This window comes from Marinobacter sp. CA1, from assembly GCF_020546665.1.
Lineage (GTDB): Bacteria > Pseudomonadota > Gammaproteobacteria > Pseudomonadales > Oleiphilaceae > Marinobacter > Marinobacter xestospongiae.
In genome coordinates, this window is sequence record NZ_CP071785.1 from 1,079,491 (window position 1) to 1,133,830 (window position 54,340).

The following is a 54,340-nucleotide window of genomic DNA, read 5'->3' on the forward strand; positions in this document are numbered from 1 at the left end:
CCAACCATGATGTCAGGTTAGCCTTAAGAATGACTCGTGAGTTTCTTGCCAGAGGCTATACTGATCCTGCTAAAGCACTTAGAAAATATAAAAGCGAAAATAAATACACGCTGCCTAAACAGGAAGCATTTAGGTCAATATTGCTTGGCAATCAATCAGTTTACAGTGAAGAATTTTCAGTTATTGGCAATCCATTTGATTCTAGGCTTGGCAGGTCCAACGGAGAACTTCTAAGGCTTTTTGTTTTAGCTGCTTTGGTGAAACAAAGTGGAAGTAATGGTGGAGGTTACATAGATGGTCCAGATGTTAGGGGCAACTTAAAGGCTATTGGTTTCTCTGAATCTGATACGTTAGATGTGCTAGGCGATCTCTGCTACTTTAGGTTTGCTCACACAAAGTCCCACGGGAAGGCAGACTTTTCGAGCAGTTACTTTGCTAGTAGGTTAGGCGGGCATATAGTAAGAAATTTAATAAGTGACTTTACCTTTATTGAAAATGTAATGATGGATACCTTTATCGCGGACAAGGGTTGCTGGGAGCGATTGAAGAATATATCGACCCAGGTACAAGAAGAAAGGAATATAGTAAGTCGAATAAAGCTAAGAGCGGAGAGAGCTGAGGTGTTTTATGAATTCATGCTCACTGAGTATATAAGAATTTTAAATGAGGCTCTAAAAAGAGGATTGGATCCAGTATGGTTAACAAATCCGCTTGAGGAATTAAAAAATACCTTGAATACCAATCTTCAGAAAGCTGTCCAATCTGCAATTCGAAACTACGGGTAGCTACATAACCGGATTAACGGCGGATTAACGGGGTCCGGATTAACGGGGTCAGATCGATTTTAAATTGATCAATTCGGATTAACGGGGTCAGATCGATTTTAAATTGATCAATTCGGCCCCGCCCCGAACATCCGATACAATCCTTCTGACAAGCTAACGGGTTGGCTCCAAACACTCAAACGAAATTGCACCATGGCACGGAAGACATACACCTTCGGGGTTAGGTCTTGCCTTTTGCCCTTCCGGCCTGAAAAAAGCCAAATAGCAAAATATAAGATCTGGGGGCACTCTTACTGAACGTATGCCAGTCGCAGGTAGAAAGATGCAACGCCTAACACAGCTAAAGGGGTCAGATCGATTTTAAATTGAACAATTCGGCCCCGCCCCGAACATCCGATACAATCCTTCCGACGAGCTAACGGATTGGCTCCAAACACTCAAACGAAATTGCACCATGGCACGGAAGACATACACCTTCGGGGTTAGGTCTTGCCTTTTGCCCTTCCGGCCTGAGAAAAGCCAAATAGCAAAATACAAGACCCGGGGGCACTCTTACTGAACGTATGCCAGTAGCCAGTCGCAGGTAGAAAGATGGAACGCCTAACACAAATTTTGATTTTACTCTGTATCGTCGCGCTCGCGGGCTGTGAGAAAAACAACGTCATGACTGAATCGACAACCAAATCCGAGCCAGTTGTTAATCACTCTATTGGGAATCTGGACCATCTAATAGCTTTACCTGCTGAGCCGGAATCAGTGAAATGGTCCCGGACCAACACTGCCGACAGGGGCGGCGATTCGGGGCTTGTAGCGGTGTTCCGTTTTAGCCAGGAAGACTATGAGTCAATACTCAAACGGAGCGACGGTCACGAGGTTGTAGGCGACGCGATCGTCAATCAGAGCTTCTACGATAAGTGGGTTCCGGAGGAGGTGAAAGAAAACCTGGCGGGAGAGCTCCATGCCGACGGTGAATCGATTGTGTTGGTCGGACGCCCGAGCCTTAAGCCAAATCTGTTCGTTAACAAGGAAACCAGTTCGCCGTATATTCATGGGAACGTGTACCCCTTGGGTATGGGATATATCGCCCTGGGTTTGTACACAATGTAAAAAAACGCGGTGCAGGGTGTGGCGGTTGCAGCACCACGCCCGTTCATTTCTGCGAGCACATCTGGTCCGATGCTCAAAGGGGGCAAATCGATTTTTATTTGATCAATTCGGACCAGCCCCGAACATCCGATACAATCTTTCCGACGAGCTAACGGATTGGCTCCAAACCCTCAAATGGAATTGCAACATGCCACGGAAGACACGGATGTATCTCCCGGGCGTTCCTGCTCATGTGGTTCAGCGTGGCCATAACCGGGATGCCTGTTTTTTTGCGGAAGAGGATTTCCGCTTTTATCGTCAGGTGTTGGGAGAAGGTCTGAAGCGTTACGGCGCAGAACTTCATGCCTATTGCCTGATGACCAACCATGTTCACCTGCTGTTGACGCCCAAGCATACCGACAGTATCTCCCGGCTCATCCAGCATGTGGGGCGCCAGTACGTTCAGTACATAAATAAAACATACCGACGGTCGGGGACGTTGTGGGAAGGGCGGCATAAAGGCAGTTTGGTGGATGCCGAAAACTACCTGCTGAGTTGTTATCGCTACATCGAGCTGAACCCCGTCACGGCCTGTATGGTCGATCAGCCGGAGCAATATCCCTGGAGCAGCTTTCGCATGAATGCATTAGGGGAGTTCGATGAATTGGTGACGGCCCACCCGTTGTTTCTGGCGTTGGATCGGGAAGAAACCAAGCGTCGTCAGGCATATCGTGAACTGTTTCGATTCAGCCTTCCTGACGAACTGAGGAATGAGATCGCTGATTGTTTATCGGCCAGTCAGCTGTTGGGACGGAGCCGTTTCAGAGAACAGGTGGAATCGACGCTCGGGCGTAAGGTGGGGCAGGTGAGCCGTGGGCGACCAAAGGGGCAGACCGAAATGATCAATTTAAAATCGATCTGACCCCTTTTTTTCGCTTTTCGGACCCTTTTAGCGACTTCCCTACTGCTATTGATCGGATAGCAGCGACAGCAGCGTCTGGGTGTGTTCCACCGCCTCGCTGCCGCGGCTGGTGAGGTAACCACCATCGTGCTGGGTGATCAGGCCCTTGTTGAACAGCCGCTCGGCGGCGGACACCGCCTCCGGCGCCGCGCTGTGCTGGTGCACCTTGATGCCTTCCTGGGAAGAGGCCGAATCAAACAGCGCAAGCAGGTTCAGTTCGGCAATCTGGTCGGGTGAAAACGGCATGGCATGTCCTCTGTATTGTTTTGGCTTGGAATTGTTATTGGTTCGTCGTTATCGAGGTGGGTTTACAACAGTTGTATACGAGGCAGCGGCATCAGACAAAGTTTATTTACGCTGGTCCTGCCCACTGATGTCCAGGTTCCAGCTGAACCGAATCGAGCAGATCTATTTTCAGACCAGTTTTTGACCAATTTGGACCCTCATCCCGGCAGGATTAAAGCGAGCAGCCAGAATAGCGCCTATCTGGCTGGGAATGGATTCTGGGCTTTCGCTCTGCAATGGCAAGGAGAACCCAATGCCCCGTCAGGCTCGGGTTATCGTGCCCGGTCCCCCACATCCACAATGTTCAACGTGGTCGTAATCGTCAGCCGGTGTTTGTTGAGGATTACGGAAAGCGCGACAAAGTAGAAATAGGCCTGTCACGGTTTTTAATGGCTAAAATTCCTTTCTCCCTCAACTGGCGTTTGTATGACTTCGGAGATCAATCATTCATATACATATAGCCGGCACGCATAGCCGGTTTCTTTGCTGAATCTCTCTATCCCTTGTGCCACAAGAGATCTGGTCGTTTGTCTCTGGGCTTCCAGCAACATTTCCTGCAGTTTCTCTGAGTAACGTACGTGGCAATACCGGTTTACCTCGGTGCTGGTGGTCACCAGAATCCTCGTCTTTGACGTTTTTGAACGCCTGTTCATGAACGAGCCGAAATGGAGTGGGGGCCTCGATGAGAGCTTTACTAAATGCCTATCTGAATACTTCTCTGGTGTTGCGCATTGGCATTGCGCTTGTACTGGGTCTGGTTGTTGGGCTGGTGGGTGGGCCCGCCGTGGTCGAGTGGCTGGCCCCTCTGAGTGAGTTGCTGCTGCGGTTGTTGAAATTTCTGATTGTGCCGATTGTGCTGTTTACCCTGATGGTGGGGATCAATCAGGCCAACCTGGGCAGCATGGGGCGCGTGGGTTGGAAACTGTTGGGCTTTTACGTGCTCACCTCGGCCCTGGCCATCTCGGTGGGTCTGCTGGTGGCTTCCGCCTTCTCTCCCGGTAGTGGCCTGGAGCTGACCTCGTCCGAAACGGTGAAGGTGCCGGAGAATCCGGGCTTCATTCAGGTGCTACTGAACATCGTGCCTACCAACATTGTTGGGGCGTTTGCTGAGCCCAACCTGTTGGGGGTTATTTTTACGGCGGTGGTGTTTGGCATCGCACTGATGAAGTTGCGGGAATCCGAGGCTCATGGCGAAATGGCCGAGCGGCTTTATGGTGTGGTCTCTGCCCTGAACGAGGTCACCATGAAAGTGATGGCCGGCGTGTTGCAATATGTGCCGATAGGTGTGTTTGCCATTGTGGCCCACACCGCTGGTAAACAGGGTACCGCCACGCTGTTGGCACTGGGCGACATGGTGATGGTGTTGTACATCGCGCTGGCGGTGCAACTCGCGGTTTATGCGGTGCTGATGCGTCTGAATGGTGTGAATCTGGTGAGCTTTGTGCGGGAGGCCCGGGTGCCGGTGGTCACAGCATTTGCCACCCAGAGCAGTTCAGGTACGTTGCCGCTGACCCTGAATGCGGCTCGCCGGCTGGGCATTCCCCAGCGTATCTATGGTTTTAGTTTGCCACTGGGTGCAACCATCAACATGGACGGAGCCGGCATTCGTATCGCCATTTCAGCGGCCTTTGCCGCCAACGTGGTCGGCGTGCCGCTGGACGTTGTCACCATGCTGGAGATTGTTCTGATCGGGACGCTCGCTTCCATCGGGACTGCTGGCGTTCCCGGAGCCGGTATTGTGATGATTGCCACGGTGTTTGCCCAGGTTGGGCTACCGATCGAAACGGTTGCTCTGCTGGTGTCTATCGATGCCCTGGTGGGCATGGGGGCAACGGCCATGAACGTGACCGGGGATCTGGTCTGTACCTCGGTGATCGCCCGCTCCGAAGAAAAGTACGAAGCGGGCGAGGATCGCTTGGCCATATCGTCAGAACAACATTCCTAGAAAACGGACCGAAACAGGGCAAGGTTTCCGCCTGGCCTGTTTCGGTCCTGCTCCTTCCTCATTCCCGCCACGTGCCCCCTGCGTACTCTGAATTAGCGCCCAGCGAGCTACTGGAATGCGCTTCTGTGCCTTGGCACAGAGTCCGGACTTCAGTTTTTTGCCGACTGCCCGGGCTCCCCAAATTTTTGCCTCGTTTCTCCGCCAATACCGCGAATTGGGTCTAATCTGACTCGGGAGGCATTTGGATGCAGTAGGATAGTTAACCGGCCCCGGTGGCTTGAACGGTGCCTTAACCCGTTATGGATTCAGAAAGAGGGAGCTTTGATGGTTAAGGCAATGACGTTCCTGCTGCTGGTATTGCAGAGCTTTAGTCCGGTATTCGCGCAAACTCAGGACATTGATGAGTCGGAAAGCCGGCGTGGCCAGTTTCAGTTTGCCCTTCACTACGATAATGAAATCCGCTATGGCGGTTCCAAAACGCCGTTTACGGCCGGACGTGACCTGTCCCACGGAGATAAAGTTGTTGTTGTCACCCATGTAAATGGCAGTCCCTCCCAGACCAACGGCGGGCAATTCACCTACAGAAAGCTGGCAGAGCAGAATCTCAGTGTCACCAGGTCGATTGTGCGCAATCTCGGGGTGAGTATTGATCATTTCGTTTTCTATACGGAAAAGGACGATGGTCGATCCAGCTATTACGACCCATTTATGACGGTGTTGGCGGCGTTCAACGAAGACCGCGAATCGGCCCTGCCTGCCGAGGAACTTGATGTCATTGCCTCGGTTTTCTTCAGGTCGGAGCATGTGGGTGATATTGCCAGCCTCAAAGGCCAGACGACGGAGTGGACGCCAGACCGGTACAGAAACTTCCTCATATCGAGCTGGGCCAGGGATGTTCTGATCGATATGGCAGTCATGGCGATGAGGAGCGGTGACTACGAGTTGTCGTCCCGCTTGCTGGAACCTGCCATTTCGGTGGATCACCCACCCGCGATGTATTTGATGGCGGCCATACGGGACAATCTTGGAGACAAGGCAGGCTCGGTAAGCTGGTTAAAGAAAGCCAGTGATGAAGGGCATAGGCAAGCCACGTACATGCTGGCCCTGAGACTGGAGTCGGGTGCTGGTATTCCCCAGAACCACGACGAATCCATCCGCCTGCTGACGGTTGCGGCGGAGGCTGGCCACAGCCAGGCGGCTTTCCGTCTGGGCAGGCATTACCTCGACGGCAAAATTGTGGAGCAAAACTCAGAGGAAGCCGCTCGGTGGCTGGCGGTCGCGGAGGCGGGCGGAATTGGTGAGGCGTCGCCGTTTAAAGGAAAAGCCGAGCATCTCTTGGACCTCGAACGTCAAATGGGGACCCTGAGAGAGGAGACGGATCAGCTAACGGAGCAAATCGCGGCGCTTAATGAAGCTTCGGCTATTCTTGAGGTCAATAGCAATCACCCTCTGAACCGTCTTTCCCACGATCAATGGAAGGTGCTTACCATAAAAATGCAAGAGAACAAGAGTTACTACGACGACGTTGAGGGCATTGTTTATTGGCGCAGGGTCGAGGCACTTGCCCGTCAGCTGGGGTTCTTTGAATAGGACAAATGGGGCCGATGTGTTTGTCGGTGGAAATAGGTCTGTTTAGGTTTTTGCCGATCTGCGTCCTTCCTGGGTCCCTCCTCGAGTTAATTAACTATATGAAATATAAAACAATATTAACGGGTTGCATCAAGTTTACGTCTGACACTCTCGAGCGGATCATAGAGCTGACAAGTGCCTGATGGGACCGAGGCGATGGCTTCATTCTCGTCATGCTGGGTCAGCCAGACCACCTGAATGAGGGTATTCAAATTGATGAATATGAAGTTACTGCTCGCTTTTCTATCTCTGATGGTCGCCTCATTGGGTGCCGTTGCCGATGATACAGTCGACGCCGCGCTGGGTGGCGGCATAGGCGGAGCCATTGGGGCTGCCATCGGTAATGAGGTAGGTGGCAGAGATGGCGCTATTCTCGGCGGTGCCGTCGGCGCAGCAACTGGGGCAGCTATTACCACGAAAGATGATAACGAATACCGCCACGACCGCGATCGCCGTCGTCGTGACTACGATGATCGTAGATCTCACCGTGAGTCTGGTGGTCATTTCTGCCCACCGGGACAGGCGAAAAAGGGCAACTGCTGAAACATGACGGGCCTGCAATTTGACCTGTGCGCTTCAGAAAAACCTTCTCCAACGGAAAGGCTTTTCTGAACGTATGATCCCGGAGTGGACCCAAAGGTAAGGCCTGACTCTGTGCTATGGGGGTGACTCCTGTCTGGGTCAGTAAACAACAGGGGTGGATGGAGCTCCCGCCGGGGTGGCGGTGTACAACATGCCCTCTGATTGGATTGTCGATTGTAGTAACGCGTCAGTGTGACTTCCGGCCGGTTGCTGATGGTGCGTAACTCTTCTGTCAGAGAGCCTGAAGTCATGGCCTCCGCATAGATGCAAAGACAGCGTTACCAGTCTTCACCAGGCACATCTTGCCATTCATCAAAGGGGTATTCTGCGCCGTTGAATTTGAGAGTCATCGTCAAACGGCGGTTCGGGCGGGTGGTGGTTTCTCCGTCATAGCTTTCGATAACGGTTGGGTAAACCAGCTGTAAATCACGCAGGCTATGGCTGCTTGTCGGCAGTACATTGATATAGCCTTCTGCAATTTCACGGGTAAAGTGGTTTGCTTGATAGTCCGCGTTGATCTCTTGCCAGACATACAGGGGCAAATGATCCACCAGCGGCACTAGCTGGCCGTGTTGCGGCGTCCCGCTGAAGAGAGTGAGAAAAAGATTACGGCCACCTTGTGCATATCGAGGCCAGTCGCCCGAAGCCAGCCGCACGCCAAAGGCGCGATTATCGTCGGTTACATGATAGCGCGCGGTATCCAACCAAATCATGCCGCTATCAACTCGGGTTGTGGCATCTCCGGTGTCAATGCGGCTCTCGAACCGGGCTTTTATTTCATAGTTGTGCGCCTCCAACAGCATCACCCGCCATTGGTAACTGTCTTCATAGTCGCCGTCAGCCTTGATCACAGCAGAAGCAAGGAGCGTATCCTGGTCATCGGGCAGCACCTTGCAGGCTGATGCGACCAGGTATTCAACGTTTAATTCCGTCTTGAGAGAATTGAGTGCGCCAGGTGGGCAGGGCTGTTCCTCGCCGGCGTGGCCCACAAGAGCGGTGCCAAGCAGTACAAGCAATACGATAAGCTGGTTCATCGATGTCCTATTTGTGGCTTACAGGATGCCAATGCCTCTTTATCTCGGCTGGTCAATAAAGAATCGAAATGCCCGGTGAGCCGGAAGAGGGTGAGTTTCCAGATTCATTTCCCACCGTCCACTCTAGGGCTGTGAGTCTGAGTTGTCGTTGCGTGTTTCGGAGAGCGTGATTATTAGCTGATGAGTCTCCAAGCCGGGTATAAGCCCAGAAACCTAAAGCATGCTGCGTTCTCGCCAATAGCCAGGCTTTCTGGACTGATGAGCAACGGCGACTATGATGGTTTCCTCGAGCATCTCAATTGCAACGATATCGTACGGAAACCGGTCAATAATCAGTCGTTTTGCACCAGTATCGTCAGCTTGTTCAGGAAGGGGAGATAGGGGGCTCAAGTTTTCTTCAATAATATCAATGGCGGCATCCACGGCAGCGAAAAACTCCGCGCCGAGACCCGGCTGTCGATGCTCATACCATTCTGCGGCTGCGATCGCTTCCTGCGCGGCCTCTTCCAGTATCCTTACTGTTCGCACTTTTACTCGCTTAACCTTGCTCGCATCTTTGATCGGAATTCATCACGGCTTAGCAGTGTGGCTTCACCGTTTTTGACCTTTAAGACACGTCGAACAATTTCGTCGCTCCAGGCCTGCTCGACAGAGCCGTCGCGAGGGCCGTCCAGGCTCATGATAAGCTCGCGGGCTAACGCCGCGCGTTCCGATTCGGAAAGAGTAGAAATCTGAGAACGCAGGTTTTCTAGTGTTTCGGTAGTCATAGGGCCTCCGCGAGTGCCGATACAGTCATGCTATCCCGATTCAAAGGCCCCAACAAGGTTGTGCCGGTTTGGCGGATTTTTGCGGGCCGCATTGATCTTCGTGTGGAACTACTGAGTGGCCCTGGATGGCCCAGACGTGAGAGACAGACATATCGTGGTGCTCTTACCTTCTTGCTAAGCAACGTCATTGCGGGCTGCAATTGACGAGGCCGTCAGTTCGCTCACGTCCACATGACCGAATATCGGCTCCAGATCCCGCCCGACCAGATGCCTGGGCCGGGCCGGCGTCCTCACTGATTAACGTGGTCAAACGAAAAGCGAGCGGGGGCTTTTCAGTGAATCCCCCGCAGTGCTTTTGTGGTATCGCCTCAAGCGTAGGCAAGGGTGAAGCGGGCATTCTGATGAGCCGGTTCTTCCAACTCATCGATCATGGCTTTGGCGTAGTCTTCCACCGAGATCCGGCTCTCGCCGTTCGCATCCGTCAGTAACTGGTCACTTCCCAACTGGTACCGACCAGTACGCTCACCCGGCGCGATCATGGCCGCCGGTGACAGCATGGTCCAGGCAACGTCGTCCTGTCCTTGTAGTGCGTTCAGGGCATAGCGTGCTCCCTCTGCGGTTGCTTTGTACTGGGCTGGAAAGTCGGGGGTGTCGATCAGTTGTTTGCCGGGCGCCACCTCCAGGGAACCGGCACCACCCACAACCACCAGACGTTTGACGCCTGCCAGTTTGGCGGCGGACAGAATGCTGTCGAAGCCCTTGGCGAAATAGCCGGCCACGTCTTCCTGGGCGTGGCCAGAGAAGGCGCTGAGCACGGCATCAAAGCCCTGGAGCTGGTTCGCGAGGCGTTCGGTCTGCTGCACATCGGCTTTCTTTACGGTTAATCCGTCTCTGGCTTCCAGGCGCTCCGGACGGCTGACCAGGGCGGTTACCGTATGGCCCCGGCTCAGGGCTTCGTCTCGCAGGGCGGAACCGATAAATCCGCTGGCACCGATAATTGCAATGTTCATGTTGTCGTCCTCATTGAATGGTCATCGATGAGGTCTATTGTGTTCGGGATGATTGATTTGAAAAATAGGTCGTTTGATAATTCATTGTTATCGAACTCATAACAATGTTCCCATGATTAACGACATCGACCTCAACACACTGCCGCTGTTCATCGCCACCGTTGAAGCCGGTTCCTTCACCCGTGCGGCCGAGCGTCTGGGCTGCACCAAGACCAAGGTCAGCCTCAATATCCGGGCGATGGAAGATCATCTGGGGCTGGCCCTGTTCACCCGTACCACCCGTCAGGTCACCCTAACGGAGGCGGGTCAACAGCTTTACCAGGCGTGCCAGCCCTTGTTGCTCCAGTTGGGCGAAGCCCTGAGCGACGCTGGCACCAGCGCCCGTACCCTCAGTGGCAACCTGCGGATTACCGCGCCGGCGGACCACGTGGCGCAATGCCTCGCGCCCGCTGCGGCCGAGTTTGGTGAGCGTCACCCGAACCTGCGTATCGAGCTGCGAAGCGGTGATAAGGTGTCGGATCTGGTCGGCGAGGGGATTGATCTGGCCATCCGAATGGGCTGGCTGAGAGATTCCAGCCTTCGCGCCCAGAAACTGGGTGAGTTTCAGCAGAGGGTGGTTACATCCCCCGCTTACCTCGAAGCTATGGGGACGCCTGCCCACCCAAGCGAGCTCAGCCAACATCGATGGATCGAGTTCACACCCCTGCCCAGCGCATTGACCTGGACCTTCGAGAAGGACGGAGAGCGTATTCAGGTGCAGATGAACAGCCATCTCAAGGTCGACAGTACCAGTGCCATACGCAGTCTGATTATGAAAGGAGCGGGCCTCTCGGTACTGGCTGGTAATGTCAGCCAGCAATACCCGGGGCTGGTGTCGCTGTTTCCGGACTGGCAACTGCCCTCGGGCGGAATTTACGCAGTGTTCCCGCCAGGGGCTTTCATTCCGGCCAAGGTCCGGAGCTTTGTGGATTTCTATCGGCAGTGGTTGGCGGCCGAGTAGGCTAAGGAATTGGCCGGACGGGACACAGGCTGGTTTAACCCGCTAGATAGCACCGCTAGTCAGAACCGTTCTATTTTGATAGGTCACGTTATCCTCCAACAGGTCTGGGGTAACGGGCCTCACGGCTAGGGTAAGACCTCAAGTGCCGCTGGGGTAAAGTGTTTTTTCGAAAGCCGGTGCAGATTGTGCTCGGGCTGGAGAGGACGGCTATGCTGTTCTGGTGAGGAGAGCGCTTAGGTGCTCTAACGATTGAATCTGCAAGGATCTTGCTATGGTCACCTACCTTTACTGGTTCATTGTTCTGGCACTTGTGTGTGGCGCCCTTTTCGGAATCGGCGTACGGCTGGGAAAGTGGCAGCCGGCGGTGATTCTGGCGGTCGTGATCGCGGTGGTTGGCTCCGCGGCGTATTACTTCTGGTTGCAGCAGATTTTCGTGAAGCGCTACGGCGGCGTGATGAGTATTACCATTCCTCAGGGCCTGCAACACATCGGCGCCACCTGGAAAGGCGACAACCTGTGGATTGAGGACTACAATCCGAAAACCAACGAGTGCATTTTCCGCGAGTATTCCCGGGGCGATCTGCTGCAAGGGCGTGTGGTGTTGAAGAACTGCCATCCGTTGGGGGCCAGCAGACCGGCACCCTCGACGCCCGTCGCCGAGTAATGCTAGAAAACCGGGGGTTAGGTGTCTTTCTCAACCCCGTTTTGCCAAGTCCGATCCCAATTCAAGAAAGAGGCCTGGTTATTAATGTTTGGAGTGGCAGGCTAGATCGGCTACTGACATTTGAGCGTGCAGGCAGCATACAGTCCTCAGCTGAACTACACTGAGTGATCCTACACCGGTATAGGGAGGCTCTTGTGATGGCTGTCCGACCGAACGTAGTGTTCTTTGATGTTCTTGAAACCCTGATCAACCTGGCCCCATTGGCTGATCGCCTGGAAGAGGTCGGTCAGCCGGGGATCATTCTGGAGCCTTGGTTCCTGCGCTTTCAGCGCGATGCCATGGCTCTTACCCTTGCCGGAGACTCGGCACCTTTTGACGCGGTTGCACGGGAAGCGCTCCGGACGGAGACCAGGCTCACGCTCAGTGAGCGGGAGATTGAGTATGTGGTTGACGGTTTTTCCACACTGCCCACCTTTGACGATGCCGTGCCTGCCCTGAAGAAGATTGCGGATGCCGGCGTGGCTGTCGGTTGTCTGACGGTGAACAGCCCTGAAAGAACCCGCCGTTTTCTAGAGGGAGCGGGGCTTATCAGGTTTGTCGATCATATCGTGACCGCTCAGGACGCCGGGGTTTGGAAGCCCCACCCGGATATCTATCGGTGTGCCGCACAAGTTACCGAGACGCCGATTGAGCGTCTGGCCCTGGTTGCCGTGCATGCCTGGGATTGCCACGGTGCGAAGCGGGCCGGGGCGGTGGCAGGCTGGTGCGCTCGCCTTGAGTACGAGCCTGGTGATGTCTTTCTGCCCGCCGACGTGATGGGGGAGACGCTAGTGGAGGTCGCCGACAAGCTGATGTCACTGAACTGAAAGCCCCAACCGGGGCTTTACAGCCATGCTGAATCGCTTAGTTGGGCAGGGTCAGCTTCATGGAGTCCGCTATGGCTCTGGCATCGACCTCACTACCATCACGATGCGTAACGTCCTTCAGCCACGCCTCCACGGCCTCTGGGTTTTGATTCATCCAGTGACGAGCGGCTCGGTCCTGAGGAACGAACTGGTTCAGGATCATGTCCATCACCTGGCCTTCCATTGCCAGTGAGAATTCCAGGTTGTTCAGGAATGTCGCCACATTTTCACAGTCGTCCGCAAAACCGGCGCGCGTGTTGGTGTAAACCGTTGAGCCGCCCTTGTCGGGGCCAAAGTAATCGTCGCCACCCTCCAGATACGCAATGTCAAACTGCTCATTCATCGGATGTGGTGCCCAGGCCAGGAAGACGATCCACTTCTGATCACGAATCTTGCCGTTTACCTGAGCCAACATAATGCGCTCCGACGTCTCAATCAGATCAAAGCGCCCTAAGCCGAAGGCATTGGCATTGATCATATCGAGAATGAGCTGATTTCCATCATTGCCGTTCTCCAGGCCGTAGACGCTCTGCTCAAACTTGTCTGGGAACCGGGCGATATCAGAAAAGCGCCTGACTCCGGCATCGTAGACATATTGTGGCACTGCCAGGGTGTACTTTGCGCCTTTCAGATTGGCGCGTAGCCGCTCGATCTTCTGGTCATTGATCAGTGGATCTGCCACGGGCGCCATACTTGGCATCCAGTTGCCCAGAAAGACGTCGATGTCGCCTTTCGCCATGGCGTCGTAGGTTTCGACGACCGATTGATCGGAAATGGCCACCTCGTAGCCAAGCGCCTGCAAGAGTTCGGATGCCACGGCCGTGGTGGCCCGGACGTCCGTCCAGTCCACAATCCCGAAGCGTACCTGGTGACACTGCTCGGCGGCATGGGCTGCCTGTCCAACCATGACCGTCGCAAAGACCGCCAGAATCAAAATCGTTCGCATATCAAACCTTTTAATTGAACGTTCAATCAATGTTTGTGAGCGGATGGATGGTACATAAAGCCGGTCGAGAATGATATTTGAGTTGCGGGTTTTGCTGGTTGCTTTTTGAGCGAGTTGTTCGCTTTTTGTTATCGCTTTGTTGCTCAAATGAAACCTCCCCTTGCGCTTGGTGTATCAGGCTTGGGTCAGGGAAGGTGAGCCGCTCGGTCAATCTTCGAGCGGGCGGTGTTTCTGATCGTTGATTATGGCCATTGACGCTCAACAGCGGGATGTTAACCAGAGGCCCCTTAGAAGATCTCTATTAGCCGGTCGCATTCAAAAGCCAATCCTACGTAATTGGTGTTCGCCGTATCATCGTGACTGAGTCCCATTATGTTTTCCATTTTTCGTCTGATGGTCTTGATGTTGGAAACACGTCCTGAAACTGCGTCCATGGCGCCAATGATCAACCCCTCTGGCTTGTGCTGAAAAAATATTGGAATGGCGTGTGATAGGCCTTCTTTTCTATCGAATAAAAATGCACATCCCCGGCTTTTGTAGCCGAACTCAATAAATTCATAGTGTGGTGTTTTTGGAGTCGGGCTATTGTCTGAGTTCAAGCGATCTAAAAGATGCTCCTTGTTTCGGATTGGGTGAGGAATTAGAAAGTAGTGCGGGGATGCGCCTGTTATTTCTGAGGAAATTCTGTCTGCCAGTATCTCCATAATTTTACTGATCGCGATCTGTGAATCCGTTTCATTATTGTCCTCCGGCCATTCAAAGAAGTCTCTATCCAGTACAGTTTGCATTTTCTATCCAATGGTTCTTGCCTTTAGGGCGTTGAGTTTCTGATAGTCTAATGAGGCTCTGTCTTATTTCGCTGCCGCCAACCATTTTCTTGATCTGTCTTCCAGGGAGCCTTTGATTAACTCCGGACCACCTCTGGCGGTTTTCATGTCGTATATTTGAGAAAATACCTTTATGAATTATAGCTAAGCGGCCAACGTCTCGCGAAACGGGGGACAAGTCTTGTGCCATGGGCTTGCCATTATTGGGCGAGCGAATCAGCCTGAACGTCATAAGTCGGTTAACGTGGATTCTGGGTTGGTTTGGGTCCGAGTTGGCCTGGCTGGAGGTTGCCGTGATTCTCCGCCGGATCGTCACTGGTTGGTTTGGCTACGCAATGATGCTTTCGCCTACAATGTTGGGCCATCCCGTCTGCTGTAGGAAGCCTTATGCCGTTATCCCAATCCGAGAGTGCTGGTCGAACCAAAGCCAATCCGGTGCTCAACCTGCTGGGAACTCTTGTGCTCATCGTTGGAGCGGTTGCGCTGTTCGCACCCTTGATCATTCAACCACTGTTACCCGCAGGCCTGGCCGAGCCGCTTGTGGAGCATGCCAAGCTACTGATTGGTCTTGGTATCGCGTTGAAGGTGGTAGCAAGCGTAGTGCGGGCCAAGAAGATTGTCGGCGCGGGCTATCGACTTGGAAAACAGCAACAGGCCGCCGAGCCCAATCAGCGTAGTGAAGGTGACGACATCGACTGGACGCCACTCAAAAAAGGCGGTTCCAACTTCAAGACCCATCACCTGGTCCAGGTCAGCCCCAGTCGACTGGAGGTCCGCCCCAGTATCCAGATGATGCTGTTCTGTGCTCTGTTCATGGTTCTGGGGGGCGGTGTAGGCAGTGTGTTTGTTGTCGCGGGTATTCGCGACGGTGATCTGATGAATGCCGTTATTCCCGGGCTGATTGGGCTGGTTTTTGTGTTGGCTGGCGCGCTAATGCTGAAATCGGCCAGTAAACGCCGGGTGTTTGACCCGTCCCTTGGTGGCTATTGGCGCGGTTCCGCCAAACTGAGTGATCCTCGGGCCCTGACGACCCAAACAGACTGGGTCAGGTTGCAGGACATCAAGGCGATTCAACTTCTGCGGGAAGGGGTTACCAGTACCAGCGACAACGGCCGCCGCCGCTCCTACTGGAGCTACGAAGTGAACCTGGTGTTAACCGACGGCCGCCGTATCAATGTCATGGACCACGGCAAACAGGCCTCCATCCGTCACGATGCCGAGGCGATCGGCCGGCTTCTGGGCGTGCCGGTGTTGGACCGAAGTTAGTGGGTCGAGTGACCATGGAGGCCAAAAGGGGCGCTGATTGAGGCCCTGGGCGGTCGTGGAGTGAAAAGCCCGTTCCGACCTTACAGTCGTTTCGGTGCTCGTAGCGACCAATAAGTTCGGGGAGAGCACATGGCGAAAGAATTGTCCTGGACACTAATTGATCGATTCGATAAGGTCAGCAGCAGTAAATTGGAACTTACTGTCAATATTATCAAGGATTGATAACATGCCCGAGATATGCTTTTCGTCCCGTCAGTGTGAAGTTAGTGATGTTGTTGGAAACGATGTTAATTTAATTGAGAATTTTCGTCGTCTCAATGGATTGCAAGCTAACTCTCTTATCTCGCCCTGCCAAGCCTATTCGACTGATTATGAGGACCCTTTAGCTGCCGTGTTAGTCGGGCAGTTAAACTCAATGGGTTTTCAAGATCGGAAAGTACTAGCATGGTGTGCAGCCAATTTTGGTGATGATGTCCATGGAGTTGCCGCATTTTGTAAAGAGAATCTCAATAAAGATACCTTGAAACAGATTGCTGGTTTGATGGGAGCTTCATCAGGTGCTGCCAAAGCTAGGTTGAACGGGTTTCAGGAAGCGTTGCTGGAATACCAGGAAGCATTACTGGCACTACAGCAACGCAAGCAAATAACTGTCAAGGGTGTTTCAGTAACTTCATTTGTAGCCGAGAACCGGGTGCGCGATGCTTATAGAGCCCTTGAAAGCGAATTTGCCTCGGAGTTGAGTGTTTACGTCGCAGCGGGGAGCCGTGGTAAAAACAAAGGTACGGCTCTATCAAACGCCGACCGCGGCGTACTTTTGGCTAGACGTAGTGAATCGGGAAAAGCAGATCATCGATTATTTGTGGCTGATTCGATTCAGGGAGGAAATCTGCGATGGTTTGCTGGCTTTTTCAGGAGTGTTGGGTATGGCGCTACTCTCTTAGACGCGTTCCTGCGTTACAGTGAAGTAAGAACAGTTCAGACGAATGGAGAAGACTGGGTAAAAGAAAGTGTTAAGCAGACGGTTGGTATGGGCATGGGCATGGTTGCTGGTGGTGCCGCTGGCGAAGCCATAGTTAGCCATGGGAGTCGCCTTGGAGGGCAACTGTTAGTTACTGCTGGCCGACGCTATGGCGGACAGCTAGCCATCCGAGCTGGTGTGGCGGCAACTGCCGGCCTTATATCTGCTGGACCGGTTGGGTGGGCCATTTTAGGAGTAGTTGTTTTTACTGGAGTCTATGTGGGGCTGCTAGTTGGTAGTGGGTCTGACTCTGTTGGCCAGGCTGCTGTAGACAAGTTGTACGGACGGGTAATGTAAGATGCCTTTTTGGTATGCAGTACTGGTAAGTGTGCTTTTTATAGTGAGTGGGCTTTCGTGGATTTTATTTGGGCGTTTAACTATGGGGCGTATAGAAAAAGATATCCGAAAGGAGAATCTCGAGCTTTCTGCCCGTTGGGATGCTTTAGGCTATCGTATATTCGGGTTTGCCAGGGCTGTTGTCTTTAGCGAGCGGCGCTTGCCGGGCAAAAATGAAGTTATGGTGGATGCAACACTTATTAGGCGTTTCGCAAACCCTCGTGACCGCTTACTTGGTATAATTTTTATGGTTTCAGTATACAGTCTTTTAGTCGTTGTTTTATTTGGAGTATTTTTATTTGATCTCTAGAGCGAAGCGGCTAGTAGATTCTGTTATTTGCCGGACTATTAGAAGGATTTTAGCCGAGTAGTGGATCTGACAATTCTGGTCGACGGGCAGTAGTGTCTATTAAAAAATGTAGTTGCCATTAAAGATGGGAGCCATTCGGCTCCCATCACCACTCACACTGTTCAAACACTTGCTGCTCCGGATCGACATCCCGCGACGCTTCCCGGGCAACAGCCACCAACTCTTCGGTGGCAGGAAAAATGGCTCCGGTGCCTGGCCATTGGTATCCCTCGTTTCCCTGACAAAGGGTAATAATCACCCACTCTGCTGGAGCCGCATCCGACTCACCGGGTTCCGCAAACAGTGCGTATGTCAGACGATCGATTTTCGGCCCCCGAAATACGTCACGGACTTCAACGTGGTGCAGAAACACAAGCTCACCCTCACTTGCCTCTGAGGCTTGACGTTCGGCCGACACGTGGCGGACGACGGCGGCAAAGGGTGTTTGATCGACAGCATCGATCAGGGCTTTCTCAACAAAACCGAAGCGGCCAACGGGTTTGACTTCTTCCGCAGTGGACGCCTGACAGCCTCCCATCAAAACCATCGAAACGAAGAGCACAATTATTTTGCCGGATTGGGGCTTACTAGTTTTCATCTTTTTGATTCCGCACAACGGTGTAACCACGATACATCGGTAAGCTGTCGCACAGAGGTGTGCTGATCAGAAGCATAAATAACAGCGTTGGGCCCTGAACAGATATGTGTAATGACAGCAGGCACACTCGGTTTCTCACTCAGACGAAATTGAGCGCCAGGTATCGCTTCCTTATCCCACCAGGTCGACGGACTCCGGGCGTTACGGCCAATGGCTTTTCCCAGCCGCTCTCATCTTTAACGGTTAACCTGCAGCGTTTGAGATGGATGAAGCTGAACTCAATGGTTTGCTTGTCGACGATGTGGAGGTCTTCCAGCGCCCCGGTAGCCAGATAGCCCCCGAACTCCAGCGAGTCCAGAATCTCGGCATCACGGTTGATCAGATAAAGGCGTAAGGTTTCCTCGTACGGCACGTCATCCGTGACAAACAGCAGGTGGCGTTGTTCGTCAACCTGATACTGGGCCTCAATCAGAGCGCCTTTTAGCGGTTCGCCGAATGGTTGATTGCCCCTTAGCAGTTGAAGGTGAGGAACAGGGCTGTCGTCGGAGCAGTTGAATGGTCTGAATGAAAGTTGATCGGACTGTTCCATGGGGTGTCTTTGGGATTCCTTTTGCGAGAGAAAAGAATAGCTTTGAGTCAGCCATTCTCCTGGTCCGCCTTCTCTGCTGATTCCGGTACTTTCAGGTTCTTAGATAATAATCGATGCCTGCTGCACGGGACACTGGATGACCTCGGATCAGCGCTTCCTCAAACAATCTCAGCCACTGGGGCAGGCGCCGGGTGCGGAATTCTCGCCATTCCTCGTGCGTCCACATACTGGAGCCGTTGTATCGGCAGAGCTCCATCAACAGGTCGTTGCAGTCCATCAGTACCTTCAGGCTGAGCGCGGCGGTGTAGGGGTCTTGGGGTGTCAGGTCCAGTTCCTGTGCGGCGTACTGGACGATGGCGGGCATCTGGCTGAGGGTGTGGCGTTTTGTTAAAGCCCGAAAAGCCTCGTGCTTGATGTGAGCGGGTTACTGGTTGCGATCGAGTGCTTCAGTTGACAGAGTTATTAGTTGCTATATCCTTGAGTAGTCAATTATCTCGCAAGGTTAACGCTATGTCCCTTTCCCAGCACGCCAGCAACCTCCTCAAGCTGGCGACGTTCCAGACCAGGCTCCAGAAGAAGCAGGACCAGTGGTTGGCGGCCCACGGTATCAGTTTCAAGGAATTCACCATCATGTATCACCTGCACCAGTCACCCACCAGAAACATGCGCCGCGTTGATGTGGCCGAGGTGGTGGGGCTCAGCGCGTCGGGGGTTACCCGGTTGCTCAATCCCATGCAGAAAATCGGGCTGGTGGAGAAAGAAGAAAGCGCCCGTGACGCCAGGGTGAGCCTGGTTCGCCTGACCGAAGCGGGCGAAGCCCTGTTCAAGGACGCGGAGACCTCGGTGAATGAGCGGGTCGAAGCCTTCATGGACCTGCTCACCGACGAGCAGCAAGCAGCCCTGCAGGCGCTATCCGAGACAAGGCTCTAGAAACGAACTGGAAGGAAGCCAATGAATTATCGACAGCGATTGATCGACCGCATGGGCGTCCCGGTGAGCCAGGCGCAGGTGATGGCGGGGGCAGTGAATACGGCCTATCTGGAGGCTGGTGACGGGCCGCCGGTGATCTGTCTCCATGGGGCAGGTGCCGGCGCGGTGACCTGGTACCCAACCGTCGGGGCGCTTGCGCAGAACTATCGGGTGATTGCGCCTGACATTGTCGGCTATGGTGAGTCTGACAAGCCCGATGCCGCCTACGACCGGCCCTTCTTTTCGGCGTGGCTGAAAGACTTCCTCTCTGCCTTGGCGATTCCCCGGGCCCACATTATCGGCCTCTCCCAGGGCGGGGCAATTGCCCTGCAGTTCACCCTCGACCATCCGGAGATGGTCGACCGGCTGGTGCTGGTGGATTCGGCCGCACTCGGCGCCCGACCAGAGATCTTGCCCCTCGCTGGAATGATCTGGCTGAATGCCCTGCCGTCGTCTCTGGCTAACCGGTTTTTCTCCCGCTATCTGTTGGTTAACCCCAGCAACCGGAACCCGGACCATGGCCGCTATTCCGTTCAGGTGCTTCAGCGGGCCGGCGGCAAGAAGGTCTTCAGTCAGGGCCGGGGAGCGGCGGTAGCCGCCATACCGGAAGACGCCCTGCGCCAGATCCATCACCAGACGCTGATTCTGTGGGGCGAGAATGACCGGCTGTTTGCCATCGAGCATGGCGAGGCCGCGGTGCGCACGCTGCCCAACGCCCGGCTATGCCGGCTTCCGGAGGCCGGTCACTTGCCCCTGATGGACCAGCCCCAGGCGTTTAACGATGCGGTGATCGGGTTCCTGGATGGGGCCGGCAAGGGGGATCATCGGAATTCGGCCCCAAGCTCTGTGATCGGCCAGGGCGTTTGATAGTATGGCCGACCTGTTACCCTTCTGACGATCAAGCCCACAACATGACTGCTCCTTTCACACTGCGCCCCTACCAGCAGGAAGCGGTTGATGCCACGCTGAGGCACTTCCGCCAGTCCGACGCGTCCGCGGTGATCGTGTTGCCGACTGGTGCTGGCAAGAGTCTGGTCATCGCCGAGTTGGCCCGGCTTGCCCGGCGCAAGATCCTGGTGCTGACCCACGTGAAGGAGCTGGTGGAGCAGAACCACGCCAAGTATCAGAGCTATGGCTTGGAGGGTGGGGTTTTCTCCGCCGGGCTGAAGCGTAAGGAGAACCACCACCAGGTGACCTTTGCCAGTGTGCAGTCGGTGTCGGCGAACCTGGATCAGTTCCGGGATGAGTACTCGCTGGTGATCATTGATGAGTGCCATCGGGTCAGCGGAGACGAGAGCAGTCAGTATCAACGGATCATCGACCTGCTGCGGCAACAGAACGACTCCCTCAAAGTGCTCGGCCTTACCGCTACCCCTTACCGTCTGGCCATGGGCTGGATCTATCGCTATCACTACCGGGGCTTTGTTCGCGGCGCCGGCGACGAGCAGCACAAGCCCTTCGCGCACTGCATTTACGAGCTGCCGCTGAGCTACATGATCAATCGCGGCTATCTCACCAGACCGGAGCTGGTGAACGCGGCGGTGGCGCAATACGACTTCTCCGCGCTGACTCGGGATCGCTTTGGTGAGTACGCCGAGAAGGACGTTAACGAGCTGCTCGGCAAACACCAGCGGGTAACCCGTGCCATCATTGAGCAGGTGACGGAACTTGCCGCCGACCGTAAAGGGGTGATGATCTTTGCAGCCACGGTAGACCATGCGCGGGAGATCACCGGCTATCTGCCGCAACAGCAGACCGCCCTGGTGACCGGCACGACCGAGCTGCAGGATCGGGACCTGCTGATTCAGCGTTTCAAGCAGCGGCAGCTGAAGTTCCTGGTGAATGTGTCTGTGCTGACCACGGGCTTTGATGCGCCCCATGTCGACCTGATTGCCATTCTCCGGCCCACCCAGTCCGTCAGCCTGTATCAGCAGATCGTGGGGCGAGGGCTTCGGCTGGACGATGGCAAGCAGGATTGTCTGGTCATCGATTACGCGGGCAACCATGTGAACCTGCATCATCCTGAGGTGGGGGAGCCGAAACCGGACCCCGACAGCGAGCCGGTACAGGTGTTCTGCCCGGGGTGCGGCTTCGCCAACATTTTCTGGGGCAAAACCGACGGTGATGGCCGCGTTGTCGAGCACTATGGCCGCCGTTGCCAGGGGCTGCTGGAGCCTGTGGAAGAAGACAAAACCGGGGTACAGACGGAGCGGCCGCAACAGTGCGATTATCGATTCCGCTTCAAGGAGTGTCCCCACTGCGGTGCTGAAAACGACATTGCGGCCCGTAACTGCCACCAGTGTCACCAGGCCATCATCGACCCGGATGATCAACTCAGGGATGCCCTGAAACTGAAAGACGCCATGGTGATCCGGTGTGCTGGGGTAACGGTGAGTGTTGCCGGCAGCCGGCTGAAACTGACCTACCACGGTGAGGATGGGGAGGAGCTCGGCGAGTCGTTTGATTTCGGCAAGCCTGCGCAGCGGGCTGTTTTCAACCGCCTGTTCGGTCGCCGTTTCGCCAACGGCCAGGCGCCGAAAACGTTTACCCGCGTGGATGAGGTGGTGGAGCGGCAGACGGTGTTGCCGGCGCCGGATTTCGTGATTGCCCGCCGGCACAAGCACTATTGGCAGGTGCAGGAACGGATCTTCGATTATCACGGGCGTTACCGGAAGGCCAACGAGGCTCCCTGATAACCCAGCGCCACAAACGGCTTCGCTTTCTTACCGGCGTCAAACGCTGGTGTGGCTGGCGGAGTGCACGGCCACACCGGGGCGGGTTTGAGTCGCATCATTACCGGAGCGCAGGTTGGGGGGCATCCGCGTCGGCAACCCGCTTCATCCACGCCATGTCCAGCGGTACCAGCACATTCAGCGCGAAGAGTACCCAGCCCAGAGGCTGCAGGCTCGGGGCAAACCACACCATTAGCGCCAGGGACAGCAGGCCCCAGCTCACATCCACCACAATCATCAGGTGGTAGTGCCTGGCCAACCATCGCTCATTGATGGCCATTGCCGCCATGTCCAGGCACCACAGCAAGGTCAGAATGCCGGCCACCAGGTAAAAAGTGGCGCCAGGTCCGCCGGCCCATTGGGCAATCGGTTCGGCGGCCAGAATGAGTACCAACGCCATGGGTGTGGAGAGGAAGACGTCGGTCAGGACGATCTGTTTCACACTGAACTGTCGGATCATGTTTTTCATGGGATCACCTTGATTGGGTTTCGCAATGGTTTCGGGTGCGCTACAAAGCTTCTACCCGGGTGGTGATGGACTCAATTACCTGTGAGGTAATGGTTTGGCTTACTCCCAACCGCAATAATGTCCGAGAACATTGACAGGAAACCCTATGAGCGCCTTCGGTACGCTGGTCAGAGAAATGCGGCAGGGCAAGCGCCTGAGCCAGATGGAATTTGCCCTGGCCTGTGAGGTGTCGGCAAAGCACATCAGCTTTCTGGAAACCGGCCGCAGCAAACCCAGCAAAGGCATGGTTCTGCATCTGGCGCAGATGCTGCAAACGGACCTGGCCGGCACCAACCGGCTGTTGTCCGCAGCGGGATACAGCCAGGTCTATTCCGACCAGGACTTGAGCTCGCCCGGCATGGCCATGATCAGGGAAGCGCTGGAGCACCTGTTACAGGGCCACATGCCTTACCCGGCGGTGGTGTTCGACCACGAGTATTATCTGCTGATGGCCAACCAGGCGATGCGACAACTGATGCAAACAATGGCAGAGCTGGGTGCCCGGTTTCCGGCGCGGCCAAACTTTTTGCTGTCGTTGCTGGATGACGAAGGCATCAAGCCCTTCGTGGGTGATTGGGAAACCATTGCCTGCCATATGCTGCAGCGTGTCTACCATGAGCATCTCGCCGGCCCTTTTCGGGATCAGCCCAACCGGTTGCTGGAACAGGCGCTAAGCAACCCTGGCGTTCCGGAGAACTGGAAAGGCCACGTGGTGGAGCACCTGGACTACCCCGCGATTCCGTTCACACTGAACCTGGGAGACCACCAGCTCAGCATCTTTTCCACCATCGCAACCGTCGGCACGCCCCTGGATGTCACCGCCCAGAACCTGCGGATTGAGCATTTCTTTCCGATGGATGAGGCCAGTAAGGCGTATTGGCAAGGATGAGTTGGCCCGTGGCGATGAGCCTGACTCGGTCAGGCTAACCCTCACATCATGGTTGAGTTTGGTGCCTGGTCGTTGTGCCCAGAATGGTTGATATAATGGCGGACTTTAAACCGTCTCAGAGAATCCTATGCCTATCGAAAAGAATCAGGTGGTGCTGTTTCACTACAGTGTCCGTGATGAACAAGACCGCGTCGTTGAAAACTCCCGTGGCGGTGAGCCAAATGCATACCTCCATGGCCATGGCGGCATTATCAAAGGGCTGGAAGAGGCTCTGGAAGGTCGCGACGCCGGCGATGTCTTCAGCGTGACCGTAACCCCTGATAAAGGCTACGGTCCGCGTCAGGCCGATGCGGTGCAGCGCGTGCCGATCAAGCATCTGGTCGGCGCCAAGCGCTGGAAACCGGGCATGATAGCTCAGGTACAAACCGACCAAGGCCCGCGTCATGTGGTCGTTGCCAAGGTGGGCCATAAGTTTGCCGACGTCGACACCAACCATCCCATGGCCGGTAAAACCCTGACCTTCGATATCGAGATTATCGACGTTCGCGCCGCCGACCCGGAGGAGATCTCACACGGCCACGTGCATGGGCCGGGTGGGCACCACCACTAGCCAGGGAGCGCACATAAGGACCATGTGGTGACCTGGCAACGAATCATGATTGTGGGCGGCCCTGGCGCCGGCAAAAGCTGGCTCGCTGGTGAGATTGCCCGTCGAACAGGGCTGCCATGGTTCTGTGTGGACGACGCGGTGTGGCGGGCCGATGGCACCTTGCGCCCGGCGGAGGCCATGGACGACCAAGTCAGAACATGGGCTCTGCAGTCCGCCTGGATCATTGAGGGTGGGAACAGCCGTACCTACCTGGAGCGGGCATGTCGTGCCGACGTCCTGATCGTTCTTTCCCCACCTCGCTGGCTGAGGGTGTGCCGGGTGTTGCGGCGGTTGCCGTCCCGTGCCCTCCTGCAAGGCACGCTGACCTACGACCGCCTATTCCTGCAAAAAAATCTGGGCTTAAAGGCCGCTCTGCCTGAGCAAAGCGCATTCTATTGGCTGCGCTCCCGACAACAAGTGAGGGAGTTCCTGGATGGTTTGCCCATGAACGGCTGACCTCATCGGGGCGGCTCTATTTCACCCAGGTCTCCTCAAACGTCATCCCCAGAGACGATTGATCAACTCTGAAGGTGGCGACAAACGGCTGGTCTGGTAGCTGATTCCAGAACGTTTTCGGAACGCACAGCTCGAAATACAGCGGGTCCAGCTGGTTACTCTGTATCTGATAGGTACAGGAATAGCGACCACCGCCCCGGTATCTGGAGACCTCGTAGCTGATCACGCGTGGTTCGCTGTGGATCCTTGTCCAGAGGCGAGGCAGGGCGTAAGCGAACGACAGGTGGTTTACGCCCCAAAGCAGCAGGGGCATGCCGATCACAAGCAGGCACTTGCGGGCCCAACCGTAAGCCTTCCACACGGATTGGGGATCGAGCGTACCTCTGCGCACGTGACTTGCGGCCCATACCGAAACACCCACCGCCAGCGCCGCAGACAGGAATACAGAAACCCTCGCGACCTCCGCATCCGGAAGGAAGTTCTTGGGAGAAAACGTGCAGATCACTGCGATCACAAAAAGCGGGAGCTGCGTGAAACACAGGATCTTCTGCTGCCGATTCATGAGAGGTTTTGAAGCAGTTGTGCTCATTCAGCATCCTTTACAGGGTCTGGTTATGCAGTCCTTGCAATTGTTCAGCATGTTACCAGCTGGAGTCGGGACCATAGACCCCATTTAGGGCGTGATCAGTGGGTGATGCGCTTGCTCATGCGCTAACTATTGGTTCTGGGTGCGCCTATAGTATGAGTGAGCCCTCGGCTTTTCCATGATTGAGCAGCCATTATCTGAGCCGCCATGATGCGACGTTGCATGCGTACCCTTTCAGGTTTCCTGGCCACCTCGGTTGCTTTGACGGCATCGGCTGCGAGCGTAGACGAAGTGGTTCAGAACCAGTTGTCCCAGTCCCTGGTGACCAGCAGCCTGTTGACTAATGGCGATGCCGTCCGGCTGGGGTTCTGGAATTTCAATCCCAATGAGTTTGTGAATCTGGAAGACGACGCCTTTGGTAATGAGGAGTCTGCTCAGCTGCGGCAGCAGATTACAGTCATCTCGCTACCCTATGAGTGGACACTCGCCGCTTCGAATGGCCGCGACGAAGTGGGTTTTGTGGCCAAGGCTGCGTATCTGGATGTGAAACAGGACGTTCAGCTGGTGGTGTCTGACGAGCCTCGTAAAGACAAGCTGGACGATTCGACCACTTCGCTCTCTCTGGGATCTGCCTGGCGCCATTACCTCGACGATCACTGGAAGCTGACCGTTCGGGGCTTTGGCCACTGGATGCGGTACCGCAATCAGGCCGAATTCCGGACTCAGGCTTCAAGGGACATTGCTCCCGTGCTGGATGGCCTGCTGACCAACATCACTGTCGATGCGTTGCTGGCGGAGCCGAGCGTCCAGCTCAGTTATGACACGGTTTTTCACCGCACCCAATGGCAGTTCTTCAGTGACTACCATTACATGGCCGGCGACACCTACCATACCGACCGCCGTGCCCACGATGCCAACCCGGAAGCCTGGTTCTGGTTTAATGGCGCCCATATGACCAACCCGTTGCTGTCTGAATGGCTGCCAGGGCAGACCATCTGGTTTCGGATTGCTCGAGTGGATCTGGGGGGCGACCTCTCCCAGTCACTTGGAAACCGGCATTATTATGAGGCTGGCATCGCCTGGTTGGTGGATACCGGTGATTATGTCTCCGTGCTGGACAACATCGGGATAGGCATCAACTTCAACTACGGCAGCGTGTTACGGGGTGGTAGTCTGGTGCTGATGCTCAATGAGTTTTGATCGGCGTGTTTTGGGTTGACCAGAGCTGAGGCACATTGAATCGGACTCGCGTTTTGAGACTTTGCGCCTGTTACCGGCCTTCAGAATTGTAAAAACGCACGGTAAGATCGAGCTCTCCCAACTTGCGATAAGGAAGTTCGCAATGAGCACTATGACGCTTTCCGGAGCCGTCGGGATTGGCGGTAAGAATCAGCCCTCCGACATCCGCTCTGTTCAAACTGCACTGAATCAACTGAATGCCCTGATTGTACCAACCCGTCGGCTTGCCGTGGATGGAAGTCTGGGGGCGGTGCCAGCCCGCTCCAATACCGTTGCGGCCATCGAAGTTTTCCAGAAAAAGGTGGTTGGCATGATGCGCCCGGATGGCCGTATCGATCCCAATGGCCGAACCCATCGGTTAATGAACCAGAAACTGGCGCAGGCAGCCTCGTCGCAGGCCTCTCCGTCACCGAACCTGATTGCTACCCTGATGAAGCGCCTTGAGCAACAGGAAGGCCGGATACCTCATATGTATCTGGACACCCGCGGTTATGTGACGGTTGGTGTGGGCAATATGATCCCGGATGCTAACCAGGCTGCGGCGATCTCCTTTGTTCATCGTGATACCGGTAGGGCTGCAACAGCAACCGAGATTCGCGAGGAATACAACGCCATCAAGCAACGGCCCTATGGCCGGCGATATGGCGCCAGTGCATTCCGCCCTTATACGTCGTTGGAACTGACCAACGCCACCATCGACCAGTTGACCCGCAAGCACGTTCAGAGCTTTACCGGCGAGTTGCAAACGATCTACGGTAAAGCGGCTTTCAACGCCATGCCAGACAAGGTGAAACTGGCTCTGTACGACATGATTTTCAACCTCGGTATGACCAAATTGAAGAACGAGTATCCGAATTTCAATCGGCATATTGGCAACAGCGACTGGGCGGCTGCTGCGAGGGAAAGTCGACGGGGTGGTATCAGTGATGAACGCAATCTGTACGTTCGGAACTTGCTCAATCAAGCCGCAGGAACTCCCTGATGATGCCCGCACATCGTTCCTTTCTCCTCGCTACAGCACTGATGCTGTCAGCCTGCAGTAGTGCCGCGCAACAACCGCAGGCGCTCAGTCCCGAACATCCGATGCTGGCAACCCTTGAACCGGTGCCGTCACCGGATGAGGTCACTGCGGACGGGTTGATGTCGGCGCGCTGGCAGTTTCCGCTCATGCTGACGAAGTCGGGCGGTGATTCGAGGTCGGTGGAGAGCTGTCGAGCCTTACTCGAAGCTCATAATGATGGCTTCGGGCCGGCCCAGCCGTCCGATTACGGTCTGGCGCAGGCCAACCTGGCACTCTGCCTGGCCACTGAGGACAGTGGAGCTCTGAAGCCCTCGATCAACAATCACCTGCCTGCGCCGCTGCTGGGTCCGGATTTTCCTGAGGTCGCACCAGCGGAGCTGGCCGTGGCGATTTCCGACTACCAGCGGGCGCGGGTGAAGGAGAGCCGCTCCTGGCAGGATTTCAGCGCCATCAGGGAGTATCAGTCCCGCAGCCCCTATGAGGCCACCTACGTGACGGAAGACGGCGCGATCCAGCGGGTTTTTCTGGTGGCCACCGGGGATTTCAACGACGATGAAGCTCGCGATGCCATCCTCTACCTGGAAAGTGCACTTGAGGAAGGGACCTACGGTACGGCGCGCTACCTGATCGTGACGCGGGAAGAGGACGATGGACCCATGCGGGTTCTGAAGAGCGTTTGGCCGGGCGAATAGCCCGGTCACGCTGGAGGAACCTGCTGCCACTGGTGATGGCGGCGGCGTTTTCCGGTTTCTGATGCCAATGGTTGGCTCTGCCAACGGTCGTATTCTGGTTCGCAGAACGATCACCAGCAGATCCATTGCCAACCAGGAATCTGACCATGAGTAACGTAGCCGTCTTTCCTCAGAATGCAGAAACCCACGCGTTGAACCCAGCGACTGGCGAGACGCTGGATTCCGTGGCGAATACCCCGGAGAAGGACATCCCCGGGATCTTCCAGCAGGCCCGCCAGGCCCAGAGCATCTGGGCTGCGAAATCATTCTCTGAGCGCCGCAAACACATCTTCAAGATGCGTGATTACATCCGTGACAACGCGGATGAGCTGGCGCGTATCGTCAGTGACGGCAACGGCAAGACCCGGCTGGATGCGCTCGCCACCGAGGTGCTGCCATGTCTGCTCGCCTGTAACTGGTATGGCAACAACGCAGCCAAGGTGCTCAAGCCCGAGAGCCGTGAGCCGACCAGCCTGTTGTGGCTCGGCAAGCGCTCCGAAGTGCGCTATGAGCCGCTGGGGGTTGTGGGCATCATCAGTCCCTGGAACTACCCGTTATCAATTCCGTTTGGCGAGATTGTCATGGGTCTGATGGCCGGCAATGCCATCATCCTGAAAGTGGCAGCGGTGACGCCGCTGGTTGGTAAGGCCATTGAAGGCATTGTGGCCGCCGGCGGCCTGCCAGAGGGGCTGTTCAGCCACATCATCGGCTCCGGTGGGCAAGTCTCCACGGCGATGTTCAAGCATGGCATCGACAAACTGTTCTTTACCGGTTCGGTACCTGCCGGTAAGACATTGATGGCGCAAGCCGCAGAGACCCTGACACCGGTGTCTCTCGAACTGGGCGGCAAGGACCCGATGATTGTGCTCGACGATGCCGATCTGGAGCGGGCGGCCAATGGTGCGGCCTGGGCCGGGTATCAGAACGCGGGACAGTCCTGTGGCGGGGTGGAGCGTATCTACGTCCACGAATCGGTGTATACCAGGTTTGTGGATCTGCTGGCAGAGAAAACACGGGCGTTGCGTCATGGGGTTCCCGGCGACCACTGCGGAGTGGATCTGGGTTCCATGACCACGCCCAAGCAGCGTGAGACGGTGGCCAAACAGTTGGCGGAAGCGATCGCCGATGGTGCCAGGATTGTGGCCCAGTCCGAGCCGGTCGGCGGCCAGGACGGACAGTTTCACCCTGCGACACTGGTCACCGATGTGCACCATGACATGACGCTGATGCGCGAGGAGACGTTCGGGCCGATCATCCCGGTCATGTCGTTCAAGACCGAAGACGAAGCCGTTGCGCTGGCAAACGACTGCACCATGGCACTGACGGCGTCAATCTGGACCCGCGACACCGGTCGAGGCAAGGTATTGGCCAACCGCGTCAAGGGTGGTGTTGTTGCCATCAATGACCACCTCTATACCCATGGGATGTCTGATCTGCCCTGGGGTGGCCCCGGGGAATCCGGCATCGGTCGTACCCACGGCCCGGAAGGGCTGATGGAAATGAGCAAAGCCAAGGTGGTGAACTGGGACTGGCTGCGGGCGAAACGAAATCTGTGGTGGTATCCCCAGGACCGCCAAAGCTACGACGCCCTGCGCAACGCCATGCACATGGAGGCCCCAACATCTCCGGTTGATTTCATTCGGGCAGCTGGGAAGGTGGTTCCCACGATGATCCGAAAGATGTACTTCTGAAGCCTGCAAGCCGGCGGCAGGCCACGACCTGCCGCCGGCCCCGAGCGCGAACACACCGCTTACTAATCCAAAACAAAGTAAGCGAACATCACGCCGAGATATAAGCCAGCTCCGGATGCCCGAAAAATGACTTCAAGAGCTTTGGTAATTTCTGCAATCGCCGTAGTTGCCGATAAACGATAGCTCGGAGCTGCTCCTTGTTGTTGATGACTTTCTTGCCCACATGGTGATACTTGATGTAGCCCCAGACAGACTCGTCCGGGTTCAGTTCGGGGGAGTAAGGCGGCAAGAAAAACAACCTGAGCCTGCCATCAAGATTGTCCACGTACTCTCTGACCTTGCGGGCATGATGGACTGGGTGGTTGTCCAAAATCAGGAACACGGGTTTGTCAGCATCCCGAACCAAAGCTTTGAGAAAACCGATAAACACCTCGGCATTCATGGTGCCCTGCAGCGTTTTAAAGCGCAGCTCTCCACGAGGCGAAATGGCAGAAATCAGGTTTAGACTGAAGCGGCTTCCAGTCCCTCGTATGAGGGGAGTTTCGCCCGCAGGGGCCCAGGTTGTGCCACTGTGATAATCAGAGCGAATGGTGGCCTCATCTCCGAAGAAGATGGTGGCTCCTGCCTTCTTGGCCTCTTTTTGAATCTCTGGATAGGTTTCTTTCTTCCATTGTTCCACTGCTTTCGGGTTTTGCTGGTAGGCCCTATGCAGCGGTTTCTGAGGTGTCAAACCGAGGTTCCGGAGTAGGCGCCCAACAGACACATCGCTCAGGCGTACATTGAACTCCCGGCGGATCAGTTCACGCACGCGAGCCCGGGTCCACAACGCAAACTCGAACTTCAGTTGATCCGGCGTGAATGAGGTGATCCAAGTGTAGAGTTCACGAATCTGGTCTCCGGTCAGCTTCTTCGGTCGGCCTGAAATCTGCTTCGCCTTGAGGGCGTCAAAGCCACCTTCGCGATAGGCCGCCAGCCACTCATAGATCCGCGCCCGGCTCATGCCAAGAGCCTTGATGACCACTTCAGGACTCTCTCCATCCATCACACGTTGAACGGCGCGAATGCGGAGGGCTTCCAATGTCTTGTGGTCGAGTTTACGACCGTCGTCATGGCGCATGAGGGGAGATATCCGATAAGCTTGGCGAATAGGGACTGCATTATAAATGATGTTCGCTTACTTTCGTACTCATTAGTACCTGTCCTGAGATCCAGACACCGGCTGTCTGGATAACCGTACATTCAAGCCTTTACCCCCTCTCAAAACTGTCCGCCATAGCGCTCAACAGTTTATAAATCAATGCCTTGTGGATGTGGTGTGTTATTTGTATGGCTACCTGCCCCATACCAATAACAACAAGGACCCAGGCATGCGTTTCCTGTTACTTGCTTTGCTGCTCGTGAGCCCCCTGTGCTTTGCCAAGACCGTGGTTGTGATTGAGAGCTACCACGACGCCTATCAGTGGGATGCCGATTACATCGCTGCGATCCAGTCGGAGCTGGGCGAAAGCCATGAGATTCATGTCCTGGCTTTGGACACCAAACGATTGCCCAAGTCCGAATGGCCCCAGCAGGCGGCGAGCGTGCAGGAGCGGGTTGCAGCACTGCAGCCAGACCTGGCGATTCTGGGGGATGACAATGCCTTTTCGCTGATGGCCGGGTATCTGGTGCGCCGGCAGATTCCGGTGGTGTTTCTTGGCGTCAATGGCGGCCCCAATCAGCATCCTGAGTTGGCGCACCCTCTGGTGACCGGCATTCTGGAGCGTCCTTTCTTTGCCGAGAACGTCCGTCACCTGCGCAAGGTGCTTGGCCAGAGCGACCGGTTTCTGATCCTGATGGACGATTCTCCCACCATGCGCAATGCGGTGACGGAGTACTTCGGCGAGGAACGTGAATCGTCTCTGTATGGGGCGAGCCTGGATATTGTACTCACCAACGACCGGGACACCTGGCTGCAGAACGTGTTTACCGCCCATGAGCACTACGACGCCATCATCGTTGGCACCCATCACACCATTCGGGACCAGGCGGATCGCTACGTGCCGCCTGCCGAGCTGATGAGCCGGGCGTTTGCCTATGCCCAGGTACCGATCTTCTCGTTCTGGGACATCTTCATTGGCAAGCAGCAGAGCGTCGGTGGGTTCACCGTGTCTGCCCATCAGGAAGGGATCACGGCTGCCCGGCTGGCATCGCTGATTCTGAGTGGCGTTGCCCCTGACCGTATTCCACAGATGCGCTCCCTCAGCGGGCACTATGTCTACAGCCGCAGTGGTATGGCGCACTGGAATCTGGAACTGTCGTCACTGATTTCCAGCCAATCGAGCTTTGTCGAGTAGCCAGAGGCGTCCTGGCCCTGGCGAGCAGGCGGGCGAAAGTTGCCAGCTCCACGACTCTCTAGGATGATTTGTAGATTGACGATACAACGACCCCGGAGACTGTGATGAACGACGCCTGGCTGAACGCCCTGCCCAAAGCCGAGCTGCACCTGCATCTGGAAGGCGCTCTGGAGCCCGAACTGATGTTTGCGCTGGCCCGGCGTAATGGCATTGAGCTGCCATGGAAGGACGTGGACGCCCTGCGACAGGCGTATTCCTTCAACAACCTGCAGGAATTCCTGGATCTGTACTACCAGGGCGCCAATGTGCTTCGCACGGAGCAGGATTTCTACGATCTCACCTGGGCCTACCTGCAGCGGTGCCAGGCCCAGGGAGTGGTGCACGTTGAGCCTTTCTTTGATCCCCAGACCCATACCGGCCGGGGCATTCCCTTTGAGGTGGCCATCAACGGCATCAGCGGCGCGTTGCGTGACGGTCGTGAGCAACTTGGTATCAGCGGAGAGTTGATTCTCAGCTTCCTGCGGCATCTGTCGGAAGACGATGCCTTTCGAACGCTGGAGCAGGCCATGCCGTTCCGGGATCAGTTTTTTGCGGTGGGGCTGGACAGCTCAGAGCAGGGGCATCCCCCCAGTAAATTTGAGCGGGTGTTTGCCAAGGCGCGAGCCGAGGGCTTGCTGGCGGTGGCTCACGCCGGCGAAGAAGGGCCACCGGAGTATATCTGGCAGGCGCTGGATCTGCTCAAGGTGAACCGGATTGACCACGGCGTGCGTGCCGCGGAAGACCCGAAGCTGATTGACCGGCTGGTGGACGAGCAGATGCCGCTGACGGTTTGCCCATTGTCGAACATCAAGTTGTGTGTGTTTCCGGACATGGCCCACCACAACATCCTGGAACTGCTGGATCGTGGTCTCAATGTGTCGGTGAACTCGGACGACCCGTCCTATTTCGGTGGGTATGTGCTGGAGAACTTTCAGGCCCTGCGGGAGGAATTGGGGATGACCGAGGTGCAGGCTCGCCGGCTGGCCCAAAACAGCCTGGACGCCCGCCTGGTGTAAGGCGAGAGCTTAAGGTTTCGGCGCCGTCGGCTGGCGGTGTGCAGTGACAATAAAATGTGCAGTGACCATAAAAAAAGAAGGGCTCTGGGGCCCTTCGTGATTGTCGGTTGAGTCGGGTTCTGACACCTCATCCTGCCAGTCCTCGAATTCGTCCAGTGCCTGGCGCCAGTCCAGACGGGGACGTTGGCTGAGTTTCGCCTCCTGATGGACGCCGCCCTTGCGCATCAACGGGTCGCAGGCGGCCCAGTTGTGCATGGGTTTTGGTGCTTTTGCCATAACGTGTCTCCTTATCCTTTTACGCACACAACCTGTTTCAGGGTGTGCACCACTTCGACCAGATCGCTCTGGTTTGCCATCACTTCATCAATGTCTTTGTAAGCGGCCGGAATTTCGTCCAGCACTCCCTTGTCCTTACGGCATTCTACGCCCAGGGTCTGGGCCTCCATGTCGGCGCGGTTGAACTGCCGCTTGGCCTGGGTGCGGCTCATAGTGCGTCCGGCACCGTGGGAACACGAGCAGAACGACTCGGCGTTACCCTTGCCACGGACAATGAACGACTTGGCGCCCATGCTGCCGGGGATGATGCCCAACTGGTCCTCGGCAGCCGCAATGGCGCCCTTGCGGGTCAGGAACACCTGTTCGCCAAAGTGGGTCTCCCGGGCCACATAGTTGTGGTGGCAGTTGATGGCCTCTTTGCTCACCTGGAACTCCGGCAGGTGAGGGCGGATGGCGTTGACCACCAGACGCATCATCTCGCGACGATTGACCAGGGCGTATTCCTGGGCCCATTCCACCGCCTGCACATAGTCGTCAAAGTGATCGGCCCCCTCCGAGAAGTAGGCCAGGTCCTTGTCCGGCAGGTGCAGCTGGTGGCGCTGGGCATCTTTCTTCGCCAGGCTGATGAAGTAACGCCCAATAACATTGCCAATGCCACGGCTGCCGGAGTGCAGCATGATCCACACATCCTGGCTCTCATCGATACACAGTTCGATGAAGTGGTTGCCGCCACCCAGGGTGCCAAGCTGTTTCGCCCAGGTATGGGGTTTCTGCATTTTCAGCAGCCCCGGGTGTTTGCCCAGAATGTCATCGAGCTCTGCGTCCAGCTGCGCGACGGACTTGCGCTGGATGCTGGGCCGGCTGTGCATATTGAAGCCCACCGGTACCGTGGCCTCGATGGCGCTGCGGATCTTGCGCAGGCTCTCTGGGAGCTGGCTCGCCTTGAGCGTCAGCCGCACCGCATTCATGCCGCAGCCGATGTCGACGCCGACAGCGGCGGGGATAATGGCACCAAGGGTGGGGATCACCGACCCCACGGTGGCGCCGATACCCATATGGACATCCGGCATGGCTGCAATGTGGCTGTGCACAATGGGCAGTTGGGCGATGTTGGCCAGTTGATTGAGAGCGCCGTGCTCCACCTGGTTGGTGTAGATCTTGACGGGCACCCGGCCTTTATTGATGGTTCTCCGAATCGGCATAACAAATCCTTTTTATGGGACCTCGAACGGGTGTCGAGGTTCCCAAATGCTGTCTGCCGACGCACCGCCCATACGAAAAAACCCTGGTGAACAGGGTCCACCAGGGTTTTTATGCGTTATGCATACCACTGCGCCGGAAGACCTTTATGCCTTCCAGCCGACTAGGAGGAAGGCAGTATCAGTTACTGGATACCTGCTTGAGTTGTGACATGTGTTTTCCTCCTGTTGCGTAGCGCCCCGCGACAATGTCGCAAGGCTTGGGTGAATTCTTGGTGGGCAAGCATACGCCGGTTGTTTGGGTTTGCCAATATGCCTCGCCGCCAAATCCTTCTAAAGTTTAGGCCCCCGGCCACGGAGCACATTGACCACAACCGATACAACCATCAGGATCAGGAAAATAAAAAATAGAATCTTCGCAAACCCGGCCGCGGTGCCGGCAATGCCGCCAAAACCGAGAACGCCTGCAATAATAGCGATGACCAAACAGACAATAGCCCAATAGAGCATTTCCTATCCTCCTGTTAACTGTGTCGGTATAACCGTGGCAGTAGGGCCAGTTATGTGCAACGGTTTGCTGTATCTGTGACGGGATGGTAACGGGGCGTTCATTACCTTCCGGTTCCATTTCTTATTCGCGTATATGGTTCCGTGTGCCTGGATGAGTTTCTGGTGTCATGACGTTAAAGCGTGCTGCAAACCTAATCCTGGCAATGGCCATGCTGCTTTGTGCCTGGTTTCTGCTTTCGGGCACCAGTCCCAGGGCGCTTTGGTTCAATCTGTCGGGCAGTACGGCCGCAAGAGAAGCGGCGCTGGATGACCGCTATGGCCTGCAGGTTCACTATGAAAAGGGCACGCCGGCGTTACCTGCACTTTGGCAACTGCCGCCAGTGTCAGGCACGGCCGTTCCGGCTGATGCCAAGTGTGTGGCTGCGCCATCACCTGTTCATAGTGTTGCAGTTCGTGGGCGAACCTTGCGTTGGCCTGTCCTTGGGTGTCTGCGCCAATGGCCGAACAGGCCGACAGCAACAGCAGTGTTGCGACACCGTGGCTGCTTCCTTTCATGCAGGATTCCTTGTGGCCCCGGTGTCATTAACACCTTAAACAGAAGCCGCTCAGTGGCGCGGGTTGCGGTTGCCTGAGGTGGGCTCATTGTCAGAGGCATTGTCGTCCGATGTGAGGTAGAAGTCCTTCTCTTCCACGGTCTTCACATCCGGGTCCTCAATGCTGTTTCGCCGACGTCCCTGGCTCAGCCAGTAGGCAACCACGGCAATGACGATGGCCAGTACGATCCACTTCATGCGTCTATCCTCCGCAAGGTGATGGTCTTTCTATTCAGGCACTCGATGGGGCCATCCGTCAATATTGCCGCCGCAGATTTCTCGACATCTATACTGAGGGGCATAAACCCCTGACCGTGGAGGTCCCGGATCGTGTTTTTTCGCCAGCAATCCCGCGTCGGCCGGAGTTTGGGCGGCTTTATGGCCTGCCTGTTGTTCTGCCTGCCGGTTCAATCGGAAAACCTGGTGATCGCCACCGGGGAGTGGCCGCCTTATGTCTCAGAGCATCTGAAACATCAGGGTGTGACGGCTCACATTGTGCGGGAGGCGTTTGCAGCGGTGGGCGACACCGTGGAGTTCCGGTTCTTTCCCTGGTCGCGGACCATGCTGATGTCTGAAGTAGGAGAGGTGGCGGCAAGCTTTCCCTGGAGCTACCAGCCTGACCGGGCGCAAGCGCATCTGTACAGCGACGCCATTGGGGAGTACGGCTACGTTTTTTTCCACCTGAAAACCACCCACTTTGACTGGCGTCAACTGGACGACCTGAGGGGGCTGACGATTGGTGGTACCAACAGTTACAACTATGGCGAGGCATTCGTGTCGGGCGGGGAGCAAGGGCTTTTCCGGCTCGAGTGGGTCAGCTCCGACAAGCTGAACTGGCACAAACTGCTGGCGGGCAGGATCGACCTGTTTCCATCGGACATTGAGGCGGGGTACGCCGAGCTGCGCAAGCTGTTTCCGGCAGAGACGGTCAACCAGGTGACTCACCACCCCCATCCCCTGAAACCGCTGACCACCATGCACCTGCTGTTTCCCCGGCAGGTCCCGGAAAGTGCAGACCGTCTCGCCCGATTCAACGAGGGACTGCGACGGCTTCGGGAGGATGGGCGAATGGACCAGTACCTGCAGCGGTCCCGCCAGGGGGGCTATCAGAACTGAACCGCGGAATAGCGGGCAACTTGATGGCCCGAAGGCCATCCCTCAAGAGGAATCAGAACGTATGGCATTGGAAATGCTCGGCGCTATGATCGGTGGCCTGGGGCTGTTTCTGCTTGCGGTCGGAATGATCACCGACGGTTTGCGTATGACAGCTGGCGATGCTTTGCGGGATTTGCTGGGACGCTGGACGAAAACGCCGCTGCGTGGCATTGCATCGGGGGCCCTGATCACGGGCATCGTACAGTCCTCCAGTGCGGTTACTGTGGCCACCATCGGTTTCGTCAATGCCAACCTGCTGACCATGCATCAGGCCCTGGGGGTGGTGTTCGGAGCCAACATCGGCACCACCATGACCGGTTGGTTGGTGGCCGCGGTGGGATTCAAGATCAAGGTAGAAGCCTTCGCGTTACCGATGATCGGTATCGGTATGATCCTGCGCCTGACCGGTGCCGGCAGTCGGCGCGCGGCAATTGGCGGCGCCTTGGCCGGTTTTGGTCTGTTCTTCATCGGTATCGATGTGTTGCGCGGGGCCTTCGAGGGGCTTGCCCAGGGTGTGGAACTGGCCGCTCTGGCGTCGGAATCGCTGCCGGGGCTGATGATGTTTGTGGGTGTTGGTGCCTTCATGACCTTGATGACCCAGTCCTCCAGCGCGGCCATTGCGATCACCCTGACCGCCGCCACCGGTGGCGTGATCGGGCTGCCGGCCGCTGCAGCCATGGTGATAGGCGCGAACGTTGGCACCACCTCCACCGCGGTGTTTGCCGCCATTGGTGCAACGGCGAACGCCAGGCGCGTTGCAACCGCGCATGTGATCTTCAATCTGGCAACCGGCGTGGTTGCCCTGATGCTTCTGCCGGTGCTGCTGTGGCTGGTGCGGCAAGCCGGGGCTGTGCTGGCCCTGGAGGCGGTGCCAGCGGTGATCCTGGCGTTGTTCCATACCCTGTTTAATGTGCTCGGGGTGCTGTTGATGTGGCCTTTCACGGGGCGCCTTGCCGGGTTACTGGAGCGCCGCTTTGTGACGCCAGCCGAGGATCTGTCCAGACCTCAGTACCTCGACCGGACCACCAGTTCGACACCGCTGTTGGCACAGGATGCCATGCGCCTGGAGTTGCGCAGGGTGCTCGGGATGAATCGGGAGCTCGCTCTGGCCGCCTTGCAGCCTCCGGTGGATGCGCGCCAGTTTGAAGGTCGCCAGCAGGCGGTCATGTTGTTGTGTGACCGGATTGATGCCTCGGTGGCGCATCTGGAGCGCTCGGGGTTATCCGCCGATGAGTCCGCGGCGCTTCCTGTTGTGCTTCGCCTGGTTCGGCGTATGCGGGAGATCGCCTATGAGGCCAGCCAACTGGTGAATCAGGGGTTGGATTGTCCCCAGGCCCGCCCCCTGGTCAGCGAAACCATCACCGTACTGAAAGCCTGGCAGCCACAAGACGACCTCTATTCATCGACGCTTAGCGATCAGTTCCACGAACTTCATCACCGGTATGAGCGGGCCCGAAAGGACGTGCTCAAGGCTACCGCGACCGGGCAGTTCCAGCCAGTTCAGGCCAATGCATTGCTGGATCAGCTGCGGGCTTTGGGGCGGTTGAACAGCCAACTGGCAAAAGCCGGTCGGCAATTGCAAAAGCAGCTTCGTGATGAGGAAACAGTGACGGAGTCACCACACCTGCCCTCTGGCGCCCTGGTTGGGAACCCCAGAACGACACAGTAGATCAATGAATCTACCAGGCGGGACACAAGCCAAACGAGGCACTTGTCTTTGCAGAGCTGTCCGCTGTTTTGGCGAGTTTTCACCGGGAAATGAATGGCTAGCGGAGCCATGCGGTGTTCTCATGATTGAGAATTCAGCAGATTCGGCCTCTATTGCCTCCCCATAACTCCATTCCTATAATCGCCTGTCGGCCCATTGGCAGTTTGCCTCCCGCTGGTCCGCACCACTCCAATAAGAAGGAAAAACACTATGTCGAGACGTCATGCATTTCTGACTGCCATTGCGACGGGTATGTTCCTGTTCAGCGCCGCATCCCACGCCCAATACAAGGACGAGTACACCGTTTCGACGGTTCTGCCGTCTGCCTTTCCCTGGGGCCAGGCTGCTGATAAATGGGTGGAGTTGGTGAATGAGCGCTCGGAAGGGCGCATCAACATGAAGATCTACAGCAACTCCCAATTGGTCTCTGGTGACCAGACCAAGGAGTTTTCCGCCATGCGTTCCGGGCTGATTGATATGGCGGTCGGGTCCACCATCAACTGGTCGCCGCAGGTGCCCGAACTGAACCTGTTTTCACTGCCATTCCTGATGCCGGATTACGCGGCCATTGATGCCATCACCCAGGGGGAAGCCGGCGAGGCGATCTTTGCCGCGATCAAAAAACGGGGGGTGACGCCATTGGCCTGGGGTGAGAACGGTTTCCGCGAGCTCTCCAATTCCAGCCTGGCGATTGATGAGCCGGCGGACCTGGACGGTCTGAAAATTCGGGTGGTCGGCTCGCCGCTGTTTCAGGACACCTTTTCTGCCCTGGGCGCCAACCCGACCCAGATGAGCTGGGCCGATGCCAAACCGGCGTTGACCACCGGCGCCGTGGATGGTCAGGAGAATCCGCTGTCGGTATTCGATGTGGCGCGCATCGACCAGGTTGGCCAGACCCACCTGACCCGATGGCACTACATGGCGGACCCACTGGTGTTTGCGATCAGCAATCGGGTCTGGGACCAGTTCAGTCCGGAAGATCAGGCACTGCTGAAACAGGCGGCCATTGATGCCGGCCAGTGGGAGATCGAAAAGTCCCGCAGCGAGGTTGATGGCATTCTGGCCACCATCAAGGAACGGGGCGTGAACGTGACGGAACTGACGCCTCAGCAGCGGGACGCTTTTATTGAGGCTACCCACTCGGTGTATGAGAAGTGGACGCCGCGTATCGGTGAAGATCTGGTCCGGCAGGCCCAGGACGCGGTCAGCAATCGCAACCCGTAATACCGCGCGGCCCCTGCGCCCGCCGCTACTGGCGGGCGTTCTTCCTGACCCGGAGTCTCCATGTCGTCCCGTCCCCCCAAGTTCCGTCCTGATGCCTGGCTGGCCACCCTTGCCCTGGTCGCAATCTGTGGAATCAGCCTGGGCAATGTGATCGTTCGCTACGCAACGGATGCGTCGTTTGCCTTTACCGAAGAGTTCTCGGTGTTCTGTCTGGTTGTGCTGACCTTTGCGGGTGCGGCGGTTGCCGCGCGTCACAATCAGCACATCCGCATCGAGCTGATTGAGCACTACCTGCCATTGTGGGCACGTAAAGTGGTCTACGTGCTGCAATGGCTCGCCGGCCTGGTGGTCCTGGGGATCATGACCTGGTACGGCAGCACCTTCGCCCTGCAGGAATACCAGTGGGAGTCGCTGTCGCCTGGGCTGGGCCTGCCCAACTGGATCTATGTGGTCTGGCTGCCGCTGTTGTCGGTGGCCATCATGATCCGGATGACCCAGAGCCTAATTGATCGTCTGCGGGGTCGGGAAGCGCCGGAGGTGGTTCATGAGTCCTGATCTGTTGATGATTGGCAGCTTCCTGCTGGCATTGCTGTTGGGCGTGCCGGTGGCTGTGGCGTTGGGCGTTGGCGGCGTGGTCGGTATTATCGCCGGGCTGCCGCCAGCGATGTTGGGGACGTTCGGTACCAATACCTACAACAGCGTGGCGAAGTATCCGCTGATTGCGATTCCGCTGTTTATTCTCACCGGCCTGATCTTCGAGCGGGCGGGGGTGGCGGCCAGCCTGGTCCGCTTTGCCCAGGCCATTATTGGTCCCCGACACGGCGGTCTGACGGTGGTGGCCGTGCTGGTCTGTCTGATTATGGGGGGGATGAGCGGTTCTGGCCCTGCCGATGCGGCGGCGGTGGCGATGGTGATGCTGCCAAGCATGCGTAAGGCCGGCTATCCCCAGCCGTTCTCCGCATCGCTGATAGCGGCGTCATCGTCCACGGCGATTCTGATTCCACCGTCCATTGCCCTGATTCTGTATTCCATTGTGGTGCCCGGTGTGGATCTGCGTGCGCTGTTTGCGGCGGGGTTGTTCCCCGGCATCCTGGCGGGTGTGTCGCTGTTGGCACCGGCACTGTACTTTGCCAGAAAGTATCGCTGGGAAGACCCGGATACGGTCGAACGCCCACCGCTGTGGCCCAGCTTCAAGGCGGCACTGCCCGCGCTGTTTGCGCCGGTGATTATCCTGGGTGGCCTGCGTTCGGGGCTGTTCACACCCACCGAGGCGGCGGTGGTTGCGGTCACTTACGGCGTGCTTGTGGGTTGTCTGCTGTATCGCAACCTGGGCCTCAAGGACCTCTGGAACCTGATGACAGAGGCCGCCGTCACCTCTGGGGTGGTGATGTTCATCATCGCACTGGCCGGTATCTTCGCCTGGGCGGGAACCACCCTGGGTACCTTCGAGCATCTGGCCGATGGGTTGCTGTCACTGTCTGAGAACGGCTGGGTGCTGCTTGGGCTGGTGATGGTGCTGGTGCTACTGGCTGGCATGCTGCTGGATGCCATTTCGATCTACCTGATCCTGATCCCGATCGTGCTGCCGTTGATGAACCACTTCGGTTGGAACCCGATCTGGTTTGGTATCCTGCTGGCCATGAACATTGCCATTGGCCAGTTCACACCACCGGTTGCGGTTAACCTGATGGTGACGACGCGGATCGCCAACATCCGCCTGGAGCACACCATTGGCTGGGCGTTGGTGTTTATTGCCGCCATGGCCGTCAGCCTGGCGCTGGTCATGCTGATGCCCGGCATTGCGTTGTGGTTGCCAGAGCAACTGGGGTACGTGGTCGGACCGTGGTAACCAGCGGCGCCGTTTTGGGACTCTTGGCCGGTGTTGTCAGCGCTTGAGGTGGCGCTTTGGCCAGGAACCCCAGAACGACGCAGCGGGTCCGGGTCATCGAATGGACCGAGCGGGACATTGGGATGCTGCGGCCGACCGGATCAGGCGAAGTCGTACTCACCGCCCTGTTCCAGTGCTCGCTGGTAGGCGGGGCGCGCGTGTACCTGTTCGACCCAGGCGATGATATGGGGGCGATGCTGACCGACGATACCCCGGGCCACCGACGCTTCCAGTGGAAAGCTCATCTGGATGTCAGCCGCGCTGAGGTTGTCACCCAGAAACCAGGTGTTCTTCGCGAGGTGGGCCTCCACAAAGTCCAGGTGGGTCTTGATCATTGGGCCAATAAAGATGGCGTTGGTCTTGTCTGAAATACCCTTGGCCACAGGCTTGATAAAGAACGGCATCGGACTGGTTTTCACCTTTTCAAACACCAGGCGCCTCACCAGTGGAGGCATCAGGGAACCTTCGGCGTAATGCAGCCAGTAGGTGTAATCCAGCCATTGTTGGCCGCCGGCTTGTGGCAGCAGGGTGTCCTTTCCATAGGTATGGGCCAGGTATTCGATGATGGCGCCGGACTCGGCTACCACCAGGTCGCCATCGGTGATCACCGGCGATTTCCCCAGCGGATGAATCTTCTTGAGGCTGTCGGGCGCCAGCATGGTCTTGGGATCACGCTGGTAGCGCTTTATCTCGTACGGCACGCCCAGCTCTTCCAGCATCCAGAGAATGCGCTGTGAGCGGGAATTGTTGAGGTGGTGAACGGTAATCATGTAAGGCTCCTTAGTGTCCCGTCTGGTTAATTCGTTGACTTACTGAGCCACTGACAACCCGAAGAGCTAGGCGTGCTGGTGACGGTTTGGTGGTTCCAAATCGAGACAGTACAACGACGCTATTCGGGTTGTCAGTGGTTCCCGAAGGGCTTGCCTCTGAGGGCTCTGAGCCTGTGTTGCCACTGTTTGATGTGGAACCACCACATCGGCACAGCGGCGCCTTGGTCAGAACTCTCAGAGACAAGCAGTCAGTTAACGAATTAACCAGACGGGACACTAGTGTCCCTTAACAAAAGTTCGTCTTATTATTGATTTTGTCGGATAGCCGAGCGATTGACGCAATGATTTGATCGGCTGTTTTACGCCAGACAAACGGCTTGGGATTGTCGTTGTAGGTCGCAAGATAGTCTTTAATTGACGCTTCCAACTCGCGAGTACTGCGATGCGAGTTGCGCTTGATCCACCGCTCCGAGATCAGGGCAAAGAATCGTTCCACTAAGTTGACCCACGACGCCGAGGTTGGCGTGAAATGAACGTGGTATCTGGGTCTGGCAGCAAACCAGGCTCGCACCTTTTCGGTCTTATGAGTCCCGTAGTTGTCCATGACCAAGTGAATATCCAGATTCTCTGGAACCTCCCGGTCGATCTCATTCAAAAAGGCCAGAAACTCTTTGGCACGGTGTCGCCTATGAAGACGTCCGATAACCTCACCGGTGGCTACATCCAAGGCGGCAAACAGGGTGGTGGTGCCGTGACGAACGTAATCGTGCGTCCGAGTCTCTGAATAGCCAAACGACAGGGGGAGCGCCGGTTGGGTCCGGTTCAGCGCCTGTATCTGGCTTTTCTCATCCACGCACAGCACCAGAGCCCGGTCAGGCGGATTCATATACAACCCAACAATGTCGTGGACCTTGGCGACGAAGTGCGGGTCGGTTGAGAGCTTAAACGTCTCCAGGCGGTGAGGCTTCAGACCAAATGCCCGCCAGATTCGACTGATCGCCATGGCATTGAGGCCCGTTTCCTTGGCCATCAAGGTTGTCGACCAATGGGTCGCCTCCTTGGGCTTGGACTGTAGCGTTTTGTTGATGACCTCCGTGACCTTATCGTCATCAATACTGCGGGGCCGACCACTCCTGGGGGCATCGGTCAGCCCGGCCACCCGGAACTGCTCAAACCGCTTGCGCCACTTGCTGACCGTTTCGGCCGTCACGCCTACTCGCTCTCCGATCACTCGCCCGGGAAAACCCTCGGTGCTCAACAGGATCATTCGTGCTCGTTGTTGCTCAGCCGCAGGCATCTGCCGGCGACGAACCCACGAATTGAGCTCATCGCGTTCTTCGTCTGTAATAATCAAAGGGGTGACCGGTCGTCCCATTGCAGTAGCTCCCTCAATGCTTTCTGCAATTATAAACTTTAACCGCAAAAATTCGACGAACTTTTGTTAAGGGGCACTAGATCAAACCCGATTTGATCATGTCAAAGGTGTCCAGAATTCTCGCCAGGTACTGGTCTTTGGGGCGAAAACTGCTTTGGGTGCTGAGCGCCAGGTCGCGCTCTAGGTGGTCCAGCAACTTGAGCAGGCGCCGCCGGTGTAAACCGATCGCCGCCTGTACCGGATCAGAGATCACGCCGGACAGGGCGGCAAACGCTGCCAGCGCGGTCATCACGGCGACCATCACGGCAGCGGTTGTGGCCAGTGACGGCTCCGGAGGGAATACGCTGTAGTACCAGTGGCCGATTGTTTCTCCGAGAAAAAAATCTCTGGCCGCCAGGAATTTTGCGACCATGGCGGCGACCACCACCCCGAGACCGATACCACCAGGGGTAAACTTCTGGAACGCAAAGGCACCCAGCACAGTACAGGAAAGGCTGTTGGTGATGTCCGCCGACGCCGTCCGGGTCACCCGGTATTGGTGAAGGGCGTCGGTGATCAGCGGCGCCATCAAGCGGCAGAATTGTTGGTGATCGACGGGCTCGTGGCTATGGCGTGTGTAGACGGCTTCAAGAGCATCGATCAGGTAGTCTTCCAGTCTTTGACCTGGCTCGCCCAGAGCAAGCAGCTCCTGCTGGATCAGCATCGAGACGTGCGTTTGGACCCGGGTGGTAAACCCTGCCGGCACCTGGCCGGCCATCGTATGCAGCCATCGCAGACTGGCACGCTGGCGGGTCAGGAGTTTCACCAGACTGGCGATGGCGTACACGGGCGCCCACAACAGGTTGAGCGGCGCCCGCAACATGTCCCAGCCCCACGCCATCCGGTTGGTGGCGACGGCTCCCGGGTAATGGAAGTGGTGATCAATGAACGCCGGTACCCGCGCTCGACAGTCGGCAAAGTAGCGCTCAGTGCCCGTACGGATGGCCTGTGCTATTTCGGCTTCGGAGATTGTATGCTCGGCGGCTGCGGTGGTCATGGTTTCTGGTGCATAGGACGATAGGGGCGTTGGAGCAGAATACACGATTAGGCTGGAAACAAGGTTACCGGGTTTCCGGCCAATTCCACTGGAAGTCTTGCAAGCAGCAAGCCAGCAACAAAGGGTAGTGAAATGATGATTTGTGGTGTTGAACTTACGGGCAGTGACGCGGTGCTGTGTTTCCTGCACCTGGACCGGGGGCAGTTCAGTCTGCCTGATTGCAAGGTGCGCAAACTGTCGTTGCCCAAGAACCACACACGGGAAGACCTGATGCAGTTTCAGCGTTCGTTTGCGGAGCTGATGACTGAAAAAGGGGTGAGCCGTGTGGTAATCAAGGAGCGGATGCCCAAGGGCAAGTTTGCCGGCGGTGCGGTCAGTTTCAAGATGGAAGCGGCCATTCAGCTGATTGACGGAGTGGAGTTTGAGGTCCGCCTGCTGCCTTCGGCGTTAATCAAATCGACGTTGTCGGCCAAACCACTGCCGGTCCCCTTTGCGGAGACCGGCTTGAAGGCGTTTCAGGAAACCGCATTTACCGCCGCTTACGTGGGGCATGTGGCGAACTAGCAACCGCACGGGACACTAGGGCGAACGCCGACTACTCGCTCAGGTTCAGCCCCATGTTCCAGAAGTCGATTTCCAGTCGGGTCGCGTCGCGGAAGATGCGGGTCAGTTGTTCGAACCGGGCCGGGGAGACTTCCGCCAGGCGTTCGTTCAGCCACTCAACTTCGGCCTGCATGGCCTCCTGGAAATCGTCGCTTTCATACATCGCCATCCAGGCGTCGTAAGGGTTGCGGTCGCCTCTGATGGTGGTGCTTCGGCTGTTCAGCCAGTTGGCGATCTCGCCATAGCCAACCATGCACGGCGACAGGGCCACATGCAGATCCAGCAGATCGCCGCGGTTGCCGGTGTCGAGCACGTAGCGGGTGTAAGCCAGCGTGGCACGGGCTTCTGGCAGCTCAGCCAACTCAGCCTCTGATATTCCCCACTCGTCGCAATAGCTGATGTGCAGGTCGAGTTCGGTGTCCACAATCGCTTCCAGGCCTTCTTTGGCCTGTTTGAGGTCAGCCAGCGTCGGGCTCTTGTAGGCGGCCAGTGCGAAGGCCCGGGCGAACTGGATCAGGAACAGGTAGTCCTGTTTGAGGTAATGCTGGAACGCTTCGGTGGCCAGCGTCGCATCCCCGAGCTGTTGCACAAAGCTGTGTTCGATGTAGTCACGCCACTCGGTGGGGCAGCTCTTCTTGAGGTCTTCAAACTGGTAGGACATGGGGTCTCCTTGATCGCATTGCGTTAGCATCGTAGCAATAATTGGAGACGATTCGGGAGAGAAGGTACGTGTGGGTATGATTCAGGCACTCGAAACCAATGGTCTGTTGCAGATTCTTTTATTGACGCTTATGGCCGGGCTGGCGATGCCTCTTGGCGCTGCCATCGCCTCGGTAGAGCGGATTCGTCCCCGCTGGCTGGAAACCGAAGTTCGTCACAGTGTGATCGCGTTCGGCGGTGGCGCGTTGCTGGCCGCGGTTGCGCTGGTGCTGGTGCCTGAAGGCACGAGTAATCTGCCGGTTGCCGCAATTGTTGCTTGCTTTGCGGCTGGCGGTATCACGTTCATGCTTCTGGATCGCTGGCTGGCTGCCAACGGCACCCCCGCAAGCCAGCTTGTGGCAATGCTTTCCGATTTCGTGCCTGAGGCTTTGGCGCTGGGGGCAACGTTCTCCATCAGCAGTGAGGGCGGTGTGCTGCTGGCCTGTATCATTGCGCTGCAGAACGTGCCGGAAGGCTTTAATTCCTATCGGGAGCTGGCGCAGGCCACTGGTTATCGTCGGCTTCAGGTGATCGGTGGGTTTGGCGCGATGGCGTTACTGGGTCCGGTTGCAGGTGCTGCTGGCTACTTCCTGTTGTCAGACTTGCCGGAAGTGGTGTCCGGCATCATGCTGTTCGCCGCCGGCGGTATCCTCTACATCATTTTTCAGGATATCGCGCCTCAGGCCAGCCTCAAGCGCCATTGGGCGCCCCCGCTGGGTGCATTGGCCGGTTTTCTGCTTGGGGTGATTGGTGAGGCTGTGTTGTCCGGGTAACGGTTCGTTCAGTCTCCTGACTGTACCCAATCTACTGACTGTACCCAATCGCCCAGCGCCAGATTCCTAGACTCAAGCACGCGCGCTGTGATGCCACCATGTCCACGCATGGCGTTGTAGCCGCCAGGTCCAAGGATGGTCTCCATCTTGCTGCAGGGGTGACACAGGCCGGTGTATTCCAGCAGCGCATCACCAATGCGAAACTGTTTGCCTTTCAGGGCCAGAAGGTTGAGGCCGGAGACCACAAGGTTGCGTCGGAAGAGCGCCGGTTCCAGTGGCCCGCTTTGAAGGCAGGCGGCAATCACCGCCAGGTGTTCCTGCTGGATCAGGGTGACCTGGCGTTTACTGGCTGTATGGCCCCGGAATCGATCACCCTCCAGACCCAAGCCCGGGCTGATGGTTACCCGTGTGAGTGCGGTCATGGCCAGACCGCGGGCAGGGCGGACGCCAATCCACTCGACCCTGCCCTGTTGCGGCAAGGTCGCCATCAATGTGTGTAGGCGGCTGGATTCGGGCACGGTGTTCTCATCGGGGTGTTCGGGTCGCTTGACGGTATTGTCGGAGCAAAAAGCAATCACTGGAGTCCGGCAAAGATCGTCTGGAGCCACCGGTACAATGCATCCTGCTCTGGTTTGCGGCTGTCGGTTTTAGGGTAGACCAACCAGTACCCCTTATCGATTTCGACCTGTTGTGAGAACGGCATTATCAACCGTCCGTTGTTGATCCACAGATTTGCCGTCGGAAGTATTGCCAGGGCTACCCCAAGACCTTCCGTCGCCGCTTTCAGGGCCGCTATGTAAGAGTCGTAGGTGATGCTTTCAACAGGCTGTTGTTCCTCATCCTGCCAAAAGTGCTGCCCCCATCCAATCATGTAGGGGGCGGCCTCAATGATCCGGTGACGGTACAGTTCCTTGGGGGTTGTGAAGGCGTGGCGATCTGCGTAACCCGGGCTGCACACTGGCGTGACCATCGCACCGCAGAGCTTGCGGCACTCCAGTCCCGGCCAGTTGCCGTCGCCGAACCGGATGGCTGCATCCATGGAGTCTGTGTTGAAGTCGACCAGGGACATGCGGGCTTCCAGACGAAGCTCCGTTCCGGGCAAGTACTCGGCAAACTGAAGATAGTTAGGCATGAGAACTTCCTGAGCCACAAACACTGGCGCGCTTAAATGCAAAGCCGTCCGCCGGAACTTGCGCAGGTAGTCCGCATAGCCCTGAATATGGGCCCGCATAACATCCTGTGCCACCGAAAAAAAATGCTGCCCCTCCGGTGTCAGCGTCAACTGCCTGGCGTTGCGATGGAACAGCGGCGTCTCCAGCCAGGATTCAAACGCTCTTACCTTTTGCCCCACCGCTGGTGCCGTCACACACAGCTCTTCGGCGGCTTTCTTGAAGCTCAGGTGTCGGGCTGCAGCCTCGAAGGCGGCGATGTACTGAATGGGCGGTGATTGTCGGTAGTGCACTTCCGTCTGCCTTATAGAAAAGATTTTCTGTTTTGTGGTGAACAATAAGTCGCTTGTGGCGAGGCTTATGTACAGAATATCTTTTCTTTGGGCTTAAGGAATCATTAAACAACCCAAAGTGAGAAAGCCATGATATCGACCCCCAAATCACTCAAACGTCTGCTGAATATCTACCCCCCTTATCTTGGTGCAGGAGTTCGCATTGAGCATGTCGGCGACGACTGGCGAGAACTGCACGTATCCATGGCGTTACGTTGGTTCAACCGCAATTCCGTGAATACCCACTTCGGTGGGAGCCTCTATTCAATGGTTGATCCCCATCTAATGCTTATGCTGATGCCGCTTCTGGGAAAGGGGTATCTGGTTTGGGACAAGGCCGCGGATATTGAATTCGTAAAGGCTTGTCGGACGAAAGTGACTTCGGTGATCAGGATTTCAGATGAGGACCTGGAGACCATCAGGCAGAAAACCGCAGGGGGGGAGAAATACCTGCCTGAGTTTCAGGTTGAGATCCGGGATGAGGTCGGGGACCTGGTAGCCAAAGTCAAGAAAACGCTGTACGTGAAGCGCAAACCCGCCAGAATCGAGCATTGACGAACGGCCGGGTGAGTCACTTCAGGGCTTGAAAATCTCGCCCGGCCTTTTGACGCGTGGTGATTCCGATGGTTACCCGAAGTGGAAGAACGCCAGCTTGTTGCCGTCCGGATCACGAACATAGGCGCCGTAGAACTTGTCCGGCAGGCGCTGGCCGGGCTCGCCCTCGCAGTTGGCTCCCAGGTTGATGGCCTTCTGGTACAGGTTGTCCACCGCCTCTTTGGAGCCAGGCTGCAGGGCCACCATATTGCCATTGCCGGGATGGTTCTGTTCGTTGTCGTAGGGAGTGCATACGGCCAGCATCGGTGCGGACATACTCTGACCGATAAAGGCAATGCGGCCCATGTCCAGCAACACTCTGGCGTCCAGGTCGCCCAGCAGGTCTGAATAGAAAGCCTTGGCTTTTTCCATATCGCTGACGCCAATGGTTACGTATCCGATCATGTTATCTCTCCGTTTTTGTTGAGCCTCTGGCGGCTGTTGGTGAAGCGGCTAACGTTACTGCCACTCTCTCCGGAGTAGCCACTTCGAATTCAGCGTAGCTTCATCCCGCTCCGGTCTCGAGGGTGGGAACTGACAGTTGTGGGGTGATAAGTGTCACGATCTGGAAGGTATGGATGTCTGAAGTAGGGGGCTGGTGTGATCCATGGCAGCATCCGGCTCCGGTAATTTCTACATGGCTCTGCTACGATGGCTTGGCAGGGTTCCGGGAGAATTATCTTCGGTACTCTTGGAATAACCAGAGAGCGTTTACTTGTTTCAAAGCATCCCAAAACGGAGGTTGCGATGCGATATTCAGGTGTGTGTCTGCTCTTCTTGATTCTTTCCGGTTGTGGTGGGAGCAGTGATTCCCAGAACAACAATGAACTCGTTCAAGGAGATAGTTATGAGCTTGTCTACATTGATGATGGTGCCGTCCAGTGTGAAAGCGACGGCCTTCCCGCCGAGGACTCTGCCCAGCGTATGATCAATAAGGGCATTGATGTCATTGAATCGCAGTGCGCCCGGCTCACCGGCGTGATGTTCCCCTCTGAGTGTGGGGGTGTGGATGGCGGCATTCACGTCCATACTATCCACTCAGAGAATCTTCCCGATGCCCAGAAGCTCGGCTTCGAATCGGTGTCGACATTGCCCGAGCACGAAGGCGATTCTGGGTATGCCGTTGTAGAGTGTGCTGGTAAGTAAGCACTCGACGGGGATTCAAAACTCGCCCCTAAGATTATCGCAGGCATTTACCTGTTCCAGATGCTCTGAATCAAAGAGACCCGGACAGCTTCGCCGGATTCTGCTGTTGTCTTTAATGGTCGTCGTCACACTGTCCAGTAGCTGCTCTCTTTCAGTTGTTGCTAGAGTGTCTCCACAACAGTAATAAAATCAGGAGACTCCACATGCCTTCCTCCCCGGTAAGGTCCGAAATCCAGGGCCCCGTCTGTACCATCATTCTGGATCGCCCCGCCAAGCGGAACGCCATTGATCGGCCTACGGCCAATGCCTTACGCGCCGCCTTCGAGCAGTTTGAGGCGGATGACCAGTTGCTGGTCGCGGTGCTGTGGGGGGCAAACGGCACCTTCTGTTCGGGGGCAGACCTGACCGCCATGTCAGACCCGGAAACCCGTAATGAGGTGGACGCCGAAGGGCGCGGAGCAGGGCCTCTGGGGCCAACCCGTATGACGCTTAGTAAGCCGGTGATTGCGGCGGTTTCCGGCTACGCGGTGGCCGGCGGCCTGGAGTTGTCCCTGATGTGTGATCTGCGTGTGGTGGAGGAGACGGCCGTTTTCGGTGTGTTCTGTCGTCGCTGGGGCGTGCCGTTGATCGATGGCGGCACCGTCCGGCTGCCGAGGCTCATTGGGCAGTCTCGCGCCCTGGATATGATTCTCACTGGGCGACCGGTGCACGCTGATGAGGCTCTGCAGATGGGGCTGGCCAATCGGGTAGTTCCCGAAGGGCAGGCAAGGCAGGCGGCGGAAGCCCTTGCTGAACAGATTGCCGGTTTTCCTCAGCAGTGCCTGAGTGCGGACCGCGCATCCGCTTACCGGCAGTGGGATCTGGCACTTGAAGATGCACTGCGTCAGGAAGGACGTGGTGGCTACCCGGTGGTGTTTGAGGAAGCGATCAAGGGTGCTGAGCGATTTGCAAAGGGGGAGGGCCGTCACGGGGCCTAATCCTGACCTGTCAGCGCTGATCCGGTACCATGGAGGTTCATTCAACCGCACAAGGATTTTCCATGGGCCTCCTGTTTGAGGAAATCGACTGTCAGCCCTCCCGACTGGGTGACATTTCCCTGCGCCGACGTCGCATTCCGGCCCTGGGAGATCGGGACATCTATGAGGTGAAGCTCGGGGATGAGTTTCTGATGTCCAGTCTGTTTGTTGAAGCCGAGAAGGAGCTGTCCAACCTTGGCCTGGCGGCCCTCGATGGCGATCAGTGGAAGGTTGTTGTCGGCGGCCTGGGGCTGGGGTATACCGCTGTGGAAGCCTTACACAATGATCGGGTTGGCGAGCTGCTGGTGGTGGAGGCGCTGGACACCGTGATCCACTGGCACCAACAGGAGAAGGTACCGTTGGGGGCCGAACTCAACCGGGATGAGCGTTGCCGCTATGTGCATGGTAGTTTCTTCGATCTCGCAGTCTCCGAGGCGGGTTTTGACCCCGACCATCCTGGCAGCCAGTTGGATGCCATCCTGTTGGACATTGATCACTCCCCCCGGGCGCTGCTGAACGATTCCAACGCCAGTTTCTATACCCACGACAGCCTGCAGAAGATGGCCAGCCATTTACGAGCGGGTGGTATTTTTGGTCTGTGGTCCAACGAACCGCCGGATGAGGCGTTTATGGGCATTCTCCGAGCGCTGTTCACCGACGTGGAGGCGCAGGAGATTGCGTTCTACAACCCGTTCCAGAACCGGGAGGCGTACAACACCGTTTATCTGGCACGAAAGACCGCGGGTTCGGCGCACTAAAGCCTCAGGAAGGCCTTTGCGTTAGACTCCCACCACACTCAGCAGCAAAGCAGACCCACCATGAGTAACAACCCGTTGGAACAGATCCTGGCGATGGATGGCGAGGAGCGATACGACTTTTTTCTGGATCAGGTCGTCGAGGAACGCGAGATCTGGATTCTGGTCAACGACGACCACCAATTCCTGAAGATTGTGGCGGAGGAGGACGGTGTGGCCTACCTGCCGGTCTGGCCGGCTGAGGCGTTTGCCAGCGACTACGCCAAAGGCTCAGACAATCTGTCTCCCAAAGCCATTTCGCTACCGGACTTCTTCCGGAAATGGGTGCCGGGACTCAGCAAGGACGGCCTTGAGGTTGGTGTCTTCCCCGGTGCCGACAGCGAACTGTGGATCACCGGACCACAGGATCTGAAAGACGATCTTCAGGAAGTGTTGTCGAACACCGGGTTTTGAGCCGTCTCTGAGCGTCCGCCGGCGATCCTGAAGACAGGGTTTCAGGGCGTTGCTGGTGATGGGACTCAATCGGCCCAATGCCACGGTGGTGCATCCAGCAGGCCCTGATCCACGATGACGGTTTCCCCGAGGTCTTTATTAAGGGCGATGGAGTTGCAGTCGTTGCTTGCTTCCAGGGTCGCCACCAGCCGCGGTGCGTGTGACACCACCCAGACCTGGGTTTCCCGGGCCGCGCGGATGATCAGTCGCCCCAGCGCCGGGAGCAGGTCAGGATGCAGACTGGTTTCCGGCTCATTCAGCACCAGCAGGGACGGTGGCCGGGGGGTCAGCAGAGCGGCCACCAGCAACAGGTAACGCAGAGTGCCGTCCGACAGCTCCGCCTGATTCAGTGGTCGCAGCAGGCCGTGCTGAAGAAACTGCAATACAAAGCGGTTGCCGGCATCGGCCTCAAAGCCAATGGTGGCGCCCGGGAAGGCGTCTTCGATCGCGTCGTACAGGGCCTCCCGGTCGCCAACTTCGTGGATGGTCCGGAGCGCGGCTACCAGACTGTGGCCATCGTGGTCCAATACCGGTGTGCGTGTGCCGATTTGAGGGGTACGGATGATGGACTGGGGATCGGTACGGAACTGGTCATAGAAACGCCAGCTACGGATGGTTTGGCGCACGGCGTAGACCTCGGGTACAGCCACTGGGTCGCTGATCTCATTCAGTATGCTGTCGTGACTGCTGATATGGGCGTTGTAGACTTCCCACGAACGACCGGAGCGCACCTTTACGACCGGTCCCACCCGGTCGATAAGGCAACTGCTGGGCCGGCAGACGTCACCTACCCAGATGCACTCGCGCTTGATTTCCGGATCGAACTGGAACATCGACGGTTCTTGATAGCCGGCAAACCCCTGGGGCGAGGGCATGCCCAGCGAGATTGCATAACCAAACTCTTCACCGGCGAATCCAAGTCTGAGACGGGCTTGCTTCTTTTTTGCGGTCCCCTGGACGGGGGCCTGACCGCTTCTCATATCCGACGTCAACGTCTCTGGCCCGGCCCAGAAGGTGTAATCGAGACCGCCCTCCCGGGCAATGGATGAGATCAGGTTGCCCTTTGCAGCCTCCGCCAGCAATCGCAGGGATTTATAGAGATTGGACTTGCCACAACCATTGGGCCCGGTGACGACGTTGAGGTTGGCAAGCGGTGAGACAACCTCTTTCAGGCTACGATAGTTCGATACGGAGAAGGCGTTGATCATGTGCACAGGGTCGTTGAGTCAGCGGTCAGGGGAATGGGCAGTGTAACCATAGATGCCTTGGCAATCGACGACAGTGCCTGACGCCGTAGTATCATCGGCCACGCACTGCTATCGCTCATCCGCAGCGATGACCTCCCCACTTTAGCGCCGCCTAAGCCAAACGGCCCTGCCGGTAATCTATGTATAACGTCATGTATTTGTTGGCTTTATTTCTTTTTTCTGGAAGGCGGCATAACTATTGCTGAAGACCTGAAGAGTACAAGACATAAAGCTGCTTTCAAGCTTTATGGTGAAACATCACAAGGCAACGGCGCCTTCTCTGTCCTGGTTTCCAGGGTGGGGGAGGCGCCGTTTTTTTGTGCCCTGAACCCGTTAGAA

At 56.6% G+C, this 54,340-nt stretch carries 62 protein-coding genes (1 of these 62 cut by a window edge); 35 read left to right on the forward strand and 27 right to left on the reverse strand.

Annotation, left to right across the window (positions count from 1 at the left end):
* From J2887_RS04980 to J2887_RS04990, 3 genes are all read left to right on the forward strand, one after another.
* Positions 1-785 carry the end of a P-loop NTPase fold protein gene (locus tag J2887_RS04980; RefSeq protein WP_227174555.1) on the forward strand. The gene continues 1,660 nt to the left of window position 1, outside the view, so 785 of the gene's 2,445 nt are visible here — the last part of the coding sequence; the start codon falls outside the window, past its left edge; the stop codon is at positions 783-785.
* A 591-nt stretch (positions 786-1,376) separates the two neighbouring features.
* Complete coding sequence (locus J2887_RS04985; protein ID WP_227174556.1) at positions 1,377-1,892, forward strand: hypothetical protein; 516 nt, start codon at positions 1,377-1,379, stop codon at positions 1,890-1,892.
* A gap of 187 nt (positions 1,893-2,079) precedes the next feature.
* The gene (locus tag J2887_RS04990) at positions 2,080-2,793 is read left to right on the forward strand and encodes a transposase (protein ID WP_227174557.1); all 714 of its coding nucleotides are present in this window, start codon (positions 2,080-2,082) and stop codon (positions 2,791-2,793) included.
* 45 nt (positions 2,794-2,838) lie between these two features.
* Here J2887_RS04990 and J2887_RS04995 read toward each other — a convergent pair whose 3' ends face one another.
* On the reverse strand, positions 2,839-3,078 hold the full coding sequence (locus J2887_RS04995) for a TIGR02647 family protein (protein ID WP_227174558.1): 240 nt from the start codon (positions 3,076-3,078) through the stop codon (positions 2,839-2,841).
* A gap of 721 nt (positions 3,079-3,799) precedes the next feature.
* Between J2887_RS04995 and J2887_RS05000 the strand changes: the two genes are divergently transcribed.
* Complete coding sequence (locus tag J2887_RS05000; RefSeq protein WP_227174559.1) at positions 3,800-5,062, forward strand: dicarboxylate/amino acid:cation symporter; 1,263 nt, start codon at positions 3,800-3,802, stop codon at positions 5,060-5,062.
* Between the two features lie 336 nt (positions 5,063-5,398).
* A complete protein-coding gene (locus tag J2887_RS05005) occupies positions 5,399-6,652 on the forward strand; it encodes a tetratricopeptide repeat protein (RefSeq protein WP_227174560.1) in 1,254 nt (417 codons plus the stop codon).
* Positions 6,653-6,952: 300 nt separating this feature from the next.
* On the opposite strand, the gene J2887_RS21800 is transcribed toward J2887_RS05005, so the two are convergent.
* From J2887_RS21800 to J2887_RS05030, 5 genes are all read right to left on the reverse strand, one after another.
* Positions 6,953-7,195: a hypothetical protein gene (locus tag J2887_RS21800; protein WP_227174561.1), complete on the reverse strand. Its 243-nt coding sequence runs from the start codon at positions 7,193-7,195 to the stop codon at positions 6,953-6,955.
* A gap of 356 nt (positions 7,196-7,551) precedes the next feature.
* Positions 7,552-8,307: a hypothetical protein gene (locus J2887_RS05015; protein ID WP_227174562.1), complete on the reverse strand. Its 756-nt coding sequence runs from the start codon at positions 8,305-8,307 to the stop codon at positions 7,552-7,554.
* 213 nt (positions 8,308-8,520) lie between these two features.
* Complete coding sequence (locus J2887_RS05020; RefSeq protein ID WP_227174564.1) at positions 8,521-8,835, reverse strand: type II toxin-antitoxin system RelE/ParE family toxin; 315 nt, start codon at positions 8,833-8,835, stop codon at positions 8,521-8,523.
* 2 nt (positions 8,836-8,837) lie between these two features.
* On the reverse strand, positions 8,838-9,074 hold the full coding sequence (locus tag J2887_RS05025) for an addiction module protein (protein ID WP_227174566.1): 237 nt from the start codon (positions 9,072-9,074) through the stop codon (positions 8,838-8,840).
* Positions 9,075-9,442: 368 nt separating this feature from the next.
* Positions 9,443-10,084, reverse strand: coding sequence for an NAD(P)-dependent oxidoreductase (locus J2887_RS05030; protein WP_227174568.1), 642 nt, complete (start codon positions 10,082-10,084; stop codon positions 9,443-9,445).
* Between the two features lie 112 nt (positions 10,085-10,196).
* Between J2887_RS05030 and J2887_RS05035 the strand changes: the two genes are divergently transcribed.
* The 3 genes from J2887_RS05035 to J2887_RS05045 all read left to right on the forward strand — a co-directional run bounded on the left by J2887_RS05035 (position 10,197) and on the right by J2887_RS05045 (position 12,614).
* Positions 10,197-11,084 carry a LysR family transcriptional regulator gene (locus J2887_RS05035; protein WP_227174577.1) on the forward strand — a complete coding sequence of 296 codons (888 nt, stop codon included), beginning with the start codon at positions 10,197-10,199 and terminating at the stop codon, positions 11,082-11,084.
* Positions 11,085-11,355: 271 nt separating this feature from the next.
* Entirely contained in the window at positions 11,356-11,748 is a 393-nt protein-coding gene (locus tag J2887_RS05040) for a hypothetical protein (protein ID WP_227174579.1), read from the forward strand.
* 197 nt (positions 11,749-11,945) lie between these two features.
* Entirely contained in the window at positions 11,946-12,614 is a 669-nt protein-coding gene (locus J2887_RS05045; RefSeq protein WP_227174581.1) for an HAD family hydrolase, read from the forward strand.
* A 37-nt stretch (positions 12,615-12,651) separates the two neighbouring features.
* Here the strand turns inward: J2887_RS05045 and choX are convergent, their stop codons facing one another.
* Both choX and J2887_RS05055 read right to left on the reverse strand, forming a co-directional pair.
* On the reverse strand, positions 12,652-13,599 hold the full coding sequence (choX, locus tag J2887_RS05050) for a choline ABC transporter substrate-binding protein (protein WP_228752864.1): 948 nt from the start codon (positions 13,597-13,599) through the stop codon (positions 12,652-12,654).
* Positions 13,600-13,886: 287 nt separating this feature from the next.
* Complete coding sequence (locus J2887_RS05055; RefSeq protein WP_227174584.1) at positions 13,887-14,387, reverse strand: hypothetical protein; 501 nt, start codon at positions 14,385-14,387, stop codon at positions 13,887-13,889.
* Between the two features lie 426 nt (positions 14,388-14,813).
* On the opposite strand from J2887_RS05055, the gene J2887_RS05060 reads away from it, so the two are divergent.
* The 3 genes from J2887_RS05060 to J2887_RS05070 all read left to right on the forward strand — a co-directional run bounded on the left by J2887_RS05060 (position 14,814) and on the right by J2887_RS05070 (position 17,356).
* Positions 14,814-15,692: a hypothetical protein gene (locus J2887_RS05060; RefSeq protein ID WP_227174586.1), complete on the forward strand. Its 879-nt coding sequence runs from the start codon at positions 14,814-14,816 to the stop codon at positions 15,690-15,692.
* A 226-nt stretch (positions 15,693-15,918) separates the two neighbouring features.
* On the forward strand, positions 15,919-17,007 hold the full coding sequence (locus tag J2887_RS05065) for a hypothetical protein (RefSeq protein ID WP_227174588.1): 1,089 nt from the start codon (positions 15,919-15,921) through the stop codon (positions 17,005-17,007).
* A 1-nt stretch (position 17,008) separates the two neighbouring features.
* On the forward strand, positions 17,009-17,356 hold the full coding sequence (locus tag J2887_RS05070; protein WP_227174590.1) for a hypothetical protein: 348 nt from the start codon (positions 17,009-17,011) through the stop codon (positions 17,354-17,356).
* Positions 17,357-17,501: 145 nt separating this feature from the next.
* Here J2887_RS05070 and J2887_RS05075 read toward each other — a convergent pair whose 3' ends face one another.
* From J2887_RS05075 to J2887_RS05085, 3 genes are all read right to left on the reverse strand, one after another.
* Complete coding sequence (locus J2887_RS05075) at positions 17,502-17,993, reverse strand: hypothetical protein (RefSeq protein ID WP_227174591.1); 492 nt, start codon at positions 17,991-17,993, stop codon at positions 17,502-17,504.
* A gap of 139 nt (positions 17,994-18,132) precedes the next feature.
* On the reverse strand, positions 18,133-18,582 hold the full coding sequence (locus tag J2887_RS05080) for a hypothetical protein (protein WP_227174593.1): 450 nt from the start codon (positions 18,580-18,582) through the stop codon (positions 18,133-18,135).
* 91 nt (positions 18,583-18,673) lie between these two features.
* Entirely contained in the window at positions 18,674-18,946 is a 273-nt protein-coding gene (locus J2887_RS05085; RefSeq protein ID WP_227174595.1) for a hypothetical protein, read from the reverse strand.
* A 146-nt stretch (positions 18,947-19,092) separates the two neighbouring features.
* On the opposite strand from J2887_RS05085, the gene J2887_RS05090 reads away from it, so the two are divergent.
* Genes J2887_RS05090 through J2887_RS05100 form a run of 3 tightly spaced genes read left to right on the forward strand, consistent with a single transcriptional unit; the run spans position 19,093 to position 22,244 of the window.
* On the forward strand, positions 19,093-19,512 hold the full coding sequence (locus J2887_RS05090; protein ID WP_227174597.1) for a MarR family winged helix-turn-helix transcriptional regulator: 420 nt from the start codon (positions 19,093-19,095) through the stop codon (positions 19,510-19,512).
* A 21-nt stretch (positions 19,513-19,533) separates the two neighbouring features.
* Complete coding sequence (locus tag J2887_RS05095; RefSeq protein ID WP_227174599.1) at positions 19,534-20,418, forward strand: alpha/beta fold hydrolase; 885 nt, start codon at positions 19,534-19,536, stop codon at positions 20,416-20,418.
* A 44-nt stretch (positions 20,419-20,462) separates the two neighbouring features.
* Entirely contained in the window at positions 20,463-22,244 is a 1,782-nt protein-coding gene (locus J2887_RS05100) for a DEAD/DEAH box helicase (RefSeq protein ID WP_227174601.1), read from the forward strand.
* 100 nt (positions 22,245-22,344) lie between these two features.
* Here J2887_RS05100 and J2887_RS05105 read toward each other — a convergent pair whose 3' ends face one another.
* Positions 22,345-22,752, reverse strand: a complete 408-nt coding sequence (locus J2887_RS05105) for a hypothetical protein (RefSeq protein ID WP_227174609.1) — start codon at positions 22,750-22,752, stop codon at positions 22,345-22,347.
* Positions 22,753-22,897: 145 nt separating this feature from the next.
* Here J2887_RS05105 and J2887_RS05110 point away from each other — a divergent pair, with 145 nt between their 5' ends.
* The 3 genes from J2887_RS05110 to J2887_RS05120 all read left to right on the forward strand — a co-directional run bounded on the left by J2887_RS05110 (position 22,898) and on the right by J2887_RS05120 (position 24,785).
* Positions 22,898-23,680, forward strand: a complete 783-nt coding sequence (locus tag J2887_RS05110) for a helix-turn-helix domain-containing protein (RefSeq protein WP_227174611.1) — start codon at positions 22,898-22,900, stop codon at positions 23,678-23,680.
* A 127-nt stretch (positions 23,681-23,807) separates the two neighbouring features.
* Positions 23,808-24,290 carry an FKBP-type peptidyl-prolyl cis-trans isomerase gene (locus J2887_RS05115; protein ID WP_227174613.1) on the forward strand — a complete coding sequence of 161 codons (483 nt, stop codon included), beginning with the start codon at positions 23,808-23,810 and terminating at the stop codon, positions 24,288-24,290.
* Between the two features lie 27 nt (positions 24,291-24,317).
* On the forward strand, positions 24,318-24,785 hold the full coding sequence (locus J2887_RS05120; protein WP_227174615.1) for a hypothetical protein: 468 nt from the start codon (positions 24,318-24,320) through the stop codon (positions 24,783-24,785).
* Positions 24,786-24,801: 16 nt separating this feature from the next.
* On the opposite strand, the gene J2887_RS05125 is transcribed toward J2887_RS05120, so the two are convergent.
* Positions 24,802-25,374, reverse strand: coding sequence for a hypothetical protein (locus J2887_RS05125; RefSeq protein ID WP_227174617.1), 573 nt, complete (start codon positions 25,372-25,374; stop codon positions 24,802-24,804).
* Between the two features lie 219 nt (positions 25,375-25,593).
* Here J2887_RS05125 and J2887_RS05130 point away from each other — a divergent pair, with 219 nt between their 5' ends.
* The 4 genes from J2887_RS05130 (at position 25,594) to J2887_RS05145 (ending at position 30,053) form a co-directional block, all read left to right on the forward strand.
* Positions 25,594-26,571, forward strand: coding sequence for a Solitary outer membrane autotransporter beta-barrel domain (locus tag J2887_RS05130; protein WP_227174620.1), 978 nt, complete (start codon positions 25,594-25,596; stop codon positions 26,569-26,571).
* 142 nt (positions 26,572-26,713) lie between these two features.
* Entirely contained in the window at positions 26,714-27,592 is an 879-nt protein-coding gene (locus J2887_RS05135; protein ID WP_227174622.1) for a hypothetical protein, read from the forward strand.
* Positions 27,592-28,323 carry a hypothetical protein gene (locus J2887_RS05140; protein WP_227174624.1) on the forward strand — a complete coding sequence of 244 codons (732 nt, stop codon included), beginning with the start codon at positions 27,592-27,594 and terminating at the stop codon, positions 28,321-28,323. Before J2887_RS05135 ends, J2887_RS05140 begins: the two co-directional genes overlap by 1 nt.
* A 146-nt stretch (positions 28,324-28,469) precedes the next feature.
* A complete protein-coding gene (locus tag J2887_RS05145; protein ID WP_227174625.1) occupies positions 28,470-30,053 on the forward strand; it encodes an aldehyde dehydrogenase family protein in 1,584 nt (527 codons plus the stop codon).
* A gap of 88 nt (positions 30,054-30,141) precedes the next feature.
* On the opposite strand, the gene J2887_RS05150 is transcribed toward J2887_RS05145, so the two are convergent.
* Positions 30,142-31,170 carry an IS630 family transposase gene (locus J2887_RS05150; protein ID WP_227172648.1) on the reverse strand — a complete coding sequence of 343 codons (1,029 nt, stop codon included), beginning with the start codon at positions 31,168-31,170 and terminating at the stop codon, positions 30,142-30,144.
* A gap of 250 nt (positions 31,171-31,420) precedes the next feature.
* On the opposite strand from J2887_RS05150, the gene J2887_RS05155 reads away from it, so the two are divergent.
* Positions 31,421-32,386 (forward strand): ABC transporter substrate-binding protein, encoded by a 966-nt coding sequence (locus J2887_RS05155; protein ID WP_227174627.1) that lies wholly within the window; start codon positions 31,421-31,423, stop codon positions 32,384-32,386.
* Between the two features lie 104 nt (positions 32,387-32,490).
* Complete coding sequence (locus J2887_RS05160) at positions 32,491-33,441, forward strand: adenosine deaminase (RefSeq protein WP_227174629.1); 951 nt, start codon at positions 32,491-32,493, stop codon at positions 33,439-33,441.
* 9 nt (positions 33,442-33,450) lie between these two features.
* On the opposite strand, the gene J2887_RS05165 is transcribed toward J2887_RS05160, so the two are convergent.
* From J2887_RS05165 to J2887_RS05185, 5 genes are all read right to left on the reverse strand, one after another.
* Positions 33,451-33,717 (reverse strand): hypothetical protein, encoded by a 267-nt coding sequence (locus J2887_RS05165; protein WP_227174630.1) that lies wholly within the window; start codon positions 33,715-33,717, stop codon positions 33,451-33,453.
* A gap of 11 nt (positions 33,718-33,728) precedes the next feature.
* A complete protein-coding gene (locus J2887_RS05170) occupies positions 33,729-34,919 on the reverse strand; it encodes an RtcB family protein (RefSeq protein WP_227174632.1) in 1,191 nt (396 codons plus the stop codon).
* Positions 34,920-35,249: 330 nt separating this feature from the next.
* Complete coding sequence (locus tag J2887_RS05175; protein WP_227174634.1) at positions 35,250-35,426, reverse strand: DUF1328 domain-containing protein; 177 nt, start codon at positions 35,424-35,426, stop codon at positions 35,250-35,252.
* Positions 35,427-35,690: 264 nt separating this feature from the next.
* Entirely contained in the window at positions 35,691-35,981 is a 291-nt protein-coding gene (locus tag J2887_RS05180; protein WP_227174636.1) for a hypothetical protein, read from the reverse strand.
* Positions 35,982-36,031: 50 nt separating this feature from the next.
* The gene (locus J2887_RS05185; RefSeq protein ID WP_227174638.1) at positions 36,032-36,217 is read right to left on the reverse strand and encodes a hypothetical protein; all 186 of its coding nucleotides are present in this window, start codon (positions 36,215-36,217) and stop codon (positions 36,032-36,034) included.
* Positions 36,218-36,397: 180 nt separating this feature from the next.
* Between J2887_RS05185 and J2887_RS05190 the strand changes: the two genes are divergently transcribed.
* The 5 genes from J2887_RS05190 to J2887_RS05210 all read left to right on the forward strand — a co-directional run bounded on the left by J2887_RS05190 (position 36,398) and on the right by J2887_RS05210 (position 41,955).
* On the forward strand, positions 36,398-37,135 hold the full coding sequence (locus tag J2887_RS05190; protein WP_227174640.1) for a substrate-binding periplasmic protein: 738 nt from the start codon (positions 36,398-36,400) through the stop codon (positions 37,133-37,135).
* A 61-nt stretch (positions 37,136-37,196) separates the two neighbouring features.
* Positions 37,197-38,843 carry a Na/Pi cotransporter family protein gene (locus J2887_RS05195; RefSeq protein WP_227174641.1) on the forward strand — a complete coding sequence of 549 codons (1,647 nt, stop codon included), beginning with the start codon at positions 37,197-37,199 and terminating at the stop codon, positions 38,841-38,843.
* Between the two features lie 249 nt (positions 38,844-39,092).
* Positions 39,093-40,106: a DctP family TRAP transporter solute-binding subunit gene (locus tag J2887_RS05200; RefSeq protein WP_227174643.1), complete on the forward strand. Its 1,014-nt coding sequence runs from the start codon at positions 39,093-39,095 to the stop codon at positions 40,104-40,106.
* A gap of 60 nt (positions 40,107-40,166) precedes the next feature.
* Positions 40,167-40,661: a TRAP transporter small permease gene (locus J2887_RS05205; protein ID WP_227174645.1), complete on the forward strand. Its 495-nt coding sequence runs from the start codon at positions 40,167-40,169 to the stop codon at positions 40,659-40,661.
* On the forward strand, positions 40,651-41,955 hold the full coding sequence (locus J2887_RS05210; RefSeq protein ID WP_227174647.1) for a TRAP transporter large permease: 1,305 nt from the start codon (positions 40,651-40,653) through the stop codon (positions 41,953-41,955). Before J2887_RS05205 ends, J2887_RS05210 begins: the two co-directional genes overlap by 11 nt.
* Positions 41,956-42,095: 140 nt before the next feature.
* Here the strand turns inward: J2887_RS05210 and J2887_RS05215 are convergent, their stop codons facing one another.
* The 3 genes from J2887_RS05215 to J2887_RS05225 all read right to left on the reverse strand — a co-directional run bounded on the left by J2887_RS05215 (position 42,096) and on the right by J2887_RS05225 (position 45,175).
* A complete protein-coding gene (locus J2887_RS05215; RefSeq protein WP_227174649.1) occupies positions 42,096-42,764 on the reverse strand; it encodes a glutathione S-transferase family protein in 669 nt (222 codons plus the stop codon).
* 286 nt (positions 42,765-43,050) lie between these two features.
* Positions 43,051-44,139, reverse strand: a complete 1,089-nt coding sequence (locus tag J2887_RS05220; protein WP_227172575.1) for an IS630 family transposase — start codon at positions 44,137-44,139, stop codon at positions 43,051-43,053.
* Between the two features lie 76 nt (positions 44,140-44,215).
* Complete coding sequence (locus J2887_RS05225) at positions 44,216-45,175, reverse strand: DUF6635 family protein (RefSeq protein WP_227174659.1); 960 nt, start codon at positions 45,173-45,175, stop codon at positions 44,216-44,218.
* Positions 45,176-45,307: 132 nt separating this feature from the next.
* Between J2887_RS05225 and J2887_RS05230 the strand changes: the two genes are divergently transcribed.
* Complete coding sequence (locus J2887_RS05230; RefSeq protein ID WP_227174660.1) at positions 45,308-45,739, forward strand: DUF3010 family protein; 432 nt, start codon at positions 45,308-45,310, stop codon at positions 45,737-45,739.
* Positions 45,740-45,770: 31 nt separating this feature from the next.
* Here J2887_RS05230 and tenA read toward each other — a convergent pair whose 3' ends face one another.
* A complete protein-coding gene (gene tenA, locus J2887_RS05235; RefSeq protein ID WP_227174662.1) occupies positions 45,771-46,439 on the reverse strand; it encodes a thiaminase II in 669 nt (222 codons plus the stop codon).
* A gap of 76 nt (positions 46,440-46,515) precedes the next feature.
* Here tenA and J2887_RS05240 point away from each other — a divergent pair, with 76 nt between their 5' ends.
* A complete protein-coding gene (locus J2887_RS05240; RefSeq protein WP_227174664.1) occupies positions 46,516-47,250 on the forward strand; it encodes a ZIP family metal transporter in 735 nt (244 codons plus the stop codon).
* An 8-nt stretch (positions 47,251-47,258) separates the two neighbouring features.
* Here J2887_RS05240 and J2887_RS05245 read toward each other — a convergent pair whose 3' ends face one another.
* Together J2887_RS05245 and J2887_RS05250 are read right to left on the reverse strand one after the other, a co-directional pair.
* Positions 47,259-47,738 (reverse strand): MOSC domain-containing protein, encoded by a 480-nt coding sequence (locus J2887_RS05245; RefSeq protein WP_228752865.1) that lies wholly within the window; start codon positions 47,736-47,738, stop codon positions 47,259-47,261.
* A gap of 86 nt (positions 47,739-47,824) precedes the next feature.
* Complete coding sequence (locus J2887_RS05250; protein ID WP_227174668.1) at positions 47,825-48,757, reverse strand: LysR substrate-binding domain-containing protein; 933 nt, start codon at positions 48,755-48,757, stop codon at positions 47,825-47,827.
* An 84-nt stretch (positions 48,758-48,841) separates the two neighbouring features.
* Between J2887_RS05250 and J2887_RS05255 the strand changes: the two genes are divergently transcribed.
* A complete protein-coding gene (locus J2887_RS05255) occupies positions 48,842-49,306 on the forward strand; it encodes a DUF4442 domain-containing protein (RefSeq protein ID WP_227174670.1) in 465 nt (154 codons plus the stop codon).
* A 72-nt stretch (positions 49,307-49,378) separates the two neighbouring features.
* Here J2887_RS05255 and J2887_RS05260 read toward each other — a convergent pair whose 3' ends face one another.
* Entirely contained in the window at positions 49,379-49,750 is a 372-nt protein-coding gene (locus J2887_RS05260) for a VOC family protein (protein ID WP_227174672.1), read from the reverse strand.
* Between the two features lie 342 nt (positions 49,751-50,092).
* Between J2887_RS05260 and J2887_RS05265 the strand changes: the two genes are divergently transcribed.
* From J2887_RS05265 to J2887_RS05280, 4 genes are all read left to right on the forward strand, one after another.
* On the forward strand, positions 50,093-50,491 hold the full coding sequence (locus J2887_RS05265; RefSeq protein ID WP_227174674.1) for a hypothetical protein: 399 nt from the start codon (positions 50,093-50,095) through the stop codon (positions 50,489-50,491).
* A 203-nt stretch (positions 50,492-50,694) separates the two neighbouring features.
* A complete protein-coding gene (locus tag J2887_RS05270; RefSeq protein ID WP_227174675.1) occupies positions 50,695-51,468 on the forward strand; it encodes a crotonase/enoyl-CoA hydratase family protein in 774 nt (257 codons plus the stop codon).
* 62 nt (positions 51,469-51,530) lie between these two features.
* Positions 51,531-52,265, forward strand: a complete 735-nt coding sequence (locus J2887_RS05275; protein ID WP_227174677.1) for a spermidine synthase — start codon at positions 51,531-51,533, stop codon at positions 52,263-52,265.
* A gap of 60 nt (positions 52,266-52,325) precedes the next feature.
* A complete protein-coding gene (locus tag J2887_RS05280) occupies positions 52,326-52,715 on the forward strand; it encodes a DUF2750 domain-containing protein (protein ID WP_227174679.1) in 390 nt (129 codons plus the stop codon).
* Between the two features lie 65 nt (positions 52,716-52,780).
* Here J2887_RS05280 and J2887_RS05285 read toward each other — a convergent pair whose 3' ends face one another.
* On the reverse strand, positions 52,781-53,962 hold the full coding sequence (locus J2887_RS05285; protein ID WP_227174681.1) for an AAA family ATPase: 1,182 nt from the start codon (positions 53,960-53,962) through the stop codon (positions 52,781-52,783).
* Positions 53,963-54,340 lie beyond the last annotated feature (378 nt).

Bases quoted from the DNA above. Each gene is read 5' to 3' on its own strand.
- J2887_RS04985 (WP_227174556.1), top strand. From the start codon at position 1,377: ATGGAACGCCTAACACAAATTTTGATTTTACTCTGTATCGTCGCGCTC.
- J2887_RS04990 (WP_227174557.1), top strand. From the start codon at position 2,080: ATGCCACGGAAGACACGGATGTATCTCCCGGGCGTTCCTGCTCATGTG.
- J2887_RS04995 (WP_227174558.1), bottom strand. From the start codon at position 3,078: ATGCCGTTTTCACCCGACCAGATTGCCGAACTGAACCTGCTTGCGCTG.
- J2887_RS05000 (WP_227174559.1), top strand. From the start codon at position 3,800: ATGAGAGCTTTACTAAATGCCTATCTGAATACTTCTCTGGTGTTGCGC.
- J2887_RS05005 (WP_227174560.1), top strand. From the start codon at position 5,399: ATGACGTTCCTGCTGCTGGTATTGCAGAGCTTTAGTCCGGTATTCGCG.
- J2887_RS21800 (WP_227174561.1), bottom strand. From the start codon at position 7,195: ATGACCACCAGACTCACGGTGAGATCTACGATCATCGTAGTCACGACG.
- J2887_RS05015 (WP_227174562.1), bottom strand. From the start codon at position 8,307: ATGAACCAGCTTATCGTATTGCTTGTACTGCTTGGCACCGCTCTTGTG.
- J2887_RS05025 (WP_227174566.1), bottom strand. From the start codon at position 9,074: ATGACTACCGAAACACTAGAAAACCTGCGTTCTCAGATTTCTACTCTT.
- J2887_RS05030 (WP_227174568.1), bottom strand. From the start codon at position 10,084: ATGAACATTGCAATTATCGGTGCCAGCGGATTTATCGGTTCCGCCCTG.
- J2887_RS05035 (WP_227174577.1), top strand. From the start codon at position 10,197: ATGATTAACGACATCGACCTCAACACACTGCCGCTGTTCATCGCCACC.
- J2887_RS05040 (WP_227174579.1), top strand. From the start codon at position 11,356: ATGGTCACCTACCTTTACTGGTTCATTGTTCTGGCACTTGTGTGTGGC.
- J2887_RS05045 (WP_227174581.1), top strand. From the start codon at position 11,946: ATGGCTGTCCGACCGAACGTAGTGTTCTTTGATGTTCTTGAAACCCTG.
- choX (WP_228752864.1), bottom strand. From the start codon at position 13,599: ATGCGAACGATTTTGATTCTGGCGGTCTTTGCGACGGTCATGGTTGGA.
- J2887_RS05055 (WP_227174584.1), bottom strand. From the start codon at position 14,387: ATGCAAACTGTACTGGATAGAGACTTCTTTGAATGGCCGGAGGACAAT.
- J2887_RS05060 (WP_227174586.1), top strand. From the start codon at position 14,814: ATGCCGTTATCCCAATCCGAGAGTGCTGGTCGAACCAAAGCCAATCCG.
- J2887_RS05065 (WP_227174588.1), top strand. From the start codon at position 15,919: ATGCCCGAGATATGCTTTTCGTCCCGTCAGTGTGAAGTTAGTGATGTT.
- J2887_RS05070 (WP_227174590.1), top strand. From the start codon at position 17,009: ATGCCTTTTTGGTATGCAGTACTGGTAAGTGTGCTTTTTATAGTGAGT.
- J2887_RS05075 (WP_227174591.1), bottom strand. From the start codon at position 17,993: ATGAAAACTAGTAAGCCCCAATCCGGCAAAATAATTGTGCTCTTCGTT.
- J2887_RS05080 (WP_227174593.1), bottom strand. From the start codon at position 18,582: ATGGAACAGTCCGATCAACTTTCATTCAGACCATTCAACTGCTCCGAC.
- J2887_RS05085 (WP_227174595.1), bottom strand. From the start codon at position 18,946: ATGCCCGCCATCGTCCAGTACGCCGCACAGGAACTGGACCTGACACCC.
- J2887_RS05090 (WP_227174597.1), top strand. From the start codon at position 19,093: ATGTCCCTTTCCCAGCACGCCAGCAACCTCCTCAAGCTGGCGACGTTC.
- J2887_RS05095 (WP_227174599.1), top strand. From the start codon at position 19,534: ATGAATTATCGACAGCGATTGATCGACCGCATGGGCGTCCCGGTGAGC.
- J2887_RS05100 (WP_227174601.1), top strand. From the start codon at position 20,463: ATGACTGCTCCTTTCACACTGCGCCCCTACCAGCAGGAAGCGGTTGAT.
- J2887_RS05105 (WP_227174609.1), bottom strand. From the start codon at position 22,752: ATGAAAAACATGATCCGACAGTTCAGTGTGAAACAGATCGTCCTGACC.
- J2887_RS05110 (WP_227174611.1), top strand. From the start codon at position 22,898: ATGAGCGCCTTCGGTACGCTGGTCAGAGAAATGCGGCAGGGCAAGCGC.
- J2887_RS05115 (WP_227174613.1), top strand. From the start codon at position 23,808: ATGCCTATCGAAAAGAATCAGGTGGTGCTGTTTCACTACAGTGTCCGT.
- J2887_RS05125 (WP_227174617.1), bottom strand. From the start codon at position 25,374: ATGAGCACAACTGCTTCAAAACCTCTCATGAATCGGCAGCAGAAGATC.
- J2887_RS05130 (WP_227174620.1), top strand. From the start codon at position 25,594: ATGCGTACCCTTTCAGGTTTCCTGGCCACCTCGGTTGCTTTGACGGCA.
- J2887_RS05135 (WP_227174622.1), top strand. From the start codon at position 26,714: ATGAGCACTATGACGCTTTCCGGAGCCGTCGGGATTGGCGGTAAGAAT.
- J2887_RS05140 (WP_227174624.1), top strand. From the start codon at position 27,592: ATGATGCCCGCACATCGTTCCTTTCTCCTCGCTACAGCACTGATGCTG.
- J2887_RS05145 (WP_227174625.1), top strand. From the start codon at position 28,470: ATGAGTAACGTAGCCGTCTTTCCTCAGAATGCAGAAACCCACGCGTTG.
- J2887_RS05150 (WP_227172648.1), bottom strand. From the start codon at position 31,170: ATGCGCCATGACGACGGTCGTAAACTCGACCACAAGACATTGGAAGCC.
- J2887_RS05155 (WP_227174627.1), top strand. From the start codon at position 31,421: ATGCGTTTCCTGTTACTTGCTTTGCTGCTCGTGAGCCCCCTGTGCTTT.
- J2887_RS05160 (WP_227174629.1), top strand. From the start codon at position 32,491: ATGAACGACGCCTGGCTGAACGCCCTGCCCAAAGCCGAGCTGCACCTG.
- J2887_RS05165 (WP_227174630.1), bottom strand. From the start codon at position 33,717: ATGGCAAAAGCACCAAAACCCATGCACAACTGGGCCGCCTGCGACCCG.
- J2887_RS05170 (WP_227174632.1), bottom strand. From the start codon at position 34,919: ATGCCGATTCGGAGAACCATCAATAAAGGCCGGGTGCCCGTCAAGATC.
- J2887_RS05175 (WP_227174634.1), bottom strand. From the start codon at position 35,426: ATGCTCTATTGGGCTATTGTCTGTTTGGTCATCGCTATTATTGCAGGC.
- J2887_RS05180 (WP_227174636.1), bottom strand. From the start codon at position 35,981: ATGAAAGGAAGCAGCCACGGTGTCGCAACACTGCTGTTGCTGTCGGCC.
- J2887_RS05185 (WP_227174638.1), bottom strand. From the start codon at position 36,217: ATGAAGTGGATCGTACTGGCCATCGTCATTGCCGTGGTTGCCTACTGG.
- J2887_RS05190 (WP_227174640.1), top strand. From the start codon at position 36,398: ATGGCCTGCCTGTTGTTCTGCCTGCCGGTTCAATCGGAAAACCTGGTG.
- J2887_RS05195 (WP_227174641.1), top strand. From the start codon at position 37,197: ATGGCATTGGAAATGCTCGGCGCTATGATCGGTGGCCTGGGGCTGTTT.
- J2887_RS05200 (WP_227174643.1), top strand. From the start codon at position 39,093: ATGTCGAGACGTCATGCATTTCTGACTGCCATTGCGACGGGTATGTTC.
- J2887_RS05205 (WP_227174645.1), top strand. From the start codon at position 40,167: ATGTCGTCCCGTCCCCCCAAGTTCCGTCCTGATGCCTGGCTGGCCACC.
- J2887_RS05210 (WP_227174647.1), top strand. From the start codon at position 40,651: ATGAGTCCTGATCTGTTGATGATTGGCAGCTTCCTGCTGGCATTGCTG.
- J2887_RS05215 (WP_227174649.1), bottom strand. From the start codon at position 42,764: ATGATTACCGTTCACCACCTCAACAATTCCCGCTCACAGCGCATTCTC.
- J2887_RS05220 (WP_227172575.1), bottom strand. From the start codon at position 44,139: ATGGGACGACCGGTCACCCCTTTGATTATTACAGACGAAGAACGCGAT.
- J2887_RS05225 (WP_227174659.1), bottom strand. From the start codon at position 45,175: ATGACCACCGCAGCCGCCGAGCATACAATCTCCGAAGCCGAAATAGCA.
- J2887_RS05230 (WP_227174660.1), top strand. From the start codon at position 45,308: ATGATGATTTGTGGTGTTGAACTTACGGGCAGTGACGCGGTGCTGTGT.
- tenA (WP_227174662.1), bottom strand. From the start codon at position 46,439: ATGTCCTACCAGTTTGAAGACCTCAAGAAGAGCTGCCCCACCGAGTGG.
- J2887_RS05240 (WP_227174664.1), top strand. From the start codon at position 46,516: ATGATTCAGGCACTCGAAACCAATGGTCTGTTGCAGATTCTTTTATTG.
- J2887_RS05245 (WP_228752865.1), bottom strand. From the start codon at position 47,738: ATGGCGACCTTGCCGCAACAGGGCAGGGTCGAGTGGATTGGCGTCCGC.
- J2887_RS05255 (WP_227174670.1), top strand. From the start codon at position 48,842: ATGATATCGACCCCCAAATCACTCAAACGTCTGCTGAATATCTACCCC.
- J2887_RS05260 (WP_227174672.1), bottom strand. From the start codon at position 49,750: ATGATCGGATACGTAACCATTGGCGTCAGCGATATGGAAAAAGCCAAG.
- J2887_RS05265 (WP_227174674.1), top strand. From the start codon at position 50,093: ATGCGATATTCAGGTGTGTGTCTGCTCTTCTTGATTCTTTCCGGTTGT.
- J2887_RS05270 (WP_227174675.1), top strand. From the start codon at position 50,695: ATGCCTTCCTCCCCGGTAAGGTCCGAAATCCAGGGCCCCGTCTGTACC.
- J2887_RS05275 (WP_227174677.1), top strand. From the start codon at position 51,531: ATGGGCCTCCTGTTTGAGGAAATCGACTGTCAGCCCTCCCGACTGGGT.
- J2887_RS05280 (WP_227174679.1), top strand. From the start codon at position 52,326: ATGAGTAACAACCCGTTGGAACAGATCCTGGCGATGGATGGCGAGGAG.
- J2887_RS05285 (WP_227174681.1), bottom strand. From the start codon at position 53,962: ATGATCAACGCCTTCTCCGTATCGAACTATCGTAGCCTGAAAGAGGTT.